Consider the following 57,671-nt stretch of genomic DNA (forward strand, 5'->3'; position numbering starts at 1 on the left):
CAAGTTTTTGGCAACAAGGTTGCAGTCGTACATTCTCCAAAGCTTCTCTTCGTACCACGGTGGATTGAGAGTTTCTCCCTGAAAGAACTTCAGGAACTCTGGAGTTTCTGAGAAGCCGGCTCCCGGATTAGCTGCAAACCATTGGTCAGCGTAGTGGACTGCAAACTGCCAGCAGGCGGCTCCTCCCATTGAAAAACCCCGAACGGAGATCCTGTTGGGATCGATCGAATACTCTTGCTGAACATGTTCGAGTGCCTCAAGCACATCGACCTCACCAGCGAACTTGAAGGCATTCGAGTAGCGACCGAATGGGTGGAGAACGATTCCGGTTTCCGGAGGATATTGTCCGGGTTGTCGAAGTCGTTGCGAAATGAACTGCAATTCGAGTGAGCGTTCGCCGCGTCCATGAAACCAGATGTCACAACGTGTCGGGACAGAGTGTTGCGTGTCGTAGTTCTCAGCAATTTCGAGCCCATACGGCTGAACAGTTCCATCAAGACCGGAGCGAAAACCTCGAACGACCAGTCCTCGTGTCGTGGTCCAACTTGCCGTTCCGTTTTCAAGTTCTGCGATTCGCTCGGAAGCAAGATCGAGGAGTCGGTGGGCATCCTTGATGTCTCGTTCCTGATAAAACGAGTTGAGCGACACAGCTTCATGAACTGCACGGATGAAGACTTCGACGTCGGGAAGAAGTCGCTGCGTCTGCGAGTCTTTCGAGTTCTGCAATTGTTTGAACGCTGCTTCGACTGCCGAAAACTGTTTGAGCAGCGACTCACGTTGTTCGCTCGAAAGCTCGATCCCTGCGGGAGGAACCGGACGGACGGCTTCAACCGAGTTGTCTTCCGGGCCATCTGCGAAAGCCTCGGGCACAGCCGGAGTCAAAAGGAACTGGATGGCGAGAACGGCAAGGAGGCCAACAAAAAATGAATATCCGGTGGAGAGATTGCGATTCATGAAGTTGTTCATCTTTTCAGGAGCGGGAATGTCTCTCATGCGATCACTGAGAAGTCGACCGAGAATGATTGGTCAAGAGGAGCGGGTCAAGAGTGTTGATCAACAATCGTCCTTGTGAGTGACGAGTTGGACTTCTATCCTGTAGGAATTGTGTTGCGAATTTTGTTGGCATCCCATTGATTCCGGAATCGAAGGATTCCATTCCCCGATGACGGATGCGTTCCGGCTGACCGTCAAGGAACGTGTGGTGAACGCGTCGTTCGTCCGAGAGTTTCGTCGCGGCGAAATCGGTTGGCTGCAGGCAATTTCTCAACAATCCCTCGTGCTCCGGTATTGGATTGGATCAATTGATTCGATCTGACGTGAGGACCCAGCATGGGTTTCTCAACAAGTGGACCGGAAGTGCCTCAATCAACTGGCGACCCCCAGTAATTTTCCCTGCGCCGCAACAGCGGCAACAAACTTGAGAGTGTAGACATGTCAAACCCTTCTGATTCTGATAAGCCTCAATCCGACAAGCCGCAGATCGAAGTGGTTTCTGACGAGGATTGGAAAGATCAAGTGAAGGCCGAGGACGCCAAACTCGACGCCGCTCAAGATGAGCGTCAGCAACCTGAAGAGAGCGCGGCCGCTGCCGCCGGAGACGAGATCGACGAAGCAGACTTTCCACCGGCGACGTTCACAACACTCGTTCAGATGTTCGCAACGCAAGCGTTTGCAGCGATGGGGATGTTGCCCGGACCGGACGGGAAGCCGAGCAAAGACCTTCGTATTGCGAAACACTTGATTGACCTTCTCGGAGTTCTTGAAAAGAAGACGGAAGGGCAACTGACAGAAGAGGAAGGACAACTTCTGGAACAGGCACTCCATGAGTTGCGAATGATTTACGTCAGTGCATCGTCATCGGGACAGCAACCGTCCTCTTGAGTCGGCAAGCACTGCCTTGAACGGGGCAGTCAGACAGGTTCGCCTGACGGTTTCATCAGATACATCAGACGACGAAATCTGCCTGGCCCGAAAGTTTCTTTGATGACAATTTGAAGATTTCTCGCCAACTACGGGAATCATCTGTTTTGAGTAATCCCCCTCAACACTGGTCGACGCTGTTAGGTCCTGCGAACTGGTTCCGGATGCATTACCCACCGCAGTGGGAAGTTGATGAAACTGACGGAGTCTTCGCATTGCGTCCGCCGGACAGCGATGCTTTTCTCGCAATCAATTCCATCTGGATTAAAGAAGAAGCATCGCGACAGTTTCCCGCACTCGGAGACATCGTCGATCAGTTTCCCAAAGTTCGCGGAGTGAGGGCAGGGGCCGATTTTGAGTTTGAGGCTGACGAGTCACTTTCAGGCGATGCATCGCTGGAGGCTCCGTCTGGTTGGAAGCAAGGTCTGTTTGCATCGAGAAATTGGCGGAGCTGGTCGATGTGGTCGATCCGTCGGCCGAGTCTCATGCTTGTGATCACTCTGCTTCACGAAGGGCAACGCGATCCTGAGCTTGAGAATCTCGTCCGCATGATTCTGAACTCGCTGGAAGTCTGCGATGAACCTTCCGATCCGCCTGATGTCTTCGCCAGACGCGCGCTGAAATTGGCACAGTCCAAGTTTCCGCTTCTCGACATCGATCTCAGCGAGGACTTTCAACTTCGAATTGGATCGTCAATCTTAAGCCTCGCAAACTTCTATCGCGCTTACTTGAGCCACCCGGATGACTTTCAAAAGATTTTGTTGCCGGCGTTGACCACTGCGGTTCAAGTTCAGGGGTGGGGCGACAACGAATCCTCTCCGCCACTGGAGGTCGTGCGTGACCGAATTATGCCGATCCTCTATTCAGAATCGTCGTGGAGGAAAAACCTTCCTGGAATTGTCGGAAATCCTTGGATCGCAGGGCTGGCTGTCTTGTATGTCATTGATGAAGCCAATGCATATTGGTATGTACGCACTGAGTTGAGAAAGCAGTGGAATCTGACCGTCGATGAGTTGCATTCGATGGCGATTGAAAACCTCGATGACTATTTCGAAGAATCCCCGATGAAAATGGCCGTTGCGGAATCCGGTGAAGGGGATGCAACGATGATGATTCCTGATAAGCCAGATACCTATAATACAGTTCGTCTGTTGAGCGACCGATTTTTGACGCGGCTGAGAGATGTCGCGCAAAGTGACCTCGCTGTGGGTGTTCCTGGCCGGGATCTGTTCATCGCTGTGTCGATGAAAAGTCCGGAGATCGTCAGCAAGATTCGTCATCAGGTTGAACTCGATTTTCAGAGAACCGATCATCCGTTGACAGATAAAATGTTGCTTGTGACAGCGGATGGTGTTTCAGAGTTGATTGGCGAAGTTGAGAATGATGACTGACGCATCAAGGTCATGGATGACGCTTCTGGGAACCGGCACGAGCATGGGAGTCCCGATGATCGGGTGTGATTGTGCGGTCTGCACATCGACCGATCCGCGGAACACTCGGACCCGTACTGGTGTCTTGGTTGAAACAGTCAATGGAGCGTTCCTGATCGACACTCCTCCCGAACTTCGCGAGCAACTGGTTCAAGCTCGGATCAAAATGATCGAAGCTGTTCTGTTCACTCACGCTCACGCAGATCACATCATGGGGCTCGACGATTTGCGGATCTTCGGCTTCAAGAGCAAGGAAGCTGTTCCGCTGCACTGTGAAGAGATTGTCGAGAAGACGCTGAGGCGGTCGTTTTCGTATGCCTTCGATGAGGAACTCGCGAAAACGTGGCACTCAAAACCGAAGCTCAGATTCGATCGAATCGGCCTCGAGCCTTTTGACCTTTGTGGTTTGAAGGTGCAACCTCTCCGGTTGATTCATGGGCGGCTTCCGGTTCTCGGATTTCGCATCAACGACGTTGCCTTCTGTACCGACGTGAGTGAAATTCCTCCGGAAACCTGGCCGCTGCTTAACGGGCTCAAATATCTCGTGATCGACGCGATTCGTCACGAGTCTCATCCGACGCATTTTAACGTCGAGCAGGCCCTTGAGGTGATCGAGAAAGTCCGACCGGAATTTGCCTACTTGACTCATATTTCGCATTCTCTGGACCACGAAACGACGAATTCTCAGCTTCCGGAGAACGTTGAACTCGCATATGATGGGCTGCGGATTCCGCTTTCTTGACGATCATCGATCCGCCTGACCGCAAATTCATCGACCGATCCTTCATTCAACGTCTTCGGAAGTCCGACGATACGTTTTGGGCCCACCCCTTGTGATTCCGGATTCGGCCGGTCTGTCATCGAATTCACCGAACCAGATCGGAACTTTTGGCATCATCCGGTGTTGAAAGAGATGTCCATGCTTCCTACCCCCCAACTTGGAGTTTGATGTGCCCTCCTCATTGAATCGACGTTTCTTTCTCCGAACTGCGTCCGTATCACTCGGCGGGCTCTGGCTCCCAAGTCTCTGGCAATCCGGTGCTTTCGCCGAAGAACTGATCCGGACTCCCGCGATGACGGAAGGTCCTTTCTATCCGGACAAACTCCCGCTCGACACAGATAATGACCTGCTTGTTCTCAATGATTCACTGACGCCCGCCGTTGGCGAAGTCGTTCATCTGACCGGAAAAGTCATGACTTCTTCCGGATCGCCGATTCGCAATGCATTTGTCGAAATCTGGCAGGTCGACAACAACGGAGTGTATCTGCACTCCGGAAGTGACAATGGCACAAATCGGGACGCCAACTTTCAGGGATATGGGCGATTTCTCACCGATTCCACGGGGCGTTACTACTTCCGAACAGTTAAGCCGGTTCCTTATCCCGGAAGAACACCACACATTCATGTTGCTGTGAGTCGAAACGGAAAACGGGAACTGACGACACAGATGTTGATCAATGGTCATCCGCAGAATTCAAAAGATGGTCTCTTTCGTGCGATTCGAGATCCATTCCAACGAGAGTCGATTCTCGTTGATTTTGAGCCGATCGCCGATTCTCGAATTGGCGAACTGAGCGCGAACTTCGATCTCGTCCTCGGGGTCACTCCAGATGAGTCGATCGAACAGATCAAAGGCGGCATTGCTCCGCGACAACAACGTTAGCTCCGCGAGGTCGAATTCTTTCGATAGAGACGCTCTCACTTTCCGAATCGTCCTTCGCGAGATCATACGAGAAACGCCGCATTCAGCGCGAGGAATGCGTTCGCCGAGTTCAGAGGAACCATGAAAATGGTCGAGTGAAGGACCGGTACGCGCTCACCTCCGTCGATACGTTTCCTGTCAGTCGAAAAGCAACGTGTGGAGCTATGTTGATTCGTTCATGTTCGAATGTTCAGACTTAAGAATTTCCGTTCTCTTGTGAGAAAGTGCAGGAATAGATTGGGATAAAACGGAGCGAAATACGTATATCAACATAGAGCATTTAATAAACAGGTTCAGTGACTTCTCGCAGAGAAATGTCGATCTGTTCGCCGGATGTTGCTGATGAGCAATCCCTGCTCGATTGAATTCCCTCCTTTTTTTCTCTTTTTTCACTGCTTTGACGAGGTGTTATGATGACTTCCCATGTGTTTGCAGCCGTTGCCGGTTTTGTGGTTGCATTGTCAACCATGGACTGGATTGCCGAGTTTCGGACCGTTCTGATGTCAGGCGGCATTGGTTTGCTGGTCGTTGGAATCGTTGCTTGGGGACTGACAGTCCGTAAACAGCGACGACGTCAGTTCTTGCAGCTGATGTCCGAATACGCGGACCGCCACGCCGCTGCCTGATCACGCAGCGGGGCCGGGAAACGTCCACTTGACCGATGTTTCAATCGTCGAGCCCGTTTGCCGAGCACGCTTGATGTTCCGGCATCAATACAAACGCAAGAAGCCGGAGGAAATCCTCCGGCTTCTTGCGTTTGGAAACAAGTTACTCAATATGACTGACGAGGGTGCTTGCTTGGCCAGTCAGCTTGCTCGCAAATTACTCAGCTCCATTAGGTTGAATAATCACTTTCATCGCTCCGGGTTCTCCCTGATAGAGCCGGTCGAAATATCCAGGGCCTTCTTCAAGCGAAGCTTTCGCTGTAATGAGTGGTTCGACTTTGATGTCTCCACGCTCGAGAAGATCGATACAGGCCGGGTATTCGCCATTTGAGGCACAGCTTCCATAGATGGAAAGCTCTCGAGTCACAATGGCTTGCAGCGGCACTTCGACTTTGGGGGCGAGGTTGCCGACGAGAGTGATTGAGCCGCCCTTGCGGGTCGCTTGGATGGCTGTATCGATCGTCGGAGCTGCGCCGACAACTTCAATCGCCACGTCAGCACCTTTGCCGTGAGTGAGGTTCTGAACCTGTTCGATCACGTTGCCGTCTTTGGCGTTGATGGTGACGTCGGCTCCGAGTTCTTTCGCGAGTTTCAGTCGATTGTCATCGAGGTCAACAGCCACAATTTTGGCGCAGCCCTTCAGTCGAATCGCCTGAATGACCAGCAGCCCAATCATTCCACTTCCGACGACCAGGGCTGTATCGCCGAGAGTGATGGGCGTTCGATTCGCAGCATGGACAGCGATGGAAACTGCCTCGATCATTGCAGCGTGTTCGAACGGTAAATTCTCGGGAATCTTGTAGAGGATGTTCTGCGGAACAGCGACGTATTGAGCGAACGCTCCGTGTCGGCGGTACTCTCCGCAGGAAACGCCCAACACTGTCCGGTTGTCGCAGAGATTGATGGAACCCGCACGACAAAACTGGCACTGGCCGCACGAAACGGTTGAGTCGAAGGTGACCCGATCGCCGACTTTGAATCCTTCGACTTCCGGTCCAAGTCTTGTGATGACTCCGGCTGCTTCGTGTCCCATGATGAGGGGCGGGATACGCCGACCGCTGCTGCCATCGTACCCATGAATGTCACTTCCGCAGATCCCACAAGCCCGAACTTCAACCAGAACGTCACGATCCCCGATTTCTGGTTCAGGCATCTCGGTGACTTCAAGGTGTTTGTATTCAGTGAGCAGCATTGCCTTCACGGCGTTCTCCTTGGTTGAAATCGTCGATCCACTGGATCGTTGTATGAGTGATGATCGCGTGAGCTTTGGGGAATCGCTTTTGCGAATCGGCGCTCGTCAACTTTGTGCAGTGCCGAATCAAACCGTACAGAATGCGGTCCCAAAACAAAAGAATCGAATGGTTTCCGTCACGATCCGTCAACTCAAAGTGAGTTGCGGGAATCACTTCGGAACGCTCGGCTTCTACCCGTTGAAGTGTTGATCGTATCGAAGCGGTTTGACGACAGGGCCATCAAAGATTCGGAGATTGCTCCGAAATCAATAAATTGACAACCAAGAATATCCCATTCGCAATTTGTTTTCAGCCGTTCAATCACCTGGCTGAGATTGGAAGACCTCAGTCGTCGCTGTGCTGACCGTTTGTGGTGCAGCCAGAAAGACGGCTTTCGCTGCAGATCGGATCGTCAACGGACTCAAGCTGAAGTGTGATGTGATGAATCGGGTATCGAGATTTGAGTTGCTCGGTGATCTCACGGAGCATCTCTGGTTGCGAACATTGCGAATCGAGAACAACGTGTGCTGACAGTGCAGTTAGGCCGCTTGAGATTGTCCAAACGTGCAGGCAGTGGACACCCTGAATATTCGCGAGTGACTGCAAGTGAGTTTCGATGTCGTTCACGTCGATATCATTGGGGGCGTATTCCATCAGCACGCGAATCGCTTCGCGAACGAGATTCCATGACGAGACAAGAATCAACAGGCACACAATGACCGAGATGAGCGGGTCGACCCAGTTCCATTGAAAGAAGTAGATCAGGACAGCTGCCAGGATGACCGCGACACTGCCGAGAGTGTCACCCATGACATGCAGCCATGCACCTCTCATGTTGAGATCGTGTGTGTGCCCGCCGTGAAGAACTTTGAGTGAAATGAGATTCACGACGAGTCCACCCACAGCGATCCACAGCATCGGCCCTCCGAGGATCGGTTGCGGGTCCGAAAATCGTTCCCAGGCTTCGTGCATAATGCCGCCCGCCACGAGAAACAGCAGCGATCCATTAAATGCCGCCGCCAGAATCTCTGCTCTCAGATGACCAAATGTCTGCTGAGCGGTTGGGGTCCGACTCGTCATCCACGCCGCGAACAGACTGATTGCCAGAGCAGTCATGTCCGAGAACATGTGTCCGGCATCAGCCAGCAGCGCAAGCGAACCCGTCCACAGGCCTCCAAACAGCTCTGCAAGAAAGTAGATGAAAACGAGAGACATCGTCACCGACAGTCGACGCGATTGATCGCCTGCAGAGTGAGAATGATGGTCGCACTCGGTTTTTGTGTCGAGTCCCACGGAACAGTCAGTCATAAGAAGCCGAATCAGGGAGATGATGCAGACGAGCCGCTTTCGACGAGCCGTTATTGTGAATCACGCGACCTGATTGCATAGAGGGCATCGTACGTCCGCAAATAGAGAGTTCCATTCGCGACGACTGGGGACGCCGTGATCGGTTCGTTCATTTCGATTTCGGAAACGATTTCGAATTCCGGACCAGCTTTGAGGACGGTGCAGTGTCCATCTTTGGCGCACCAGATCAGATGACCATCAACGAAGATGGGGCTTGAGCGGTGCTGGGCTGTGTGTGTCCGTTCGTAATAATGTTCTTCTCCGGTTTCCAGATCGCAGCAGAACACTCGTCCGTCTTTACGGAAGCAATAGACGAGTCCGTCGTGAATCAGAGGAATCGAGACATCCGGGGTCTTGTCGAGGAACCATCGCAAGGCAGCGGGTTCTTCGGTGACATTTCCCTGAAGTGCATCAGAGACTTTCAAGGCAATCGTCGGCCCGGCTTTCGCTGTCGGAATGATGATCGAGCCGTCACTGACTCCGGGAGAGGAAACGAATCGGAAAGTGGGATCGAATTTTCTTGTGTTATACGAGGACGGACCGTTCAGGCCCTCAAATCGCCACAGTTCTTTTCCGTCGTCGATGCTGTGACCTGCTGTGTAATCGGCTCCGTGAGTGACCAGAAACTGTGTCTCTCCGTCGTCGTACAGAAACGGTGATGCATAGGAATGCTTGCATTCGAACTTCGCATCGCTGGGGCGGTCGACAGCCCAGATTTCCTCTCCGTTTCGCTTGTCGAGCTTGATGATTTTGCCCACGGTGTAGTCACCGCGCATTGTTCCATGAATCAGTTGCAGAAAGAGTGCGTCATCATGGAGAACAGGAGTTGATGTCATTCCGAACTGGATATCAAATTCACCATATCGGTCCTGAACATTGAAGTCCCAGACCGGTTCTCCATCGACGGTGAAGCAGGCCAGGTCTCCGGTCCCGTAGAAGATCCAGACAAGCTCGCCGTCCGTGCAGGGGGAGGGCGATGCCGAATTTCCTTCTCCGCCGCGGGCATCCTTGTTTCCGGTTCCGACTGTTCGCTTCCAGAGGATTTCTCCGTCGGTCGAAATTCCGAGCAGGACGAGATCGTCGCCTTCAATCGAACTGACAAAGATCTTGTCATCCCAAACGACAGGAGTTGCCCCTGCGGGTCCCGGAAGTGGAACACGCCAGACGACGTTTTCCGTCTGCGACCAGTTCGTAGGAACATCAGTCGCTGTTGAGATTCCATCGTTCTGAGGTCCGCGCCATTGCGGCCAGTTTTCACCCAAAGCAACCGAACAAACAAGAACAAGGAGATAGGGGCAAATTTTCGCCATTGCTTCAGTCCAGTCTAGTTGAGATACGGGCTCGGATTGACATTCGAAACACTCAGAGACCGAAGTCAGTTGATCGTGCCAATGATCAACAGTGCCGCTGTGTCAGGAAGGATGGCAAGCCGAATTCGGTTGAGTTGAGGGAATATCCGTTGAGGGAATATCCATTTGTCAGATCGCGTCGGTCGATTGACTATAGTCGGAACCCTGACACCATTGTGTTTTGGGGATTTGATCGACGACAATACTTGCCTTCAAGGAGTCTGGCACCTTGCGAGAATGTCGTCAATGGACCATGCTCTACGGAACGAGAATTCACACAGCCTGATCGTGATTCGACCGTCAACTCTCCCGGCTGAAAGCTTCACTTCCGGGAAGATGACGTTGATCAACGTGAGTGGTTTTCTCCGATCAGAATTTCACAGGATGTTTTCGAATTCAATTCGATTCACCGGTTTTGGGATGACTTCTCGCAGACGTCGAGTTGTCCCAATTCATCGATGTTGGATTTCCAATGCCTTCAGAGCAGCCCGATTCAGCGACACTTGATTCACTGATCTTGCTTCGCAAGTCGATGAGTGAACTTCGGGAAGAACTTCGCCAAGTTGTCGTCGGACAAAGTGAGGTGATTGATCAGATCCTGCTTTCGATTTTATGTGGAGGACATTCCCTTCTTGTCGGCGTTCCCGGACTTGCTAAAACTCTGGTTGTCAAAGCGTTAGCCGAAACACTCGGACTGACATTCAATCGAGTCCAGTTTACCCCCGACTTAATGCCAGCGGATATCACGGGAACGGAGGTTCTGCAGGAGGATAAGAAAACTGGACACCGCGAATTTCGATTCATCGAGGGACCGATCTTCGCTCAGGTCGTCCTCGCCGACGAGATCAATCGAACTCCTCCCAAAACACAAGCTGCGCTTCTCGAAGCGATGCAGGAGCGTCAGGTCACAGCTGGGGGCCACAAGCACATTCTTCCCTCTCCGTTCTTTGTGCTGGCAACACAGAATCCCATTGAACAGGAGGGGACCTATCCACTTCCTGAGGCTCAACTCGATCGTTTTATGATGGAGATTCGAGTCGACTATCCCAGCGAGAACGAGGAGCTGGAAATTGTTCGTCAGCAGTCGCGACGAAAGTCGGTCCAACTCAAGCAGGTGCTCTCGACGGAATCACTTCTGAAGTTCGCCGAAACGGTCGATGCGATGCCGATCGCTGATCATGACGTGCGCTATGCGATCGCTCTCGTCCGTGCTTCAAGACCATCAAATGCGGAAGCTGTCTCCGCAACGAAAAACTACATTCAGTGGGGAGCGGGGCCTCGGGGATCGGAATGTCTTGTCTCAGCAGCTAAAGGGCACGCCGCGATCCATGGTCAGAATTTCGCCTCGTATGAGAATATTCAGGCGGTCTTTGAACCGGTCATGCGACACAGGATCGTCTTAAGTTACAACGCCGAGGCAGATGGAGTCAGCATCGACGACGTACTCGCTCAACTGCTCGAACAGGTTCCGCCTCCGACTCAGGGGCCGGTGCAAAAGGTCTTTCAAAAGTTTCTCACCAAAGCAGAGCATTGAGAACTGGATCGCTTTTCCTGCGAATGACATCTTTCCTCTTAATACTTCATGTGACTCGTCAACTGGCTGAAAACTTCCGATTCACGAAGCTTAGAGTCGCTTCAAAAGTAGACTGAAATGGAACAGCGACGAATCACTCCGGAAACGCTCACTGGAATTGAGTCGCTGAAGCTGCGGACGAAAATCATCGTCGAAGGACTTCTCAGCGGGAGTCATCGCGGGCAGGATCGCGGCTTCTCTGTGGACTTCGCCGAGCATCGAGACTATTCCCCCGGAGATGATGTCCGTTTTCTGGATTGGAAACTCTCCGGGCGTCGCGATCGATTTTACATCCGGCAGTTTGAAGATGAAAATCAGCTCACTGTGACACTCCTCATCGACAACAGTGGCTCGATGACATATTGCTCGCAGAACTCACAGATGTCGAAGCTTGAATATGCAACCACGCTGGCTGCTTCACTCATGTGGGTCACTTGCGAGCAGCGAGACTTGTCTCGACTGATGACATTCGACGGGGAACAGCATCTCGGCTCGATCTTTGGTCGTGCTGGCTTGCAGCGAGGATTTGACGAACTCGAGAACATCCTCGAATCAGCAACACAAAACAGCGATCAGAAATCTGAGGATGACGAACACTGGGGCGGGCTGGGGAAAGCTGTCGAAAGGATTCCCAGAAAGTCCATTGTGGTCTTATTGACCGATGCTTTCGGAGATCTGGATTCACTGAATCGAATTCTCGCAAGGCTGCGACAAATGCGGTGTGACGTGCGGCTCGTGCAGATTATCGATCCCGCAGAAGCAACGTTTCCGTTCGAAGGGAGTGTTCTGTTTCGCGATCTCGAAGGTCAAGGCGAGCAGGTCGCTATTGTCGATGCGATTCGGTCCGGGTATCTCGCAGAGTTTGAACAATTCCAACATCAGTTGGGGAGGATCGTCGGATCGATGGGCGGAACACGGGTTGTTGTCGAAACTGATTCGGCTTTCAATCATTGCTTGCGCCGCATACTTGAAAGAGGAAACTCAAGTGGTCGATGATCGGAGCGAAAGGCCGTTTCGAATGCGTTTCGGTCAGTCCAACTGGTTGTTCGGGGGCGCGTTCTTTGTGCTGATGTGGGCGACGCTAATCGCCTACTACCAATACAAATTCGATCTGAATATTCCTCCTTCAACGTCCGGTGACGAAGTTGATTACGATTCGCTGGGGTGGGAACTTGCTCATGGACGCGGGTTTCGTGTCGATCTGAATGATCCGGAATTTCGGGCTCCCTATGATCTCGCGGCTCAGGCCAGCGAGCGATTTCGTTTACCTCAACGCGAAAGCGAGATCAGTACAACGCGTCCTCCGTTTTATCCGTGGGCCATCAGCTACATCAATCGGTTGATCGGTCGGCAGTTCTCGGGGACGCGCATCATGGATGCCGCATTCGTCGCAGCGACGGGTGCATTATTGGCGGTCTGTGTGCGTCAGGATTTTGGAATGACTGCTGCGTGGCTCTCAGTCATCCTGTTTCTGGGAGTCGATGTTCGAACGCGTCTCTACGGACGAGCCATTTTGACAGAAGCCATGGCGATGTTTTTCGTCTCGCTGATTTGTGTCGCGATCCTGAAACTACGCTTCCATAGGTTTCGTTCCCGCTTTGATGACATCCTCTTCTCCGTCGCACTCGGTTTGCTCATTGGATTCGCCGTGCTGGTCAGAACCCTGATGATTCTCTGGCTTCCGGGAATCTGTCTGCTGCTGTTTCTGACCTGGAAGCGACTGGGGTTTTCAGTGAAGCGGTCCGCCCTTTTGGTCGTCGGCACAATGTCTGGGATTCTTCTCGCCATCCTTCCGTGGAGCGTGCGGAATATTGCGGTCACTGGTGAGTGGATGCCTATGGGAACTCAGGGGCTGGTCCAGCTTTCCGCTTCGTTTGGTGACGAAGTTTGGGAGTCCGGCGGAGTCTGGCGAAATCTCGAGCACTCCGGGTTCTTCGACGATGTCGTTCACGACGATCAGACGCCAGTCGAAAGAGAAGTCGCCAAAGCCAAGTGGAGTCGAACACACGCAAAAGAATGGATCTTCCGTCATCCGGGGCGAGCGATTACTCTCGTTCCGATGAAGATTTACGAAGAGTTTCGGCCGAGAAACCGGACAGAAGGAATCATCCTGTGCCTGTTTCTCATCGGAATCTGGCCGGCACTCTGGTCTCCGAGCGGAAGAGTTTGTCTCGCGTTGATCGCCATCAACGCATTTGCCATTGGCGTCACATGGTCCGTCGAAGGCCGGTTCCTCGTGCCGGTTCTGTTGCCGATGCACTATGTCGCTATGATGGGAGTTGTCTGGATCGCGTTAATGCTTCCATTCTCTGCAGTGCAGAAGGTTTTCGCTCAGAATCAAATCCGTGGAGTCTGACTGTTTTCTGCAGTTATAGAGCACTCTCAGTGTTGGTATACACTCACTCGCACGAGCAAACTCAGCCTTTTTCATGATGAAAAAAGCTCAAGCGAGTGCACAGAAGCAAGCAAATTGCCTAGCGACACAGGATCCATCCGGAGAGCTTCGAGCAACATTGAAGCGTGCACAACTTCATGTCGACCCACATTCGCTCGCAGAATCCATCCGGTTCAGGAATCGGCTGAATCTCGGCGGGAACTTCGTAGACAGGGCCGACAAGATAGATGGAGTTGTGTTCAATTCCTTCAGCGAGGCTTGCTGGAGAAACTCTCGGAGGGTTGCTCACCTTCAACCAGTCAATCGAGACGAGAGCGTCGGTGACATACTCCGAACAGTGAAGCCCGGCGTTTCGCTTTCCGGTGATATGATGCTTCACCGAATACGGGCGACCAAGTTGTGATTCAAGATGCTCCCGCAACTCTGAAACTTCCGAACGATTCAGTTTGCGAATTGGATGAAAGGCATGAACAGTGTCCGGAGCCTGCGTAGTCAGATAGTCTTCGAGACTCATCTTCCGGACCCCGACCCCATTCATGCTGTCGTAGGCGATCTTCTGATCACCTTCTTCAATCACGATCCCGACATGTGTGTACGGGCTGTTGGTGTAGCAGCGAACGGCCAGGCAATCGCCCTGACTGAATAGCAACGAGCCATTTTCGCATGAGTCGATGATGTCGGCGATCACTTTGGCGTCAGCGATCACACCCGGCGTTGCTCTTTCATCTGCGAAAGAAGTCTTCGCGGCGTTCAATGACGCAGTGGCGAACACAAACGCAGCGATCAGAATTTTCATAAAGGCGGAATTCATTCGAGAATCTCCTTAATCGAAATGAGAACCTTGCGTTGAATCAAAAATGGTCTCAACTCCTCCGTAGAGCGTTTCATGAATGAAGATGGAGAAGCCATTCCGACGCCGGAATGTCAGCTTCGCCAACGGGAGTCGAAGTGCTTCGGACTCATCGAATTCGGCGATTCGACCGGAAATGGCAAACCTCGAAGTCATCGAATCACATGCTGCCAGTTTGACAGCACCGGCTGTGATGACAAGTCTTTCCCCGCCAAAATCGCGCGATCGAAAAAAGCGTGGATTCCGTATCTCTTGAATTTGTAAGGTGATATGTCGAACTGTGAGTCTTGGCACGCCATTTGTAGCAAAGAGGGAAAATAAGGAACAGTGTGCGTTGAGATTGCACATCAAATCGTGATGACTCATCGTGCAAGCAATTAGACATCCATCATGGGAGTGGTCATTCATGGCGAAGAAGGCCAAATCGACAGGCGGAACCAAAATTGTCCCGCTGGGCGACAAAGTTGTGTTGAAGAGACAGGTTGCTGAGGACACAACCGCAGGTGGAATCGTTCTTCCTGATTCCGCAAAGGACAAGCCACAACGTGGCGAAGTGGTCGCAATCGGCGATGGGCATACCCGTGACGATGGCGAGAAGGTTGCGTTGACTGTGAAAGAAGGGGATCGAGTGATCTTCAGCTCTTACGCTGGCGACGAAATCAAAGTCGGCGATGAAGAGTACCTCTTGCTGCGAGAGAGCGATATTCTCGCGACCTACTAGCAGTCGTTGGAAGGAGTTTTGGCGGGTCGGAGCTTTGGTGATCTGAAAATCATCACCAAACCAAACAGCCCGACAGTTCAACGTCAGAACTTCGTCAGGAATTCAATTTCAACTTTTTGAATAATATCTCTCAAACTCTGTGAGGAGAACAACATGGCCAAGATGATTGCTTTCGATCAGGAAGCACAGGAAGCCATGCGACGCGGAGTCAGCAAGCTGGCAAAAGCTGTTCGCGTGACGCTGGGACCAAAAGGGCGAAACGTCATTTTGGAAAAAAGCTTCGGTTCGCCGACTGTCACCAAAGATGGTGTGACCGTCGCCCGGGAAATTGAACTTGCTGACAAGTTCGAAGACATGGGTGCTCGAATGGTTCGTGAAGTCGCCAGCAAGACGTCCGACGTCGCCGGTGACGGAACAACGACCGCGACCATTATGGCCGAAGCGATTTACAACGAAGGTCTCAAAGCCGTCGTCGCTGGTGTCAGCCCGCTCGAAATGAAGCGAGGTATGGAAAAAGCGGTCGAGCAGATCACCGAAAAACTTCGCGAAATGGCAATCCCTTGCCGCGACAAAAAAGCCATCGCTCAGGTGGGAACCGTCGCTGCCAATGGTGACGACACCATCGGCAAGATTCTGGCCGACGCGATGGAAGCTGTTGGAAAAGACGGCGTGATCACCGTCGAAGAAGGCAAAAGCCTCAACACAGATTTCGAAGTTGTTGAGGGAATGCAGTTTGATCGCGGCTACCTCTCTCCGTACTTCGTGACCGACTCACAGAGCATGGAATGCGTTCTCGAAGACGCTTACGTGCTCGTTCACGAAAAGAAAATCAGCAACATTAAAGACCTCGTTCCAATCCTGGAAAAGGTCGTCAACTCCGGCAAGCCGCTGTTGATCATTGCTGAAGACGTTGAAGGTGAAGCACTCGCGACACTCGTCATCAACAAGCTCCGCGGAACCTTCAAAATCGCAGCTGTCAAAGCTCCTGGCTACGGCGATCGTCGTAAGGCCATGTTGCAGGACATCGCCATCATGTGTGGCGGACAGGCGATCTTCGAAGATCTCGGAATTAAGCTCGACAACCTCCAGTTGTCCGATCTCGGTCGTGTCAAGAAAGTCGTCATCGACAAAGACAACACGACACTGATCGAAGGAGCCGGAAAGACCGCGGACATCAAAGCCCGTATCGATCAGATCCGAGCAGAACTCGCAAACTCCACAAGCGATTACGACAGCGAAAAACTGGAAGAGCGAATCGCAAAGCTCTCCGGTGGTGTTGCTCAAGTGAACGTCGGAGCAGCGACCGAATCGGAAATGAAAGAAAAGAAAGCCCGCGTCGAAGATGCTCTGCATGCGACCCGGGCTGCCGTCGAAGAAGGAATTCTTCCTGGCGGTGGAGTCGCTTTGCTGCGTGCGTCCACAAGCGTGGATCCTGGCAAACTCTCACATGGCGAAGAAGTTGGTTACAACATCATCCGCCGTGCATGCCGCGCTCCGCTGACACAGATCTCCAACAACGCCGGCATGGACGGCAGCGTGATCTGTGAGAAGGTTTCTAACCTGAGCGGAAACGAAGGTTACAACGCAGCGACCGACACCTACGAAGACCTCGTCAAAGCAGGTGTCATCGATCCCGTCAAAGTGACCCGCACCGCCCTGCAGAACTCCTCCAGTGTTTCAACACTGTTGCTGACAAGCGATGCCCTCATCGCTGACAAGCCAAAGGACGACAAAAAAGGCGGCGGACACGACAGCGACCTCTACTAAGTCGCCCGTGAACCAACGAAGCTGAGTCAGTTCAAAAGTTCGCCCCGGGTGACTCACTCGGGGCAAACTCGCCAGACTCAAAAAACAAAACCCTGAGCGTGATCCACGCTCAGGGTTTTTTCGTTACACAGTTGTGACAATTCAAGGTTTGGATGGTCCAACCGACTTGCTCGGTCGGGGCGCAAAGCGACAAGAAGGATTCGCCACGGACAGTCAATGGAGGAATCGCGTTGATTCTTGATTCAATCGCGAACGGTGAAGTATTCTATACTGACAGCACCCGGACGGGCTCTCTCTGCGTAAAGGATATACGACATCCTCAACATTGTGCTGAATTAGTTAAATTATGAACGAGAAACAAAACAAAAGCATCGAACGGGCACCACTCACTGAAGAAGTCATCATCGCAATTTCGCGTTTGGTGGATGATGCTCAATCAAACCGTCGTGATCCGAGCCACTCAGAGGCTATCCGGAAACTGAGGTTTTGTGAAAGTCTGGTTTTGTTCACACTTTGCGGTTCATCAACGCAAAGGAGTGCACGGTGTCCGAGGCGATTCGAAAAGCGTACCCAAGTGACCTGACTGACCTTCAGTGGGAGATGATCGAAATGATTCACGGTAAGCTGAATGGCGAGTACCGCTCACAGATGACCAGGACAGAACTCGAAACAAAAGGATACGGCAGACGCTGGCTTGTGGAATCATTCATGAGCGGATTGAAGCGAACCACAGGTGCCGCACTAGAAAGCCCTGTTCGTCGAAGCCGCCCTCAAAGTCCTCGCCTACGCCCTGAGGCGTTAGCCCACGATCAAAACCTGTGATTTGTTTTCAACACAGCAATACAACACTAAAAGGTTAACGGCGTTGGGTGGCACGTGGGGAGTTCTTTTAAGACGATCAGTTATCAGTATGATGAAAATCATAATCGCATCTTGAGGATCGACCCGTCAGGAGGTCGCACTACCTATAGCTACGATGCCCTCAATCGTGTGCAGTCGGAGATTAACCCGCAAGGTGAGCGAACGACTTTCGTTTACGATTCTACCGGTCGGCGAATCGCGAAAAAATTTGATAACGGAACTCGGACATCATTCATCTACGATGCTGCGAATCGAGTCACAAAAGTTACGAATCTGGAAAGCAATCATACGGTCATTGAAGAGTTCCAGTACAAATACGACAACGTTGGAAATCGAACCGAAGTGGACGATTCCTCGGGAAACCGAACGACCTATTTGTACGACGCAACGTACCAGTTGATTGGAGAGCACCGCACTGGAACGAATGCTTACCGTCACACGTTCACGTATGACTCGCGTGGCAATCGTACGTTGAAAAATGAAGACGGGGCGAGAACAACGTCCGTCTATGATGCTGCAAACCAACTCGTCTCTGGGGGAGATGCTTCTGGTCGAACGACGTACACCTACGATCTCAATGGCAATCAAGCGGTTGTGTTGACGCCGGATGGTCAGCGAACCACCACCGTCTGGGATTATGAAAACAAGCCGATTCAAACGATCAACCCGGATACCTCTCGTGTAACAAAGACTTTTGACCCCGATGGGTTGCAGATCAAGCAGGAGGGCTAATCATGACGACTCAGTATTTTCTGTGGGATGAGGTCGATAGCAACATCATTGAAGAGTATGACGACAGCTTCGACAGGACCGTTGAATACACACAAGAGCCGGGAATGTACGGCGGGATTCTCAGTCAGCACCGAAACGGAGCAACTTCCTTTTACCACACCGATGCACTTGGAAGCACAGTTGCGTTGACAGACGAGAGTGAGAACGTCACCGATACTTACGAGTCCGATGCCTGGGGCAACGAAATCAGCCACTCCGGCACTTCGGAAAACCCATTCCGTTGGAACGGTCAGGCTGGGTACTACTACGATGAACAGTCGGGGGATTACTACGTCCGCCAGCGAGTTTATCAGCCCACTGTTGCACGGTGGAAATCTGCGGACCCATTGCAGATTTCGAGTTTGGCAGTCAATGTCTACATCTACGTAGAAAATCGGCCACCAATTTGGATAGACCCTTCTGGTCTGCAAGCCCAAGATAAGCCGTTTAGTGTGGACATTCGGGCTACTTTTGAGGACCTAGATAATAAGAAGTGCGGTGACTTCGCTCAAATTGGGTGGATATTCAGGATCAAGGGCGGGGCCAAATTTGAAGGCTACTTCATACAGAAAGTAGACATTTCGTGTGCGATAAATGATTGCAACGACTGCAACAAAGCACCTCAAAAGTACTCTTTTTACGAGGTGTTTCGAGTTGGCGAAAATGGCAAGATGACAGATATCGACGAAGTCACTGTGATTGCTGGAAAGAATTTCGTAATTACAGATCAAGCCAGAGGGGCAGCAATCAACAACAAATGTGGTGAATATGTTGCCAAAGGTGAAGTCAGGTTCTTCCTGCGAACCGAACAGACAGCCATTGTCGACAACTGGGCCAAAAGGGGAAAATACGGAAAAGGTATGTGTCAAACCAGTGTTGGAGATTTGCCGTCAAATGCCAACCCGCCAGCATGGTGGAACAATGATCAGTCTGTCAATCTTTTTGCAAGTGCGAGCCGTTCGTTTTCGATCAAATGGAATTGCTGTCCATGCGTGTCTGAAAAACCCGATATTGACGCTTCACCACGTCAACAAACCGGAACAAATCAAGATTAGTTCTCGAACCGACTTCGTAAAATCGTTTTCTCTGTTCGCTTTGTCGATGCAATTAATCACATGAATTTCGAAACATTTTGTCGAGCTTCTGTATTTTTATTGGTCCTGGTTCTTAACCGCAGAATCATCGCCGAAGACCCTGAACTTATTTGGGGAAAAGTCGAAAATATTCTTGATTCAAGTTCATGGGACACAAAAGGCGAATTTCTAGTAAGAATGGCTTTCCGGCATACCAGCAAGGAAGATTTGACTCGGTTGAGTTCTTCAACAAGCACTAGTATTGCAATTCGAGCGTACTTCGAACAATCAATCAGACTTGGAACTCCGGAATCTGCCATAGCCTTTGTCGAGAATTGCGAGAGCCATCTTCTGGTCAAGTTTCCACCGTGGGTGAAAATGGCAATTGCAAATGGACGATTCCACGAGTCAGAGTTCATTCCAGATTTGGACGGAATTTCGCCGTATCGACCATACCCAACTCGCGAAATTGATCACAATTGGTATGCCGTACATACAGAAGAAACGAACACATTGAAGCTGAATTCAACTGACGAGCGCCAAGTGTTGCTTCGCAATGTCAACTTCCCCAAAGCTGACGGCCACCTAACGGGTGGGGTTTCGAATAATCACATGGTTGTTGCAATTCATGGGAATTACCCCGACCAATTTTGCATCCTTTGTGTTGACACCAAAGAGCAACGTGAAATTTGGCGAGCATCATGCCGAGACGGTGACAATATACACTTTTATTCTGGACCTTCTTCAATGTTTGTCAGTGTATTGATGAATAACACGCATGTCGTAATAGTGGCGGTGAGCAGTAGCGGAATGTTTTTGGACGTCAGGGGGATTAAAGATGGAAAGCTGATTGGTCAGTTTTCTTCACTGCTCTAGCGAAGTAGGCTCTGCCGCGACTCAGTTTTGCTCGGTTTGATCTATCGCAGTTAGGCATTGTTTTAAGCGGTCCATTCAATAGATACGCCGACAGGCTTCCCAATCTCATACCATCATGCCGTCTGGTAGTCCCCCACTATGTACGGGCGGGGTGGCACTGGGGGGGGCCGGCGAAATAGTGAGTGAGTTTAGGGTGCCGCTGGTTGTGCTAGTGCTTTTGTGAGACGATTGCCTAATGGAAATCTCGCTTCATTCCTCGGGAACCACGATCGTTTCTGAGATGCGGACGTTGCCAGTTTGAGACGTTTCTACGATAGCCCGAGCCCGTTTGCGTCCAATGGCAAGAAGCCATTGTTGAACCGACGAGAACCCTTCGAGAAACGCAGTTCGTTCGAACAACGCTGAATCGTCATCCGTACATCGAATTCCGTAGTAAACCCCAGATTGTTTCGTTGAGGTTTTTGTTTTTGCCTTTTTTGCCATTTGCTGATTCAAAGGTTTGGAGCAATCAAATTCAACCTAAAGGGCTGTCGACCGAGAAAGAATTGAACTTTAGGTTTCTATAGACAACTATTGACATCTTGAGTGGCGTCCCCTACAACTCCTGTCATCAGCATTCAATGAAAGCCGAGAGCCCTGAAACGACAAGAGACCCCGAGAGATGTTCTCCCGAGGCCTCTTGTTTTCTAGTCCCACTGCCTGCAATCTGGTGCAAAAAGGATTTGCAGGCCAAGAGAGAGCATTGTGACATGGACACGCTACTTGAAGCAACTCAGACTGTGAACATTGAATCTAATAAACCTGAACAAGGAACCACAATTCCCTCAGGTTCGTCCGTGGATGAGATTCTACAAAGGCATTTCGAGGACGGGGTCATTGACCACGACTTTTTCGGGGTGGCCTTTGGAGTTGGTATCGAATGGTCAAGGAGGGAAATCGGCGAAACTCTTCGCATCCTTGCCGGAAGGTTTTTCTCAGCAGCCAAGGAGATCGACGGGGGAAGTTCTGAGTTGTGCGAAATCAACCGGAATGAGCATCTTTTTGGCGTAGAGGGAACTGACCCCGATGTCTGCATCTTGGTCTACAACGCCGACGATTCGGCAAAAGCCCGGTTACAGGCCCAGGCGGCAATTGAGGTCCTGAGAGCTTCTTGAGGCGGTGCTCACAGTTGACAGCAGGTTCATCGCCACTCGTTCCCCTTCAAGGTTTCACCCCCAATGAGACCTCGGAGGGGATTTTGTTTTTAGCCAACAAGGCCTGCTCAATGAGTCCAGAATCTCAGAGCGAACTCAGCAAGATTAGTGAAAACCTCTCTCGGCTCACGTCGGCGGTTGAACTCTTGGTTGAGTCCCATTTGCCGAAACCTAGGCCAATCGATCTCCTCGGAGACATGAGCAAGGAGGAAATCGCCATTATTTTGGTCGCTCGGGGATGGAGCGGCACAAAGAAAGAATTGGCAGAAAATCTTGGTGTCGGCTATTCCACTCTAAGGAGCTGGCCCTCCTTCTCTAGGGTTTGGAATACGATCAAGTCTGGGGAGAGGCTTGGAGAGATTGTTAGAAAGCAAAACGGAAAAGGGCAAAAGATTCATGATCTTTGAGAACAATGCAGCCGGTTCAAAATTTCCAAAGTGGGTTTGGTGGCTCGGATTAGGAGTTGCCGTTTCCTGGCTTCTGGTCTCACCAGTTATTCGATGGTTGTCGTGTGATTGGTCAGAAGCCGGCACGATTGGTGATTCTTTTGGGGCAGTGAATGCTCTGTTCTCCGGTCTGGCTTTCGTTGGCCTGATATACACGATTCTTCTTCAGTCGAAACAACTTGCTCAGAACAGTGAAGTTCTGGAGATGCAGCGAGAAGAATTAGGTCTGCAAAGAGAGGAATTGAAACTTACTCGGGAGGAGCTCGCGAAGAGTGCAGTAGCGCAAGTTAAGTCGTCGGAGATCACTCGAACAATTGCAATTCTCAACGCGAATTCAATCCTTCTCGAATTTCACAAATTGGCAGCAGATAGAATGGTGGGAGGACATGGTTCAACCTGGAAAACTCGAATGCAATACAGGGGAGATGAGGAGGGGCGATTACAAGCCAAGTATCACTTAGAAAAGTCGATCGAAATTTCTGACGAAATTTCTACGCTCCTCGAGGATTTGAATTCCAAATCGACTGAGAATCCCAGTACGTGAAATTGAATAGCTGAACACCGATTCATACGGAGCAAAAAAGACTGAATGGCAACTTTAGACAGGTACAAAGCCGGTTGGCGGATTCGATTTGTTGACGGTTCCGGGAAGCGAAAATCCGTTTATCCGGGAGTCATGCCAAAGAAGAACGCCGAGGAGATCAAGCGACACATTGAAACGCTGGTCGCGGCTCGCCACTCCGGAACCTCAATGCCGTTGCATACGGCATTATGGCTCAGCACTTGTGCCGACTCACTCAAAGAGAAACTGCACAAGCTGGACCTGATCGAAGCTCCTCGCGAGGAGGCCGCTACACTCTCATTGCAGGATCTTTGCCGGCAATTTATCGATTCCCGATCGGACGTCAAAAGATCGTCGAAGCTTGTCTGGGGCCGATGTCTCAAACTGTTGATGAAATGCTTCGATGGCTCCCGATTGATCGATTCGTTTACGATCGGCGATGCCAAAGACTTTCGGAACTTTCTCTTGGCGGACGGAAAAAGCGAGAACACGGCTCGCAAGATGTGTTCTGTCGCCTCCCAGTTCTTTGCAGACGCCGTTGACAGGGAACTCATCGCCAAGAATCCGTTCCGAGTGAAATCCATACCGAGAACCGTTCTCGCGAATCGGAAAAGAGATCACTTCATCACGCGAAAGGTGTCCGAGAAGATCCTGGAAGCTTGTCCCGATGAGGATTGGAGGCTCATCTTCTCGTTGGCTCGGTTCGGCGGGCTCCGGTGTCCCTCGGAAATCGAGGCCCTTAAATGGGAGCATGTTCTCTGGGATCAGGATAAGCTGGTCGTTCCGAGCCCGAAGACTGAGCATCATGAGGGGAAGGAAGAACGGATCATTCCTCTATTCCCAGAGCTCCGGGAAGCCTTGGAACGGGCGTCCAAATGGTCCGGAGCCGATTCCGTTTGGGTTCTGCCGATTCGCTCCAGGCACTCCAACTACGGAGTGAAGATGAAGCGAATTCTCATGGAGGCCGGCATCCAGTCCTGGCCCAAGATCTTCCATAACCTCCGAGCCACTCGGGAAACGGAGCTCCTGGAGGAATTCCCGATTCACGTTGTCTGCCAATGGATCGGCAATTCAGCCCTCATTGCAGCCAGACACTATCTTCAAGTGACAGATGATCACTACGAGAAGGCCTCCACGGCAGACCACAAAGCAGACCAGAACACGACGGAACAGGAAGGAATTGAGCGGAACTCAGAGGAGAGCAAGATTGAAAGAGACGGCAATAATCTTGCGAAACCGCTTAGAAATCGCGAGAAGCGAGAAAAGAGAAATGGACGTTACAGGACTCGAACCTGTGACCTCTTCCGTGTGAAGGAAGCGCGCTAGCCAGCTGCGCCAAACGTCCGGGGCGGGTATTTTGATGATGACAAGTGAGTTCTGCAAGCGAGTTGTGCCTTCTGGGGCCGCTTCTTCTTGGGTTTGCAGTGATTCGTTGGAGTTAACGGGTTGGAGCCGATGTAGAACGGTCCACTCAGGTGCTCAGGTCGGGGCTGTGTGGCTGGATCAAGAGCGTGCTCAGATTGTTGGGCGTGTTAGCGGTCTGTGTTTTCTTCGGGTGGCAGCAGGCCGCGCCAGTCTGCGATGTAAAGTTGGCTTGATCCGTCCTCGGTTCGAGATGATGTCCACATCAGCTTCTTTCCGTCCGGGCTGAAAACGGGCAAGACGTCTGCTTTCTCGTGGGTGGTAATTCGTGTGACTTCTCCAGCTGTCACTGATTCTTCGTTGTATTGAAGGTTCCGCCTACGGCTCCACCTTCTCCTCCACTCCAGCACACTGACTTACTTACCTAACCCCAACTCTCATAAGCCTGGTTCAAACTTCGGGGGCATTTCACACTGTCTGGAGGTCATCGGTCAACTGAATCTCGGTCTTCCCGTCGACGGAAACGAGATAAAGCTGCAGCATGTGTTCTTCTTCGCGATCGCTTCGAAAGAGGACCCAATTGTCGTCAGGAGAGAAGAACGGTCCGCCATCGTAGCCGTCCTGGTTGACGATCTGGCGGACATTCGTGCCATCCGAATTCATGATATAGAGGTCGGGGTCACCGTCTCGCGTTGATGTGAATACGATCTGTTTTCCGTCGTGTGAGTAACTCGCTTCTGCGTCGTATCCGCCGGCAGCAGCGAGATCGCGGGCTTCTTTTTCGATTGCAGCGATATCTGGATTCGTGTGAGCGGAGGAGAACAGAAGGGATTCCCCATCCGGAGAAAAGTAGGCACACGTCGTTCGTCCGAGTCCGGGGCTGACGCGCACAGGCGTCTTTTCATCAAGTGCCTGGACATAGATTTGATAGAAGGGATAACCGACGGAAAACGCTTGAAACGCAATCGTCTGGCCGTCCGGAGAAAAATATCCCTCCCCTGCACGTGGGAGCCCAAATGTGACCCGCTGAATGTTGTCGAGGTATTTCGTCTCTTCAGGAGTTGCGGATTCCTGCCCAAAGCAAATTGCAGAACATGTGCAAAGTGTTGTCAGAAGCATGAGAGATCGACGGATCATGAGCATCTCTTTCAGCAGCTTGAATCGTGGAATCGTTTCTCTCGAACAGGGCGAGTGCTTGGGAAGTTTTCGGTTCCTCGCTCAACGCTCGCCCGAGAGTGTTGGAATCGGTTCAATTATAGGTGCGGACGAATTTCTGAGGTAGTTGCCATGGGCTGTCTTTAGTTCAGCGCATGAAAAAACTCCGACTGCTGAGTGGTCAGCAGACGGAGTTATGAAATCAGATTTCCTGCGACTGTTGTCTCGCGAATGACTGAGGCGCGATGACGGAGTCTTCGTCGCAAAAAATGGAACTCAATCTAGTTGGACTCTGCAACAGCTTCTTCTGTAACTGCAACGTTCATGCGACGACCGTTGCGATCGAAGAATACAGTCCCGTCAACGAGTGCGAACAGGGTGTAATCGCGGCCCATTCCGACGTTTTTGCCGGGGTGCCATTTTGTTCCGCACTGTCGAGCAAGGATGTTTCCAGCAATGACAGATTGTCCGCCAAACTTCTTGATTCCACGTCGCTTGGCGTTTGAATCGCGACCGTTGCGAGTAGAACCCTGTCCCTTTTTATGTGCCATGCCACTACCTCAATGAAATCTTTGTCCGCAATGGACAATCCGTTGTAACGTTGTGAGTCTGAACCGCAAGCAAGGTGGTTGTGAACGATTAACGCTTTGAGAACTGGAAGCTTCGACGAGCTTTCTTGAAGCCGTATTTCTTCCGTTCCACCATTCGTCCATCACGAGTCAGGAAGCCACCTTCGCTGAGTGTTTGGTGAAGTTCAGGATGCTTGGCCTGAATGGCTCGAGCGATTCCAAGAACCACTGCTCCGGTCTGTCCGGTTGGTCCACCGCCATTGACATTCACGATGATGTCAACTTTGCCTTCCAGAGAGGTGGCAGCCAGCGGTCCCACGACCAGTTTCTGATCGCGAAGGATTGGGAAGTACTGTTCGAACTCACGACCGTTGATCGTGATAGTTCCGCTTCCTTCTTTGAGTCGAACACGGGCAACAGCAGTCTTACGACGGCCAGTTCCCCAAGCCACTCCGTAGCGATCCACTTTTCCGCGAATCACTGGATCAGGGCGGGCGATCACTTCCTCACCAGAATCCTCGACGACTGCAGTTCCGCCGATTTCCAGACCAGAAGCGAGAGACGTTTCATCAGATGAAACGCTCGTTGGTGCGGACGGAATGCTTGGAACTTCCGGTTCAGTCACCTCAGGTTGAGAGACTGCCTCGACCGGGGTTCCTTCCGCTGGTGTGTCATTTTCTGCAGGGTCGTTGTTCGGTGAATCTGTCGACATCCGGTGTGTTCCAAAAACAAAAAACTAAGTCAATCGATTCGAGCGAGGAATGTCTTTCCTCGCCAATTGTCGGTGAATGTATTCTCTTGCAAGAGCTTGTGGCTCTTACGAATGCAAACTCTCGTCTGCTATTTCAGAAAATGGTGCAAAGCTGCTTGAAGCTGCCGACTCACAGTAAGGAGTCAGGCGGCCTTGCAAACTATACCCATTCTGGCAAGTTTTGTGGCTGCTGCGCCTGATGTGGATGGCTTGTCCCGGCGTACAGCTTGAGTTTTCGCAGCATCTTACGACCCAGTTTATTCTTGGGCAGCATGCGGCGAACAGCTTCGTGAAGAATCTTGGTTGGATTCGATTCAATCAACTCAGCACCGGTTTCAACACGACGACCACCGGGATACCCTGTGTATCGATCGTATTCTTTCCGAGCCATTTTCTTCGTGAAGTTTGGATTCTCGGCGTGAGCCAGTTTCTTTCCAGAGAACCGAATCTTGTCGCAGTTCAAAACGACCACGAAGTCGCCACAGTCGACGTGTGCCGTATAAATGGGCTTGTGCTTGCCCATCAGGACGGTGGCGATTCGACTTGCCAGACGGCCGACGATTTCGCTATCGGCATCGACAACGTACCAGTTCTGTGTGATGTCTTGTTCGCGAGCGAGTGTTGTTTTCTGAACCGTTTGCACGGCAATACCTCGAATTCTGACTTCGTTCCTTCGAAACCGGGAACGAATTCGCTACTTCATTAAGAGCATAACTACTGCAATTACCGATACTTCCGACACGTAAGATGGAACCAGTCCGTGACCCATGAGAAGAATCGAAACGGGAAGGATAGCGTCCCCCGAGTGTTGAATCAACTCCTCGCGATCGACGAAACCTGTGAAAATGTCAATCTTTATGGTCAATATCGTGGATCGATGCCGTTGCTCTGCCGCGGTCTTTAGTCAGAATGGCTCTGCGCGAGAACTCTTGGCGTTTTCGCCGATGCGGCTGGGAACAGGGAATTGAGAATTTTACTGAGGTTGGGATCTCCGCATTTGTTTTGGCGGAGAGAGTCGTTTTCGTTCAAGAAAATCGCGAGATGATGTCCTTTGGCTTTCTGAACATTCTGATGCTCACGGGTTTGGCTGCTGTCGCTTTGCCGGTGTTGGCGCATCTCATCAGCAGGCGTCGTTTTGAGGTCGTTGAATGGGGAGCGATGCAATTTCTGAAGCTGGGGCAGCGGACTCGGAGAAAGATACGGCTTCAGGATTTTCTTTTACTTCTGATTCGGATGTTGATTCTCGGGCTGCTGGCTCTTGCTCTCTCTCGTCCCTGGGGACGTGGGGCGATTTTTGGAAGTTTTGCCCCGGCGGTCTCGCGTGATGTGGTGTTTGTAATCGACGGATCTGGAAGCATGGGATGGGAGTCGGATGATGGAATTCCTCATCAGCGTGCGATTCAGTGGGTTTTTGATGCACTGGAAGAACTGAATCCTGGCGATACGGTTTCGCTGATCGATGCACGGACACAAACGCGGCGGTTAATTCACCCGCCCTCCACAGATTTGAAACACGTTCGAGATTCGCTTCAGACAATCGCTGCTCCGGATGGGACCTCCAAACTTTCGCAAGCGGTGATAGAAGCTGTCCAAATCTTGCTCACGACATCGAACGTCTCTCGGGAAGTCATTGTCCTGACCGATTTGCAGAAGTATCCGTGGACTCTGGACGATCAGCTCTCACGGCAACGTCTCGATGATTTGCTATCGCAACCCGCTGTGCCGCCCACGATTTCTGTCGTCGATTTGTCAGAAGTGCAAGGAACTCCGAACAACTTCTCCGTCGGAGAAATCGGCTTGTCTCGTTCACTGACTGTTCCCGGGTTTCCGATTCAAATTCGGGCAGTCGTGAGTCAGTCCGGAGGAGCGAGTACGACGAAGACTGTACGGCTGAATGTGAATGATCAGCCTGTTGCAGGGGCGGAACGGGAAGTGACGCTGGCTGGCGATGGTCAATCGACGGTCGACTTCTCACACGTCTTTTCAGAGCCGGGAGTCTATCGGATTGGGATTGCTCTCGAGCACGATCAGCTTCCTGTCGATGATCTTGCAGAGGTCTTGATCGAAGTTGCGGATGGGGTTCCGGTCTTGATTGTGGACGGGGCTCGTCACCGCGACGAAACACGATCGGAGTCGTTTTTCGTATCAGCTGCGTTTCGTTCCTCCGGTGAGAATGAACGGTGGGTGCGATCGACTGTTATTCATCCCACGGAGTTGAATGAACAAGCACTCAAAGACAAACAAGTCGTTCTCCTCTGCAACGTGCCAACTCTTGATGAATCTCAGCAGCGCAGCTTGACCAAATTTGTGGAAAGCGGAGGCGGACTCCTGATTGCTCCGGGAGATCGAATTGAAACGGAATCGTGGAACACCTGGCTTGTCGAAACCGGGGAAGAGATGCCGCAGAAACATTTTCTGCCTGCAGAGTTTCTTTCGATTGAATCCCAAACGTTCGATGCCATTGGTGACGATGGTGCATCGACTGAAGTTGTGATTGACACAGACACCTTGACTGACTCCTGGATGGAACGATTTCAGAAAGGCAATGATGTCGATTTCTCAGCCACTCGGTTTTCGAAATGGTGGAAGCTGGGGACTCAGCGCAGCATGAAGGATTCGGACGAGAAGACTGATTCTGACGAACCGGAACCGATTCAAGATCCTGCGGGTGAGGCAGTCGGTTCGCGATCGGGAGAGTCGGTCGTCGGGCGTTTCACGAATCGAGATCCTTTCCTGGTGATCGAACAGGCAGGTCAAGGAAAAGTGGCACTGCTTGCTGTTCCGCTCGATGCGGACTGGAGCACTCTCCCCGCTCGATCCGACTTTGTTCCCTTTTTGCACGAGATCGTCTTTCAACTCTCCGGTCAGGGATTCAAGAGAAATGTTTCTGCAGGAGCTGTCCTCAAACTTCCCCTGGAAGACGGAGAGCGACCGCGAGATTTTGCCGTTCTCGGACCGAACGAAGTCAGCAGTGAGCCAAAATTGCTTCGCGAAGGTGACGCACTTTTTGCGACCTTTTCTGAGACATCGCTTCCCGGCTTGTATGAGTTCGTCTCGAAGGACGCTGTAAAACCGGAAGCGACTTCGTTCCTTGTTTTACGCGATCCGTCAGAGTCGGATTTGTCTCGGATCGATGAAGTCGAATGGGAGATTCTGTCCGGAGAGGATCGCATGAAGATGATCGACACGATGAGTGATTTAACCGCTGCCAATCAAGCTGAGCTGACACGATCGGAATTGTGGTGGATTCTCTTGCTTGGGATCTTGGCCCTGCTCGTCGCCGAAGTTTTTCTGACACGGCGAATGGTTCAAGGAGGGCATACTCAGTTGACGACTGAAATGGAGTGATTATTTCGGGCGACCGTGGTCGTCATTCGAACGTTCGGTGATGATCTTTTTTTCGACATTGCGATGAGTTCGAGCCGCCGCAATAATTGGCCCGTCGCGCTCGACTCACTCCTTCCCTGAAAACTGAATTCTGTCTTGATGAACGAGCCCGAATCGTCCCCCTATCTTCATCGTCTCCGAAATCATTGCGACCTTCTCTACCCGAATATCCCTCCTGAGGATGTGTCAAAGCGTATTGAGGAAGTACTGGAAGGTGTCAAGAAGCCACGCAGTAGCGGGAATGGATTGTGGTCCTCTCAAGATGCCATTCTGATCACCTACGGAGATTCGATTCAGAGGTCAGAAGAATCTCCGCTTGAGACGTTGCACCAGTTTCTCAGGCAGACGGTCAAGAGTGACATCAACTCCGTCCACATTCTTCCATTCTGTCCATACAGTTCGGACGATGGTTTTGCGGTCATCGACTATCGAGAGATCAATCCCGAGTTGGGTGACTGGGACGATGTCGACCGTGTTTCCAGCGACTATCGATTAATGGCCGATCTGGTCATCAATCATGTTTCCTCGGAGAGCGAGTGGTTCAAGAATTATCAGGCGGGGAAATCGCCCGGTGCGGGGTTCTTCGTCGAAGTCGATCCCAACGCAGACCTGACGAGCGTCGTTCGTCCACGTGCGTCGAGTTTGTTGAGAGAAGTTCAGACCGCTGACGGAAGCCGGTACGTCTGGTGCACATTCAGTCACGATCAGGTCGACTTGAACTTTCGAAATTTTGACGTCTTTATTGAGTTCTTGAAGATCATCCGGATCTATCTGGATCACGGCGTCGAGATTCTGAGGCTTGATGCAATTGGTTACCTGTGGAAGAAAATCGGAACCACGTGTATTCATCTTCCCGAGACGCACGAAATGGTCCGATTCCTTCGGACGGTTCTCGACGAATATGCGCCGGGGACGGTTTTGATCACAGAGACCAACGTTCCTAATCAGGAAAACCTGACGTACTTCGGAAACGGGAACGAAGCTCACATCATCTACAATTTTAGTCTCGCTCCTCTGCTGCTCCATGCTCTGCTGGCCGGAACGTCCAAGTATCTGAAGGCCTGGATGATGAGCATGCCCCCTGCCCCGATGGGATGCACCTATCTCAACTTCACTGCCTCACATGACGGAATCGGAATGCGTCCGGCCGAAGGTCTGCTTTCCGATGATGAGCAGTCAGAAATGGTGAGTACCATCGAGAAATTCGGAGGACAACTTTCCACACGCAAGCTTGGCGACGGAACGGAAAAAGTCTACGAATTAAACGTCTCGCTGTTCGATGCACTTCAGGGAACTCTTGAAGGCCTCGACCGCTTTCAGATTGATCGCTTCATCTGCTCGCAAACGATCATGATGGCGCTCGAAGGAATTCCCGCGTTCTACATTCACAGTCTGGTCGCGACGCCGAACGATACTGAACTCGTCGAGAAGACCGGACGCGCTCGCTCAATTAATCGACATCAATGGGACGCAGATGCACTCGAGAAACTTCTAAGTGATCCACAGTCTCCGCAGTCGAGAGTTTCGAATGAGATTCTCCGCCGAATGCGAATTCGCTCCCGACAGCCCGCTTTCGATCCCAGTGCCGTGCAGTTTACGCTCCATCTCAAGACGCACTTCTTCGGATTCTGGAGACAAAGTCGGGATCGAAGACAAAGTATCTTCGCGGTCAACAATGTGACATCGCGACGCAGAAGCCTGAATCTTTCGGACCTGAACCTCATCGTGACCGACGACTGGTTCGATCTTCTCAGCGGAGAACACTTCGACGACCGCACACAAAAAATCGCCCTCGCCCCCTATCAGACGCTTTGGATTACCAATTGGAGCGGCGACTGAAAGTGCATTGGTGAGAGCACGCTGGGCTTTCAGAATCGGTTCGGTCTATGACTTTTTGACTTCATCGGGTTCCCGCGTCAGAGCAAAGTAGATGACGTAGAACCACGAGAAAAAAGCAGCAATGATCGCATAGAGGATCGACCGGTTTCTCTCCCAGGAACAGACAATCGCGAGCACGGAACCGAGGCCGATTCCAGTCTGGGCAACATTCGCGCTGATCGTATCTGCGAGTAAAAGTGGTAAAGGCATAAGACTCTTTCTAGAGCAGGTTGCTCTTTTCCGATGCACTCGCTTGCTCTGTTTCCTCAGACAAAAGGCTGAGTTAGCTCGTGCGAGTGAGTGAAAACTAAATCAAAAGATGCTCGAAGGAGTGAGGGACAAATGGCTTGCCATCATTGCCAGCTTGGGGACGAACTTGTCAATGAAGCCCAGGCAGCAAGATGTTCACAGAGTAAATGGTAAATGTGTTCAGGGTGCATTCGCTCTTCGAGGAACTTTCTTAAATCATTTTCACGCTTTCTCAGCACTCACTTGAATGCTCGACGTTCCCAAAACGTTGCGTTGACTCGTGTGAATCGCTGAAAACAGGGATGAAGATGCCCTGTCGGCCGGAAGGGGAAACGATCCTCTTTCGTGGAAATCGATGCCATCCATTCTTACCCCGGAATTATTCTTCGGAAAGTAAGCGGTGCATCTTAAAGTTGTCGAAGACGACTCCATCTTTGACGACCTGTTGCGGCGTAACAACTTGGAAACCGTATCGTTCAAAGAACGGACGCGCCGTGATGCTGACATCGGACGTCAGTTCGTTCAGGTCGAGATTGGTCGCCTCATCGAGAATGGCGTGCATCAATTCCCGTCCCACTCCCCTGCTCTGCCACAAATGGTGAACGTAAAAATGATCGACGTAGCCACTTTCGAGGAGCGCCGCATATCCGACGATTTGTTCATCGGTGACGCACACAAACGGGTTCATCGTCTTGATCCGTGAGTTCCACTGTTCAGGATCAATCGAGTCGGGAGCCCATGTCTGGACCTGCTCAAGTGTGTAGTCACGCCGATTGACGTTCCGGATGGTATTGTAGAAAAGTTGTCGAAGCAACTCTTCTTCACCCGGAACGTATCGTCTCGTTTGAAATGACAAAACGTTCTGCCTCTGTGGGTGTTCGTGGTCTGGAGGCGTGGCCGATGTTGTGATCAGCACGCGCCTCCGACGACGATTCGGGTATGCCAGTCGCGACGGCGGAAGACCGTGACTCGCAGAGTCTGGCAACACGAATTCAATTCCTCTTACTTCTGCTTTTGAAAGTAACGCTTGTACTCCGGACGATTCTTCCATTCGTCGATGTACGGTTGATACTCGTCGCTTTCGGTCCAACTCTTTGGTCCGGGGTCAGCAGGAATCACTTCTTTCTCGGGATAGTCGAGACCGGCAATGCTTTGATCGACGGATTCGTGAAACTGCTGCAGTTCCTGAATCAGGCGGGAAGCAACTTCCGGAGATTCCTCGATCAGGTTTTGGGTTTCCTTCGGATCGCTTTGAATGTTGTACAACTCGTAGACGTTCGAGTTTTTCTTGGGAGCCACGATTTTCCAGTCATTGTCGATCAATGCAGATCGACCGGTATGTCGAAAACCCATCGGTTTTTCACGTCGATCGATTTCTTTTTCGATCAATGGCTTCAGACTGACACCGTCTTGTGGGGTGATGCGTGACGATTCCGGAAGTCCGACGATGTCGGAAATGGTCGGGAAGATATCCATCGTACATGCTGGGTATTCAGTGATTCGGGAACTCGAAATTTCGCTGGGCCACTCAATGATCGCAGGAACTCGCAATCCCCCTTCGTAGACGGTTCCTTTGAAGCCGCGGAGGCCACCCACTGTGCCCGGTTTGATTCCGGGAAGCCCGCCGTTGTCGCTGCAAAACCAGAAGAGAGTATTGTCGGCAACTCCAAGTTCTCGAAGTTGTTTCCGAAGCGTTCCGATGCTCCGATCCATCGCCACAAGCTCTCCATAGTGATTTGAGGATGCTTCATTCAGATATCGAAACGCAGATCGATCGTCTTCACTTGCCACGAACGGGCTGTGCGGAGTTCCGTACCAGATCACCGTGAAGAATGGGCGTGACTCGTCAACTTGCTGGCCGATGAATTTCACTGCTTCATCAACAATGATTTCTGACGAGTCGCCTTCGAATTCTTCGAACTCTCCCATGCGGCTCATGATTGGATCACGGTCAAAGAAGTTGGTGACAGACAGCCAGTGGTCAAAACCAAACCGTCCCGGGCTGCGAATATCGTCGCCGAGGATGGGGGCACCGGCGCCGCGATAACCGTTCAAGTGCCACTTGCCAAAATGGCCAGTTGCATATCCGGCTGATTGCAGTGCTTGGGCGATCGTCTTCTCTTGCGGCCTCAGCGGCACTCCATGATTTAGAACTCCGGTCCGGTCGTTCGTTCGACCCGTCATGACAGTGGCGCGAGTCGGTGAGCAATTCGGCGCTCCTGCATAAAATCGATCAAACCGGAGACCGTTGGATGCCATGGCATCGAGGTTGGGAGTTTTCAGCACCGGGTGGTTGTAGTAGCCAGTTTGTCCCCAACCCATGTCGTCAGCCATGACAAGGACGATGTTCGGCCTCTCAGCAAGACATTTCGTCTCATTAGAACCAATGATCACGAGTCCAGCTAAGAAGAAGCTTAAAGCAAGACGTAGTTGTGGAGTCGGCAGGAGTGAGACTGGAGTCATGTCTCTCTTTCTTTACTGAGGGAGTTGGGCAGGATGTTGGTGGAGTGCCGGCATGTCGGCAACTCGGATGGTGAGGGTTTATTCAGTAAGTTGAAACTGGACTTCGTCAATTGTTCCAGTGAACTCGAATTTTCCGCGATCGGCATATGCCGGGTCGACGGGAGTGATGGAGTCTCGTCCAACTTCGAAAGGCTCCAGGCCATGGCGAAAGAGAGAACGCGGCAGTTCCCCTTTGCCAACCGGTTTTCCGTTGACGAATAGCTCGAGTGTTCCCCCGCCCTCTTTCGAGCCGTTGGGAGTGAATTCCGTTGCGACGGTCACTTCTCCAGTTCCGACCGGAATGGTTCCAGGAATGTTGACGTTCGCAATGTCAAAACACGAGTACCGAAAATTGGGCTTGGAGTCTTGAATGTACAACGCCCATCCGGCTGAAAATCCCCCGGCGCACGTGATCACACCTTCAGCACCATTCTCAGGAACCTGAATTCTCGCGGTGATTTTATGTCCGCGCGGAAAAATCTGCGGGCCGATCGGATCAGGCATCGCAACATCATTTCCGTAGTACTTCCAACTCGTAGGAGGCGTTCCCCCAACGCGCAGCTTCGGATCGAATCGTTCAGCGAATCGAGGATCGAGCGGAAAGACCTGATACTTGAGTGCTTCCTCTGTGAACAGATCCTGAAGTTCTTTCAGTTTTTGTGGATGTTCTTCAACGAGATTGACCGCTTGTGAGAAGTCGTCTTCGATGTTGTACAGTTCCCATTTGGCGTTTAGAAAGTCGCCGGTTCGGCTGTTTGTGTCCCACGGAACTCCGAAGTGAGAACAGGCAATCCATCCGTCGTGATAGATGGCCCGGTTGCAGAACATTTCGAAATACTGAGTTTGTCTCGTCCCTTCACTTGCCTGATCATCGAACGAATAAAGCATGCTGACGCCTTCGATCGGTTGTTGATCGATGCCATTCACAGTTTTGGGTTCAGGGATTTTGCAGGCTTCAAGAATCGTCGGAACAACGTCAATCACGTGATGAAATTGAGTGCGTTGCTCCCCTTTGCTTTGAATCCCTTTCGGCCAGTGTACGACCATTGGATTTCGCGTTCCCCCAAAGTGAGAAGCGACTTGCTTTGTCCACTGAAACGGGCTGTCCATGGCCCATGCCCAGCCGACAGGCACATGCGGTTCACTTGTTGGACCACCGATTTCGTCGAGCCGGTTGACGGTGCTTTCCAGGCCAAGCTGAATTCCAAGCAGACTTGCCAGTTCGCTGAACGTTCCTTCGAGACCTCCTTCGGCACTGGCGCCGTTGTCGCCCACGATGTAAAGCACGAGTGTGTTTTCAAGTTCACCGGACTTTTCCAGACTGTCGATCAAACGCCCGACATGAAAGTCAGTATGCGCCATGAAGTCTGCGTAGTTCTCCATCAGTCGCAGGTAGACAGTTCGTTGCTGGTCCGTTTGACTGTCCCAAGATGGGATCTCTGTCGGTCGTGGCGTCAGCTTGGTGCCGGGAGGAATGACTCCCATGTCGAGTTGCCGTTGATGAACAATCTCTCGTTCGCGATCCCATCCGTGGTCGAACTTGCCTTTGTGGCGCCCTTGCCAATCTTTCGGAACATGATGCGGAGCATGGACTGCACCGGTGCTGAAGTAGGTAAACCACGGTTTGTCAGGATTGGCAGCTCGGACATTGTTGATCCACTTGATCGCCTCGTCCGTGAGGTCTTCAGTGAGATGGTAACCCTCTTCCGGAGTTTTCGGCGGGGAAACCCAGGTCGTGTTTCGGTAAAGAGTCGGGTAGAACTGGTGGGCTTCTCCCTGATTGAATCCGTAGAAATACTCAAAGCCTAAACCAGTCGGCCAGCGGTCAAAGGGGCCAGCTGGGCTGATGTCTGGTTCAGGAGTGTTGTGCCACTTTCCGAACATCGAGGTTGCGTATCCATTCCCGCGAAGGAGTTCAGGAATCAAGGCCGTGCTTTCGGGAATGATTCCGGTGTACCCGGGAAAACCGGTCCCCATCTCGATAATCACACCTGTTCCGACGGAGTGATGGTTTCGCCCAGCGAGAAGTGCTGCTCGTGTCGGGCTGCAAAGAGCCGTTGTATGAAATCGAGTATAGGTCAATCCGTTATCGGCCAGTTGCTGAAGATTTGGGGTCTGCACGGAACCACCAAACGGAGAACACATTCCGAAACCGACATCGTCGAGAAGGATGATGAGCACGTTCGGTGAACCTTCCCGTGCGCGTAACGGCTGCGGATAAGATGCCGTCGAATCACTCAGCGTTTCTCCAACCTCTCCCTTAAAGGGAGGATCAGGTTGAGGAATTTGCGTTTGCCCGGAAGACTCCTGCCCAGTCGTAGCGACGACGAAGAAGAGTGCAGCGAGACAGCATCGAAATTGCACCATCGACATAATGTCTTCCTCGGAATTTCATTGGAAATGATTTGTATTGGTAACCAGAATTGGTCGTAAGTGAACCGAGATGTGATCATCAAACTTCGAATGCCTTCAACAACCGAGGCTTGCCGGGTCAACTCACACACCTCGTTTTAACATCGCTTCGAATGAGAATCTACCGGGCAGGCGACGAAGGTCTGAGATTGTCGCTTCACTCCTTGAACCGGAGTGGTTGTCAAAGGCTCAAAATATCATCAGGATACCCTCCAAGGTGGGGCGGTCCTGGTTCTTTCGACGACTTTCTTCACTTTCCAGATGTAGTCAAGCATGCTTTCGCGACGACGCTCAAGACTCTGTAGCGTCGGCGAATAAAACTTCGAATATCAAAGGCGAAAGAATCGATGAATCAAATTCAGGTGACCGGTGTCGATGTTGTCATCGTCGCGATTGCTGTGCTGTGGGTGGGTAACCGCATCACACAGGCAGTCTCGATGTTGAAGAAGTACAGCATCCCCATTGCTGTGACTGGTGGGTTGCTTTGCAGCTTGGCGGTCGCGGCTGTCAGAGCGATCGGCGGACCTGAAATCGTCTTCGAAATGGCAACTCGTGACACCCTGCTGATGGTGTTCTTCACGACGATTGGAATTTCTGCGAAGTTCGGACGGCTCGCGGCCGGAGGAAAGTCTCTCGGAGTGATGGTTCTGTGTGCGGGAGTCTTTCTGGTGATTCAGGATTTCATCGGAGTTATGGTCGCATCTGCAATGGGATCACATCCGGCATACGGTCTTTTCGCGGGAAGTGTGTCACTCGCCGGGGGACATGGAACAGCGATCGCCTGGGGCAAGGAGGCGGAAGCTGCGGGCCTGCCGAATGCCGATTTGATTGGGATTGCGTTTGCGACGTTCGGTCTCGTTGCGGGAGGAGTGATTGGGGGACCGGTGGCCGAATGGTTGATTAAGCGAAATCACCTTGAACCAAAAAATACGACCGAAGAGGCATCCATCGCGGAAGAGTCTGAGTCTTCGGAACCTTACTCGCTCAATCTCGCATTGCGGGTCATGCTGATCCTCGCCTTATGTCTTTCATTCGGCGAAGTCGTGAACGCCTGGCTCTTCTCGAATGACATCAAGCTGCCTGGCTTCCTCACAGCGATGATGGTCGGGATCGTCATTACCAACCTGTCCGATCGTTTCGGAAAACCGTTGCCGCTCACGTATTTCGACTACGTCGGAGAAGTGGCACTCCAGCTGTTTCTGGCGATGAGTTTAATGAGTATGGATCTCTCGTCGCTTGCGAGTTCCTTCGGGACGATCATCTTTGTTTTAGTAATTCAAGTTCTTGTGATCGCGTTGTTTGGCATCCTCGTAATCTTTCGAGCGATGGGCAAAGACTACGACGCAGCTGTCATCGTCGGCGGGTTCTGCGGTCTCGGAATGGGGGCCACACCGGTGGCGATCGCCAACATGAGCGCGGTCACTCGCAAGTACGGACCGTCATTCAAGGCGTTCCTCGTCGTCCCGCTCGTCGGTGCTTTCTTTATCGACGTGCTCAACGCAATGGTGATTAAGTTCTTCGTCGGACTGCCAATCATGCAGCAGACCCTGTGACCTCTCGTCACTTCGCTTCTTGATCACGCTCGATTCATAAACCATGAACTCGCACTTTGAACGAGTTGCGCATCCGTTGTGAATTCAGGCTGAAAGTGGTTCTTCGAATAGACTGAAACAGACCGCGAGTTAGAGCGGGAAATCGATTCACTGAATCTAATACGTGCGCTGGATTCGTGAACTCAAGAATACCCTCGTTCAATGAAAAACACCGCTGCAAGAACTGATCTTGCAGCGGTGTTTTGTTCTATTGAACTGTACTCGAACTTGTGTCTTCCAGTCATTCAAGACTGAAGGAACATGTCTGGGATACTTCTAAAACGATCCAACGACCTGACCATCGTTTCGGGCGCAGAGACGTTGGAATGTTCCAACTTCCGACCATGGAACGACGTTGTTGTTCACGTTCGCCCAACTCGTTTGAGTGTGGTCGATGCTTGTGCTGAGGAATCGGACTGATCCGTCTGCGAGGAGGAACTGAGCTCCTCCAATGTGCAAGCTTCCGTATGAGTTGCGTTTCGTATTATTGTTGGCCACTGATGGAGGATTGATTCGGAACTCTCCCGCTCGCATGGTGGATTCAGGAGCATCCGCACGCCCGTTGTTGTTGCGTTGGAAGTGTCCATACCAGGTTGCGTCCCATAAGAAAGCTCCGCCGCCAGTGTCTGCTCCGACTCCCCAGTATTTGACCTCACCGGCCAGGATTGTATTGGAAGAACCGTCCGTGATGTCTCGGAATCCGAAGTTCTGATCTTCGATCATAATTCCATTCTTCCGGCCAGCAGGTTGCGTGTAGTAAGCCGACTGGACGAAGGAGCCCGGGCAGGCGACATAACTTGTCGACGCGATTCCCGGATTGTTGAACTGAACACTTCCGTTGGCTGCTCCGATCTTAAAGTGAGACGGCTGAGTGGATGAAGGGCAGGTCATCATGGTGAATGTCGAAGTGATCACTTCGTCGTTCGGCGGTTCCCACATCCCGCGCCCATCGAACTGGATCATGTTGAACAGGTTGGCCTGATCGATCATCGGGAGAATCGACATGCTCCAACCCCAGCCCGGTGCACGATTCGGGCGGTCACCGCGATTCCGTACGCCGTTTCCGTTCACTGACATTGCTTCGCTCTGGAACATCCAGCCGGGAGGAAATTTTCCGTAAACGTCATGGTAGTTGTGCATCGCCAACCCGACTTGTTTGAGGTTGTTTTTGCATTGAGTTCTCCGAGCAGCTTCCCGTGCTTGTTGCACCGCTGGAAGCAGAAGCGCGATGAGAATCGCAATGATCGCGATGACGACGAGCAGTTCGATCAGCGTAAATGCGTGTCGACGTCTTGGTTGTGAAGGAGACATTTTCAGCACCTCATAAATAGAAAGAAGAGATGGATTACAAACAGATTTGGACGAAAATAAGTGTCCACTGAACGAGTCGAATAACGCCGTCCTGAATGTAGGGCGGAAACGAATTCGCAATTCGCATCAGCGCTCTTCAGGGACTTTCGTCCCCATCTCGGGCAAGATCGGATTCGACGATTCTGCCTGCATCGGACTTGAGATCAAAGTCGAACTCGTTTGTTCCTGTTGCAGCGACGTCTGCAGTCAGGGTTGAACTGACGTTGTAAACTGCCGGGACTTTCTCTTTTGCGCCGGCTGAGCTGCCCATCGACACATCCCCTGTGCTGATTCTGACAACATTCTCCCCGACCCAGGCTCCTTTTTCGTCATCACTGAACATCATCTCGTAAACACCTTCGGCGTCGGTTCGACCGTATGATGTTGTTCCACTCTCTTTCGGGGCGAAAACCACAAAAGCGTCTGGAAGAGGTTGGCCGTCCAAAGTGATTTTTCCGGTGACTCGTTGGAGGTCGTTGTCACTTCCTCCGCAACCAGCAAGTGGCGCAATTAGCATTAAGCAAAGCAAAATTCGCATCGGCATCAACTTGGTCCTTCATAGTGTCTGGTGGAACTTCTGTATGTTCCAAACGATTTTGAATAAACGAATTGAATCTGCGTGCAATTAAGTCTTCACCTCCGAGATCCGAATAGACTTACGACCCGGGAGGTATTCGCATTTGGTTTGTTTACCCTTGGGAGAAAAACTCCAGGAAAACCGGAAAACAGCAAATTGAGCAACAACCCCAATTCTGACGTCACTGTGTGGAGGATTTCTCACACTATTTCCGGAAGAGATGTGATTTCCGGGAGAGACGCTTTGCAACTTGGAGAGTCTCGCAAGACTTGCCCTGATCAATTCGCTGATTGGAATGTTTGAGCTCAGCTCAGCGAGGTTGTGTGCCTGGCGAAAGAATCGATTTGGTTGCTGATGGACACGCACTGGCCAGCTGTTGTCAGATGGACGACTGCGTTCGTCAACCGTGACCAATCGTGATCCGTTCCAGATCAGAAGGTGAAAAAATGCACCTAAGTGGTGGGAGGTTGTTGTCATGAAGCCTCCATCAAATGGAGGATGTGGGGGGCGAACAAGTGTTCACCGTTGTATGTTACAGAACGTATCAGAGCATTCCTATCCAATTTGTGCCATCTTTTTTCAAGAAAACTTAACGAGCCGTCCAGACAGTTGGCTCGTTCAACAATGATGGCGTGACACTGGACGAGACTGGAAGGCGCTGTCGATCCAATTGAAGGCACTCCGTGTGAGCGTTTGAGCAGACCCGGAGGCGACCCAGAAACAGACGTTTCGATTTCGATTGACGTAAGTTTCCGGTGACCGAAGAGTGGAGCGGAATTGTTATTGCAGGCAGAACTCGGCAGAATCGGGACGTCGGTCATCCACAATCTTTCTTGAAAAATTAGTCACATGATGTCACTTCTTGTTTTCTACGCGTTGATTGCGATTGGTTTCTCGTTCTTTTGTTCCGTCGCGGAGGCGGTTCTTCTCAGCGTGACTCCCAGCTATATCGCCACTCTTAAGGAACAGGGGAAAAGCTCTGCCCTGCTTCTGGAAAAACTGAAGGCCAACGTCGATCGTCCCCTCGCGGCGATTCTGTCTTTGAATACGGTCGCGCATACCGTGGGGGCTGCGGGAGTTGGAGCACAGGCTGCAGAAATCTGGGGAGTGGAATCCGGCGGAGGCCATGCTGTGGGATGGGCCTCGGCGGTGATGACGCTAGCGATTCTGATTCTGTCCGAGATCATTCCGAAGACCCTCGGGGCTGTCTACTGGAGAACATTGGCTGCACCGATTGCAATGATGACCAACTGGCTGATCTGGATTCTCTATCCATTGGTTCTTCTTTCGGAAGTCTTGACCCGTTTGATTGCTGGCTCCGACCGTCAGGAAATTGTGACGCGAGCCGAAGTGGCTGCGATGGCAGCGATTAGTGCGCAGGGAGGTCACATTGATCCGAGCGAATCACGAATTCTGGCCAATCTCTTTAAGCTTCAAAAGTTGACGGCGGAAGATGTGATGACACCCCGCACGGTGATCCGGGCCTTTCCGGAATCGATGAGTGTTTCGCAAGTGCTGGCAAAACATTCCAATCTTTCCGTGTCTAGAATTCCCATCTTCGAAGGTTCAATTGATGGAATCACCGGATTTGTATTGAAGTCCGATATCTTGCTCGCTCAGGCCAATGATCAACCGGACACGCCTCTCACCAAGCTGAAACGGCCCTTGCGGTCAGTGAGTGCGACGACTCAACTTTCCGAGTTGTTCGACCTGTTGCTCAATGAGCGATCTCATATTGCGATCGTTGTCGATCAGTTCGGAGGAACCGACGGACTTGTCACGATGGAAGATGTGATCGAAACGCTACTTGGAATGGAAATTGTCGACGAAATGGATCGGACCGACGACATGCAGCGGTTAGCACGAAAGCAGTGGTTAGCACGAAAGCAGTGGGAGAAGCGTGCCAAAGAAATGGGGCTCGACTCCGAACCAATCAGCGCGAAGCCCGCTCCCGACACCGAAGAGCACTCGAACTAAGTCCCGTCAGACATCAGCTTTCTTGAGAATGAAGAGCTTCCCTCGAACTCGTTTCCTCTTGCCGAGTAAATTGGAATTGAAGGAATGGGACTGGAGGGAATTTTCGCGGCCACAAGTGCAATGACCCTTCTCCCGGGCAAGGAAAAGGGTCATAAGCACTGGCCAGCGCACCTTGTTGAAAGTGGTCTGTTTTCATCCAGACCGATCAGTTCACCAACAAAATTTGAGGTCCGGTGATAGGAGAAGCGCTTTTTCGGAACTCGGATTTCGCTGTTCGATGAACTTTCGTCAAGTTTTCACAGTCCGTTCATTTAGTTTGACAACGTGGTGAGTCCATTCTCAATAGGAAATGTATCGGATTTGCCGATTTTCGTTATTCTTCTTAAACGTCCCGGTTTCTAATCAGTGATCGAGTTGGCTCCACGAAACCTGATGTGCCGAAAATCGCCTCCGGAAGAGGTGATTCAATCACCGAAGAAATTGCAATCGATGGCCGATCAACGATCGAGTGCCAAATCGAGCGGTGGTCGTCAAAGATGCATTTTCGCAGACGCTGGATTACCATGTGGCGACATTGTCGATTTCACTTCACATGTCTCTCGTTGACGTCAGCCTCAAATCAACCGAATACTTTCCTGGCAGAATCTGTCGTCTGTGATTGCGGAATGATCAACGCGCTCAAGGGAGTGTTTTATGCGTGAGTTCAACAAGATCCATGTCATCGCACTTCCCCGCTGTGCGACCGTCTCAATGGCGGAAGGACTCGGCGCGTTGGGAGTTTCGGTCGCCCACCTCGGGAAAATCTTCGGGGAACAGTCTCCGCATCATCATGATGCGAAACGCCTCATCCGCATGCATGAGCAGATCGCCCGGAAGGACTACGATCTCGACATCCTGAGTGAATGCGATGGGCTCGCGGATTACCCTGTCTGTATTCCTGAAATTTTCGAAGCTCTCGATCAGCAGTTTCCGGAGAGTCTCTTCATCAACGTTCGGCGTGATGAAAATCTTCAGTCATGGATTCAGTCAGCAGAAAAGCAATTTATCGGGCTGCGATTGCTGAAGACCGGAGACGGAGCGACTGAGGAAGACCGCCAGTTTGCTGAAGCGATGGCGGATTTTCGACGAATGACGTTCGGTCAGAGTGAATTCGATCCCGATGTTTTCCTGAAGGCGTATCACCAACATCAGGATCGTGTCCGAAACTATTTCTCAGGCCGAGAAGACCAGCTGCTCGACATTCCCGACGTCAGCCTGTTGCGGGAGAACGGGTTCCAGCTGCTTTGTGGATTCCTGAAATGTGACACCAAGCAGATTCTCTTCCCTCAGAAGAACGATCACAGCGTTGCCCCTCAGCAGGCATTCTTTGATGCACTTAAGGAAGGCAAGATCGATTCCAAGACGGGGCTTCGACCGTCATAACGGAGGACACCTCCTCGGCGGCACTTGGAACACTCCTTGAAGTGGAAGAAAGTGCGACGTTGAGAAGCAGCAGCACCGCGATCAGAATCAGCACGAGATGAACGATTCGCGCAAAGTGCGAGGGGGAGATCAATCTGGCCAGCCGGTGTCCCGACCAAATCGCCAAAGCGACCATCGGGAGACTGGTCACAAAGTACTGAAGCACTGACGAAGTGACCGATCCCGAGAGAAAATGCATCGTCAGAACCCAGATACTTGTGACGGTGAAAAAGCTCTGAAGCATGGCCCGGAAGCGTTCCGGCGGCCATCGTCGCAGTGCTCCGTACATCACAATCGGCGGTCCGGAAGTGTTGTACGCTCCTCCCAGAAATCCGGCGACCAGTCCCACGAACGGACCCCAGCGATCATCTTTGAGTCGAAAGCCATCGGAGTGTTTGAGTGTCCAGATCGAAAAGACAAGGATCACGACCGCCAGTAGAGTTTTCGCGATTCGGTCATCCCCGCTATGCAGCAGCCAGACCCCGAGAGGAACGGTCAGAATCGCTGGCAGTGTGAACGAAAGAGCAGCGCGGAACCGAATGTGTTCCCATTCTCGAACCAGTATTCCGGTTCCGTTGAGGAAAGAGAGCATCGCGACGAGTGGAGCCGCTTCATGGAGAGGAAGCAGCGTTCCAAGCAACGGCATCGCGATGAGTGCCTCTCCGAATCCGATCGTTGATCGAACTGTTGCTGCGAGGAAAACGATTCCGCAAATGAGAACGGTGCTGAGACCGTCTGTCAGTGTGAAAGCAAGCAAGTAGGCGTCTCAAGGTCGGAGAAATGGGGCGGGAGTGTCGACCCGCACATGGTGACAGTTGAGAAACGCCCGTCAAGAGAATCGACTTGTGGGGAATCGAGTCGGCGAAGAATCGCTCTGACATTCACGAGAACTTCAAGAATGACAGCACTCTGACTCCGGGATTGCGGAGCAGAGTGCGTCAGTGGGAACTGGTCCAGAAAGACTGGAAACGTTCTTACCGTTCACAACAAAAAGTTGTTTCTGAAAATACTGTTACTCAGCGGCAGCCTTTTTCTTCTTCTTGGCTGGAGCCGGTGACTTGTATTCTTCCAGCGTCACCTTTTTGTCTTTGTCCTGATCCATCCGGGCGAAGAGTGCTTTGAACCGAGTTTCCTGCTTGTTGGTCTCTTCAGCAGTCTTTTCCTTCTTCGAAGGACGGGTCTTAAATTCTTCCCAGGTCAAATGCCCGTTGGAGTCTTTGTCGAGTCGTTTGAAGACTTTTTCGGGATCGGCTTTCTTGGCGTCGGCTTTCTTTTCTTCAGCAGCGTACAGCGAGCCAGCAATGCCAACGAAAACCAGGCTCAGCAGAGTCAGACGCAATCGATTCATCGGGACACCTTTCAAAACAAGTGGAGCGATAACTTGTAAGACGAAAGAGGCAACGTTTGCAGAACATCCCAAACGTTGAAGCAGCAGCGGACCGCTAAATTCAAGCGGTCACATGGACGAGCCAAAAAGAGAAATCACGCGCTGAGAGTTGGAGATTGCGGGCTGTCCAATGATCGATTGATGCTATCCACTTTCGTTGATATTGCAAGCGATCGGATTGCAACACTCAGAGCACGCGGGAACGTTTGCATGTCCCGGTCTGTTGTCCACTGCGTGTCGCTTTCGAAGAACCTGACTGATTACTTGTTGACGCTAGGTATTTGGCGTGATATTGTTCTTGTGTTGACTCGCCCATCGAACAACAGCTGTTCGGGCAGAGTTCCGTGACTCTTTCGAAAATCAGGAGGGACAAATGCCGACGCCGATTGAAGGAAATCAGGTCCGCGGACATTTGGAGACGATGATTCTTTCCGTCCTCGAATCCGAAGCAGCTCACGGGTTTGAAGTGGTGAAAAGACTCTGTGCTGCTGGAAATGGGGCTCTTGAACTGAAGGAAGGGACCGTTTACCCCGTTCTCTATCGGCTCGAAGATGCAGGGCTCGTACGTTCGAAGTGGGAGAAGGAGACCACCGGACGACGCGGTCCGCGCAGGAAGATCTATCAATTGACCAAACGCGGCGAGCGGCAATTGAACTCAGGACGCGAGCAGTGGAAGTCGTTTGTCAACACGATTGGACCGATCGTCGGAGGTGTCCTATGAATCCTTCCCTGATGACTCCAGTGGAGCGTGTCGTGCGTCCGGTTCACGCACCGATGAGCAGCAAAATGAGAATGCGAAACGAACTTTATTCGCATCTGGAACAGATCTACCAGGAGGAGTTTTCCGCGACTCACGACGAAACCTCAGCGCTTGAGCGTTCACTGGCTCGGTTCGGTGATCTCGATGAAATTCGCGAACAGCTGCAATTGGGGATTTCGAAACCACTCCAGTGGGTGGACCGACTCGACGAGTCGTTCTCGCGCCGAGCTGGGGAATCTCATCTTGCGTTTGCGGTCAGAAATTCCTTTCGGGTCGGGGCTGTGTTCTTCGTTCAGTTGATCGTCATCCTGCTTCTCGCTGCTTTGGGGCTCTCCACCGTTCGAGAGTCTGCGTGGCTGATCGCCCCCTATTTTCTCATTCTGTCGCTGACTGCCGCTTCGGTGACGTTTGTTGTCCTGCAAATTGCGCAACCCTTGGTCGATCGGCCAGTTGGGGCACTGTCGAAATGGGAACTCATTCGCGGAGCGACCCTGTTTGGAGTCGCTGCGGCGGTCGCTGAAGCGGTTTTGTTGTTTGGCGGACGAATTTTCAGCGAATGGGAACTGCCTTCACATCTGTTTCCACTAATGGGAATGGCATTTGTCGGAGCGGCGGTGATGTTCTCTGTCGTTATCTTCTTGTTTCGGAATGAGTTAAGTCAGATTTCCGAGTGGCGAGAGTTGGAAATTTGAGCCCGAACTCAGCAAATGATTCGCTCGACTGAGTGAACTTCCTGCATCGCGCAGCCCCTACAGTCCGATGATAAAGAGGGTCACCAGCGTTGTGTCTGGTGAATGAGCGGAATCTGCGGATTCTGCTTCGAACGCCTTTCGAAACGGATTTTGATGGCGTTGGGGGGGGATGAAGAGCAAGTCCACAAACGAGCCTGCGCGCTCAGTCTGTACTCAATCCGCGACCGATGTCTCAGATCATCGGCCTGCGCAGTGTTTTCGTGGTCATCGATGGACCGTGATGCTGCTGGTCGTCGGTTGGCTCGGGATTTCGTTGGTGCTGACCGGTGAGTCGATTGAAGATTCTGCAGAAGCGGCTCCTCCAGTCGTTCGCGAAAACACCCTGCCCTACAACAAGGACTGGTTGGAAGTTCACTGGGTCTTACGGACGAAATGCAGCGGGTGTCACCGACCCAATTCAGGACAGCACGACTTCTCCACGTACGAAGCAGTCATGGCCGACGGCGAGTTCACTGGGGAACCAATCGTCATCCCCGGACTTCCCGAAGAGTCTCTACTTTGGAAGTACGTAAACTGGAACCACGCTTTCGATCCTGATTCTAACGCTCCGGAACGTCCGGAAATGCCACCCGATGACAAGGGCGAATGGCTTTCCAAAGGACAGTTGGAAACGCTTCATCGATGGATTGAATCCGGCGCTCTCGAATACGTTCTTCCACAAACCTGCGATACAAGCCCGCTCCTGGAAACGGATTTCATCTCCGCGCGCGAGTGTGCCCAGTGTCATCCTCGCCAGTACGAAGAGTGGTCCCGTTCGATGCATGCCTATGCACAGCATAGCCCTGTGTTCGAAGCCTTTACGTTGACAATGGTCGAGCGGACCGGCGGGACGATTGGAACTTTTTGCACTCGCTGTCACACACCGATCGGTGTTTCGATCGGAGAGAACGCATCGATGAGAAATGTTCATCGTTCGCGGATTTCCATGGAAGGCGTGACGTGTGTCGTCTGCCATCGACTGGAAAAGCCATTTTACAAAGCGAGCGGTCGACTTCCGGTCACTCCCGGATTGTTGCGAGATGGTTGCATGTACGGGCCTTTCAAGGATTCCGTGGATCCGGATGGCTCTGGTCATCCCGCTGAAGAGTCAGCACATCTAACGAAATCTTCGTTCTGCGGCACATGTCATGATGTTACCAACCCCGTTGGTGTGCGGCTTGAAGAAGCTTTCAGTGAATGGCAAAACAGCCCGGCCGCGAAGCAGGGAATTTCGTGTCAGGATTGTCACATGGGCCCAATCCCCGGAGTTCCGGTGAAAGCCTGTGATCGTCCATTCGGAAAAGTGGCGGTCGTTCCGGGAATCGACCCCGATATGCTCCCTGATCGACCACTCTCCAATCATTCATTCGTCGGTCCGGACTATTCGATGCTTCCGGATACCGAGTTCCCGTACAAACTCGACTGGATGTACGAGACTGATTACCGGGACACAAAGAATCTTACTCCGCACCAGAAGGAAACTTTGACACATTTACGAGTGCGGAACCGTCAACAACTCGCCAAAGCCAGAGATCTGCGTTTTGAACTTCTCAAGAACGCGGCGGAAATACGTGTCGAGCATCCGCGAGAAGCGATTCGGAATCGACGGATGAAAGTTCACGTCGATGTCGTCAGCAAAACTGCCGGACACAACTTCCCGACGGGATTCACCGCCGAGCGTCAAGTTTGGGTCGAGGTTATTGTCGTCGACCCGTTAGGACGAACGGTCTTTTCGTCGGGGGATCTGGATTCCAACGGAGACCTTCGTGACGAACACAGCCACCAGGTTGAAGCAGGTCACCTGCAATGGGATCGTCACCTGTTGAATTTTCAGAGCAAGTTCACGCTTCTCACCGTTCAGGGGACCGAACGATCCGTCATTATCCCGGTCAATCGGGATTTGACTCCCATTAACGTTGTGCGTCCGAACCCCGCGCCAGCCCAGTCGTTTGGGCGCCCGGCCAATTTCCGAGTTGCGAAGGCGAGTCTGCCTCCGCTCGATACGATGGGAAATACCTATCCAGTTCGGTTGGGCGAATGTGCTGGGCCTCATCGTTTACGTGTGCGATTGAATTACCGGAACCTTCCCCCTGCCCTGTTCGACAAGATTGGGATTCCGCATCTGAAACACCTCATTGAGACCGTTGTGATCGATGAATATGAGAGTGTGATCGACGTTCGTTGAGTGATATCCATCCCTTGAATTGACAGCAGAATGTTTCATCGGAGTCGAATTCTCTGTGTTTCTTTCTTAGTCGTCATGTTCGGTATGACGAACGGTCACCCCTGCGCTGCTGAAGACAAAAAGACTGCTGGATTTCTGTATCTGGACGATGTTCCGCCTGAGCCGACCGAAGATTCCGATCTTCCGATCATGTACTACGAAGGGGGACAACTCGTCGAATTGCCCCCGCTGGAAGAAGAACTTCTCACCCATGGTGGGGCTCACATGTACTACACGAGCGACTATCTCAACGCCATCGCTCCGGTCTGTGAAGGAAGCCATCCCCAGAATTTGCGCTTAGACGAATGCTGGGACGAACCCCAACCATGGTGCGCGCGCCCGCATAAATATCTGGGGCCGGGGATAGTCAATTGGAGCCCCGACTGGAGTTGGTTCGGTTCGAATCCCAATATGTGGGAGCCGCAGTTCGTCGGTCATGGTGCTTACGAAGTGTTCGGAGCTGTCTTCGACCAGGGCGGGACCGAACAAAACGGAATCGGTCATCAACTCTACATTGATCTGGAATTAAGACTAACGGGCACTGAGCGGTTTCATGTTCAGTTCCGACCTCTTGGGAAAGAGAATACCGGCGGTTCGTTCTGGAGGTTGAATTCTCCGTCGGAGTACATCGACAACTCGACGGGAGTTCCGCAACGCTGGTGGTTCGAAGGAGAACTGCAAAGCCTGTTCGGGCCATGGCTCGGCGATGACCGTCATCAACTCGATATCAACTTCACGATCGGACGGTTTCCGTTTCGGCTTCAGAACGGGCTGTTGATGGATGATGAAATCACCGGTTTCGCGGTGGCGAAGAACAACATTCTCTCGCTCGGATTCAGCAACGTGAACGTCCAAGGATTCTATGCGATCGACGAAGTGGATTCGTATCCGGCGAGTAGTGATTTGGCAGGCGTCGCAGTGACGGCCGACTATCGCACCTCATTCTTTGAGGCGGAGTATGTTGCGCTGTTTCGTGATCGTGAAAAAGAATTTCGCGCCCACTATTTCGCGTTGAGCGGAACAAAATTCTTCGGCCCGGTCAGTGTCGCTGCGCGGACGATGTATCGAATTGGAGATCAAAATTCCAGGGGCGATGGCTATTTTCAGGTACTCGAATCGAACATGGCTCGTTCGACGAGCCATACCGTTGAACGCCTCACCGGGATCGATCTCGCAGTGAGTTACCTCAACCTGTTTTACGCCAGCGAAAACTGGGTGACCATTGCCGGAGGAAACCTCGATCGAATTCGCAACGCATTTGCGGTGAATCCATTGTTCAACATCGCGGCCGGAAGTCCTCCTGTGGAACGCTACGGAGTAGCTGCAGGAGTTGAATTTTTCCGAAACAATCAGGACGAAGCGATCATTCCAGAGTTCGCTTTCGAGTCTCAAGCTTCGGACCCGATCTACGGGGCGGGACTTCGATACCGGCGAAAAATGACGACGAGAATGTATTTCGAACTTCGCGGAATCAAAAACTGGTCAAGCAACCCGGCTCTCCGGCGCGAAGGACTGTTTGCTTCCACCACAGTCATTTTCTAGTCCCGGTTTCATCAAGACTCTTGACGTTTCGAGTGACTCATCGCTCGCTTGAACGTGTCTCTTCTTGTCGACGCAGCCTTCGCTCGCGCGAATTGGTGAAGGCTTTTTCGCCAACAGGACTCGCGCGTTTTCGTTTCGGTCACGCTCTTTGATACGTTGACGGAACTACATAGGTTGATTCGTGGAAGTGAACGTATTTTCGCCAGTTTCTACTTCCGACGACTGCAGAATTGCCAGCTGATGAAGTAGCTTGGTGCGATCGTGAATCCTGTGAATCGAGAGTTATGGATCTCTCTGAGAATTCCAAGGCGGGTTTCTCGGTGGTGTTCCAATTCAGCTGGTGGAGTGATTGAATGATGCGCGGACGACGTCTATGGGGACTGCTAGCCTTTCTGGTCGCGAATACGTTCGTGAATGTGGTCGTGGGAGAAGTCCGAACCTGGGATGGGCGTCATTCGATCGAGAAAATCGATGTCTTTGTTGTCTACTTCGTCCCCAATGACCGGCAACCGCTCACCGACTGGAAACGTCGCGTTGACTATTTCTGTCGGCGTATCGAGCAATTCCACGAACTTGAATACGACGGACAGTCGGTGCTGAAGACGACTGTCGAAGCGAAGCCATTCGTTTCGAGATTGTCGACTCGACAGCTTCGCGAAGGTGATGGGGATGCAATCTTTTTCCGCACGCTTCGGGAAGTCGACGCGCACTTTGATTGGAACGAGAGTGATTCAGAAGCCTTTCCAATCGTGCTCGTTCTGTCGGAGATCAACTGGCGACCGCTGGATGACTTTTACCGGCTCCGGCAAACGGAAAACGGGCTTGAGTTCGAAGGACAGTTCATCGAATCGCAACACTTTCCGGGAGCGACGTCCGGAGGTGCTCGAGCGACTTATCTCTCCCGTGAAGGGAAAGGTTGGGGACTGGTCAGCGCTGATGGCTGGCGCGTTCCCTATCGGGGAAGTGACTGTGTTGTTTATCACGAAGGAGTCGGACATACGATCGGACTTCCTCACCCTGAGCCCGGAAACGGGTCCGTTATGAGCTTCGGTCAGTACCGAGGATGGATCAGCGAGTCCTGGCTTGATAAAGACCAGAAAGTTCGGTTGGGGTGGGAGCCGCAGTCGGACACCGAAAAGAAGAACAACGACAATCTGTTCCGTCAGTTTCGAGCGATCCCGGATCCCCTCGAACCGAAACCCGGAGACGAAGTTTCTCTGAAGCTCGATCTTCCCTTTGATGCGATTGTGCAGTCTTGCATTGCAGAAGTTCAGACGGATGTCCACGGGCCGTGGTTGGAGTCGACATCGAGTTTTCGGAATGCGTCGCGTGCAGATTTGAGTTCGATATCGCTGGGGCGATTTGATCGGCATACTCCAGTCAGTTATCGCGTCAAAGTCACACTCGAGGATGGACGATTCGAAGAGTTGTGGGGGGATTTTCAGGTCGGAAAGCCTCATGAGATTGCTTCCGAGATGTCTCGTTCTGTTCTCTTGGATGAAGGCCCAAAATCTCCCGGCTAGAAAAGTTCATTCTCCGTGACAGCCGAGAGTGATCAGCTGGAAGATCTGAATGTTCTTGAAGCATGGAAGAATGGCGATTGGACGCGTGAAGACGGCAACCTAATTGTCTCGCCGAAAACGTACGGTGCGAAAATCGAACTTCCTGGCAAGGTGTCGGGGCCGTACCGTTTGATCGCGATTGTCGAACCGCTCGATCCTCCGAGTGGGCTGATTCTGGGAAGTCGGCTCGGTGAGTCACGGTTCGTGACGTTGCTCAACTACGCTCAAGGAGGTCAATTGCTTTCCGCTCTGGAAAATGTCGATGGAAAGAACGTCGGAAATTTCACCACTGTCGATCGCCCATTGTTCGAAATGGGACGGCTTTCACAGGTCGTGTTGACTGTGGAAGATGACTCCGTCTCCGTTGCTGTCGACGGTGCTCTCGTCGTCGAATGGAGCGGACAACCAACGGAACTCAGCCTCAGCGACTACTGGCGGACTCCCGATGAGAATGCCCTCTTTCTCGGGACTTATGATTGTCGATACCGTTTTCACCGATTGACTTTGCAGACGAGCAAATAAAAAACTCCCAGAAACATGATTGCTCACGCTTCTGGGAGTGATCAAAACTCGAGTTCGTTCAATCGACAATTGAATATGGCGAGCTTGTCGCTCAATTCGGTGCATCCGCCTGTACTTGCTTATTACGATGGCTGCTGCGTTTGCTGGTGCAAGCGGCTGCAATTCATCTCTTTGAGTGCTCAAGTCAGGCAGTCGTAAACCGGGATCTCTTGCCGTTTGAAGTCGAACGGTTACGAAGCTCCTTTTCCTGGGTTGTATTTCGCAGGGACATTGCCCTTTTTGTCGCCAGTCTTGGGATCGACAGTGATGTAGGTCCATTCGACTTCGGTGTAGCCGAGAGTGATTTCTTCGCTCGGAAGCGGATCCCCTGCCGAGTTTCCGTGGAAGCTGTAGCTGGTGACGATGACGTCTTTGAGTTTGTAAGTCAGGTAAGGTTCCTGCTTGTTCTTGACGGTCGTGCAGAAGTGAATTTCCACTTCATCGAAGAAGGTCCCGTTGGCACAAGCTTCCTGGAGCTTGGTTGACGATTTGTCGAGTTCGCGGACGACAACGACGTCTCCCAGACTGGTTTGCCCTTTTGTTCGCTGTGCGTCTTTGGCACCTTCCGCGATTGAGCGAAAGATCGGAGAGCTCATCGACTGAATGATGATCCAGTCTTTGTGTGCATCGTCTGTTGCTTCGCCCTTGATGTCGCCGAGTTTCATGAAAGCAGGCATGTGAACGTCTCCAGAGTGAAAGTGAAAAAGTGAGTGATTCCAGTTCAAAAGATTGCTTTAAGCGGCCAGTTTTTTGTTGCCCGCTTGATGCTGACACCCCTATTCTCGAAAATTCCTCGGAAGGGTTGCGTGATTTCCGAAAAAGAATTTCAGAAGCTTCCTGATTTCATCGCAACTCTTTTTATTGTGATGGTTTAGGCGTTTTCGGTGGTTGAAGTCGTCCTGCCAGAACGCAGTTTCATTCGAAGAAAACAGTTCTTCTTCGACCAGGTTCTAGCGATGGCAAGGATGAAGATGCCAGAGAATCAGAGGGAAGACGGCGGAGGAATCAACTCTCCAGCGAATCAGGAGTTTTCGCGGGGATTGATTTCGTCCTGAAAGCATGACCACTGTCCGACATCGACCGGTTTTCGGTAGTCAGAAAGGTGATCAACGGCCCGCCCGCGTGCGTCGACATCAAGAGACAACATCATTTTCAGGACCTTGCACAGGTCACTCGATTGAGAAGCAAGCGAATCCAGTAACTGGTCCGGTTTCCAGTCGAAATATTGACGGCTGAGCTGAAGCATATTCTTCGGGCGAAAAGCTTTCTTTCCGGTGGTGAGTTCGAATCCGACGAGTCCCAGCGAGAACCAGTCCGCAGCTGGACAATTCTGTCCCCGCATCTGCTCCGGAGAAATATATGCCGGCGTGCCGGCGGCGATGGGGCGGTCATCGTCACCACGAAAGATGGGAAGCGAAAGTCCGAAGTCCATCAATTTCACGCTTCCCGACGGAGCGAGCATGCAATTGGATGGTTTGATATCGCGATGGACAATCTGCTCTTGATGGGCATAGCTCAGCGCATCAGCGAGTTGTGCGAGGATGCGGAGGACACTTTCTTCGTCAAGCGGTCCTACAATCCGAGAAACGTCAGAAAGGGAGCATCCCTCGAGAAACTCCATCGCAATAAATGATGTCGCGAACGCATCAAAACGTTCGTACAAAATCGGAATTCCCGGATGGTGAAAATTCGCGATGATTTCTGCTTCGCGGGTAAACCAGTTCCGGGCATTGGAATCAATCGCCAGACGATGACTCATCATCTTGAGCGCGACACGACGATTCGTTTCCAGTTGAATGGCGTCGTATACAACGGCCATTCCCCCGCGGCCGAGACGACGATTGATTTTGTATCCTTCCAGCGTGACGGTCGAAAGTGCATCGTGGCTGCGTCTGCCCAGTCTGTCAGCGACGATCATCGTCATGACATTGGAGAACTCCGGATGCCGCTGACAAAGATCATGGAAGTCGGAACTGCTGAGACTTAAGACTGTCATGTCGCTGTCGGCGACAACCGACGCAGTTCGCAACGGTGTCCCCATGAGCGACATTTCTCCAAAGACATGGCCGGGAAAAATACTTCCCAGCTCAATCGGAGTCGTTTCATCCGATGAGATCGAGACGGTCGCTGCTCCCTCAACGCATACGAGCAGGCAGTCTCCGTGAGTTCCTTCCCGAATCACGAAATCCCCTGCCTTGAATTTGATGCGGTGCATTCTCTCGTAAAGAGCCGATTGCATCTGCGGGGGAAGATTTTCGAGCGGACCGCACGCAAACTCGGTGATGCCTTCTTCAGATCCCGAGAGCGGAACCGAAGCAGCTTCTGTTCGCTCCTTGTCCCATGACGATTCCATTGAGGACCCTGACAAGCCTGCCAGTTTGCCCGACCACGGGGCATGATCCGGAAAGAGGGAACCGTAGTCTTCGACTGAGAGATCGGGTTGCCGTTCCTTCAGCATCGAGTAGTGGTGTCGAACGAGATCCGTGAGCAATTCGCGCGGATTGCTCAATACAGTCCGCGATTCGACCATTTCCAGGATCGAAAAGTCTCTGCCAGATTCACAATAGTCCTGCAATTCCAGCAGGAGTTCTTGCATCATCGCCAGGGAAATCGTCTCGTCAGCCTCTTCAAACATCCGATTTCGCACCAGTCAGGTCACGAGAAGATCAGATCGTCTACTTCAACCATCAATTATTGCATGAAGTCGTTCGAGCGGAAACCTCGACTGGCCTCTGATTCACAAGCCAGTCCCGCATTGACACAAATCAACCGAACAGGGTTCGATTTCGTTTTGGTCCATTGAGATAATTGTATTGTTGTGAGTCAGATCATGGGAAAACGAGCGGAATCCGTGTACGATCAAAGTTGGTGGATGTGTCGGCGGGCGCCGATGGTCCAGCCCCTCAACCCCCGGGAGATGAGCATGGTTCATTTTCATTCACAGTCCGATCGACGACAGTTTCTGGTCAACTCTAGTGGCGCTGTACTCGGAGCGGCGGGGTTGTCATTCTTTGGAGTCTTGCCGCGGGTGTCTCATGCGGAAGCAAACATGGAGACAGGTCGCGTCGTCTACAAAGGTCAAATTGAACCTCTGGTCAAACTGATTGAGAACACAGAGCGCAGGCAACTTCTCGAGAAAGTTGCCGATCGAATTCGCTCGGGAACGTCGTATCAGGAAGTTTTGTCTGCGTTGCTGTTGGCCGGTGTGCGAAACGTTCAACCGCGTCCTTCGGTCGGGTTCAAATTTCACACCGTGCTCGTGGTTAATTCGTGTCATCTGGCCAGTCTTCACGGTCCCGATGAGGATCGATGGCTGCCGATTTTCTGGGCGCTGGACTATTTCAAATCGGCCCAGGCAGACGAAGCCCGCAAAAGTGGTTGGCAGATGCAAGCCGTCGACGAATCGCGCGTGCCAGCTCCTGAGAAGGCGCGGTCGTTGTTTGTCGACGCGATGGAAACTTGGGATGTTGAGCAAGCAGATGTGGCGACCGCCGCTCTTGTTCGTTCTTGCGGAAGCAACGAATTGTTTGACCTCTACGCAAATTATGCAGTGAGAGACTTCCGGTCCATCGGCCACAAAGCGATTTTTCTGGCGAACGCATGGCGAACCCTTCAAGTGATCGAATGGCAGAATGCGGAGCCGGTGCTTCGGTCGTTGACGTTTGCCATTCTCAACCACGAAGGAGATGGCAACCCCGCTGAGAGCGACTACGAAGTCGATCGACCGTGGCGCGCGAACGAACCACTCGCGAGTGAAATCCCGATCGATTGGCAATCCGGAGATCTGAGCGGAACAGTCACGCGTGAACTCATTGCTTCAATGCGACAAGATTCGCCAGTTGACGTTTCCAAGTCTGCTCAGCAGGCGATCATCGACGGAGTGAATCCCCAGTCGGTTTGGGATGCTGTATTCGTCTCGGCCGGAGAACTGTTGATGCGTCAGCCTGGAATTGTGGGGCTGCATGGGCTGACGACTGCGAATGCGGTGCATTATCTGTATCAACAGACACGCGACGCGAGTCTGCGAAAGCGATTGCTGCTTCAGGCGTGTGCGTTCAATCCCCTGTTTCGTGGGTCGGCGGAAGGTCGAGGAAATCTCAAGCAGCTTTCCTACTCCGAATGGAAGGAGCAGTCGGAGGATTCGACGAACGAGCTTTCGGAACTGAGTGAGAACATCTCCCGGGACAAAATGAAAGCATCGTTGCAGGTCAGAGAATATCTCAATCGCGGAAACAACCCGTACGAACTGATCGATGAAGCAAGGAGACAAGTCTTCTTGCGGGGACGAAATACTCACGACTATAAATACAGTTCGGCAGTCCTCGAAGATTTCAACTCGGTGAGCCCGGAATGGCGAAATGACTTCCTGGCTTTGAGTGTCTTCAACTTAAAAGGTTCTGGGGACTCCATGAGCAACCTCGTTGACCGAACCCGTGATGCCCTGCAAAGCTAAAAGCTTGTCCGGCGATCGAAGTTTAAGGCTTTGCGAGGGAGCATCTCGTGACCTGACGTTCTTGAGAAATGCGTGTTCGGAATCATTGGCAACAGAAATCCCCTCCAACGACCGCAAGAGTCATCTCGCGTGACGGGGGCGCGTCGACGTCTGCTTCAAGGGGCCGTCGCGGTTGTCGAATGGCTTGGCTGGAGCCTCCTGGCTGCGTTGGCTGTCTTGGGACACTGCCGGCAATACGGCGAGAAGATTCCGACCGGATGGGAACGCGATCCCACTGTTTCATTTTTCAACATGTGGACCGTGGGATGGAATGTTGAATCACTTCAAAGAGGATTCCGCGGATACTGGCATGCGCCGATTTTTCATCCTCTCAAGGGGACATTCACGTTTTCTGAGATGCAGCCGACAAGTCTCGTCGTCGCTCCATTCGTCTGGTTGTTTTCCCTTTGTCTGGCCTACAACATATTCATCTTGCTCACGCTGGGAGCGAACGCT

The 57,671-nt window shown here is 51.9% G+C and carries 52 protein-coding genes, 1 tRNA gene and 1 pseudogene (2 of these 54 running past the window's edge); 31 read left to right on the forward strand and 23 right to left on the reverse strand.

Features of this window, described 5'->3' with window-relative positions:
- On the reverse strand, window positions 1-954 hold the start of the coding sequence (locus KOR42_RS05340) for a prolyl oligopeptidase family serine peptidase (protein ID WP_146507676.1). 1,140 nt of this gene lie to the left of the window's left edge; 954 of the gene's 2,094 nt are visible here — the first part of the coding sequence; its start codon is at window positions 952-954; its stop codon lies beyond the left edge, outside the window.
- A 208-nt stretch (window positions 955-1,162) separates the two neighbouring features.
- Between KOR42_RS05340 and KOR42_RS26455 the strand changes: the two genes are divergently transcribed.
- From KOR42_RS26455 to KOR42_RS05365, 6 genes are all read left to right on the forward strand, one after another.
- Window positions 1,163-1,315 (forward strand): hypothetical protein, encoded by a 153-nt coding sequence (locus KOR42_RS26455; protein WP_197440880.1) that lies wholly within the window; start codon window positions 1,163-1,165, stop codon window positions 1,313-1,315.
- A gap of 116 nt (window positions 1,316-1,431) precedes the next feature.
- Window positions 1,432-1,881 (forward strand): DUF1844 domain-containing protein, encoded by a 450-nt coding sequence (locus KOR42_RS05345; protein ID WP_146507678.1) that lies wholly within the window; start codon window positions 1,432-1,434, stop codon window positions 1,879-1,881.
- 146 nt (window positions 1,882-2,027) lie between these two features.
- On the forward strand, window positions 2,028-3,311 hold the full coding sequence (locus KOR42_RS05350; RefSeq protein WP_146507680.1) for a DUF1444 family protein: 1,284 nt from the start codon (window positions 2,028-2,030) through the stop codon (window positions 3,309-3,311).
- Complete coding sequence (locus KOR42_RS05355) at window positions 3,301-4,092, forward strand: MBL fold metallo-hydrolase (RefSeq protein WP_231740665.1); 792 nt, start codon at window positions 3,301-3,303, stop codon at window positions 4,090-4,092. The genes KOR42_RS05350 and KOR42_RS05355 overlap by 11 nt, the downstream gene beginning before the upstream one ends.
- A gap of 208 nt (window positions 4,093-4,300) precedes the next feature.
- A complete protein-coding gene (locus KOR42_RS05360) occupies window positions 4,301-5,014 on the forward strand; it encodes a dioxygenase family protein (RefSeq protein ID WP_231740668.1) in 714 nt (237 codons plus the stop codon).
- A gap of 449 nt (window positions 5,015-5,463) precedes the next feature.
- The gene (locus KOR42_RS05365) at window positions 5,464-5,679 is read left to right on the forward strand and encodes a hypothetical protein (RefSeq protein ID WP_146507684.1); all 216 of its coding nucleotides are present in this window, start codon (window positions 5,464-5,466) and stop codon (window positions 5,677-5,679) included.
- A 196-nt stretch (window positions 5,680-5,875) separates the two neighbouring features.
- Here the strand turns inward: KOR42_RS05365 and KOR42_RS05370 are convergent, their stop codons facing one another.
- The 3 genes from KOR42_RS05370 to KOR42_RS05380 form a co-directional block, all read right to left on the reverse strand.
- Window positions 5,876-6,919, reverse strand: a complete 1,044-nt coding sequence (locus KOR42_RS05370; protein WP_146507686.1) for a galactitol-1-phosphate 5-dehydrogenase — start codon at window positions 6,917-6,919, stop codon at window positions 5,876-5,878.
- Window positions 6,920-7,295: 376 nt separating this feature from the next.
- A complete protein-coding gene (locus tag KOR42_RS05375; RefSeq protein WP_146507688.1) occupies window positions 7,296-8,258 on the reverse strand; it encodes a cation diffusion facilitator family transporter in 963 nt (320 codons plus the stop codon).
- Between the two features lie 50 nt (window positions 8,259-8,308).
- Entirely contained in the window at window positions 8,309-9,607 is a 1,299-nt protein-coding gene (locus tag KOR42_RS05380; RefSeq protein ID WP_146507690.1) for an outer membrane protein assembly factor BamB family protein, read from the reverse strand.
- 511 nt (window positions 9,608-10,118) lie between these two features.
- Between KOR42_RS05380 and KOR42_RS05385 the strand changes: the two genes are divergently transcribed.
- From KOR42_RS05385 to KOR42_RS05395, 3 genes are all read left to right on the forward strand, one after another.
- Window positions 10,119-11,180 (forward strand): AAA family ATPase, encoded by a 1,062-nt coding sequence (locus KOR42_RS05385; protein WP_146507692.1) that lies wholly within the window; start codon window positions 10,119-10,121, stop codon window positions 11,178-11,180.
- A 117-nt stretch (window positions 11,181-11,297) separates the two neighbouring features.
- Window positions 11,298-12,215: a DUF58 domain-containing protein gene (locus KOR42_RS05390; RefSeq protein WP_146507694.1), complete on the forward strand. Its 918-nt coding sequence runs from the start codon at window positions 11,298-11,300 to the stop codon at window positions 12,213-12,215.
- Entirely contained in the window at window positions 12,205-13,575 is a 1,371-nt protein-coding gene (locus KOR42_RS05395; protein WP_197440884.1) for an ArnT family glycosyltransferase, read from the forward strand. Before KOR42_RS05390 ends, KOR42_RS05395 begins: the two co-directional genes overlap by 11 nt.
- Window positions 13,576-13,693: 118 nt before the next feature.
- Here KOR42_RS05395 and KOR42_RS05400 read toward each other — a convergent pair whose 3' ends face one another.
- Together KOR42_RS05400 and KOR42_RS05405 are read right to left on the reverse strand one after the other, a co-directional pair.
- The gene (locus tag KOR42_RS05400; RefSeq protein WP_146507698.1) at window positions 13,694-14,425 is read right to left on the reverse strand and encodes a YiiX/YebB-like N1pC/P60 family cysteine hydrolase; all 732 of its coding nucleotides are present in this window, start codon (window positions 14,423-14,425) and stop codon (window positions 13,694-13,696) included.
- Between the two features lie 12 nt (window positions 14,426-14,437).
- Window positions 14,438-14,620 (reverse strand): hypothetical protein, encoded by a 183-nt coding sequence (locus KOR42_RS05405; RefSeq protein WP_146507699.1) that lies wholly within the window; start codon window positions 14,618-14,620, stop codon window positions 14,438-14,440.
- A gap of 250 nt (window positions 14,621-14,870) precedes the next feature.
- Here KOR42_RS05405 and groES point away from each other — a divergent pair, with 250 nt between their 5' ends.
- The 6 genes from groES (at window position 14,871) to KOR42_RS05435 (ending at window position 20,533) form a co-directional block, all read left to right on the forward strand.
- Window positions 14,871-15,185, forward strand: coding sequence for a co-chaperone GroES (groES, locus tag KOR42_RS05410; RefSeq protein ID WP_146507701.1), 315 nt, complete (start codon window positions 14,871-14,873; stop codon window positions 15,183-15,185).
- Window positions 15,186-15,338: 153 nt separating this feature from the next.
- Window positions 15,339-16,952, forward strand: coding sequence for a chaperonin GroEL (gene groL / locus KOR42_RS05415; RefSeq protein WP_146507703.1), 1,614 nt, complete (start codon window positions 15,339-15,341; stop codon window positions 16,950-16,952).
- Between the two features lie 543 nt (window positions 16,953-17,495).
- Window positions 17,496-17,774, forward strand: a complete 279-nt coding sequence (locus KOR42_RS05420) for a hypothetical protein (protein WP_146507705.1) — start codon at window positions 17,496-17,498, stop codon at window positions 17,772-17,774.
- A 54-nt stretch (window positions 17,775-17,828) separates the two neighbouring features.
- Window positions 17,829-18,545 carry an RHS repeat protein gene (locus tag KOR42_RS05425; RefSeq protein ID WP_146507707.1) on the forward strand — a complete coding sequence of 239 codons (717 nt, stop codon included), beginning with the start codon at window positions 17,829-17,831 and terminating at the stop codon, window positions 18,543-18,545.
- Window positions 18,546-18,649: 104 nt separating this feature from the next.
- Window positions 18,650-19,639, forward strand: coding sequence for an RHS repeat domain-containing protein (locus KOR42_RS05430; RefSeq protein WP_197440886.1), 990 nt, complete (start codon window positions 18,650-18,652; stop codon window positions 19,637-19,639).
- A 60-nt stretch (window positions 19,640-19,699) separates the two neighbouring features.
- Complete coding sequence (locus KOR42_RS05435) at window positions 19,700-20,533, forward strand: hypothetical protein (RefSeq protein ID WP_146507711.1); 834 nt, start codon at window positions 19,700-19,702, stop codon at window positions 20,531-20,533.
- Window positions 20,534-20,782: 249 nt separating this feature from the next.
- Here KOR42_RS05435 and KOR42_RS05440 read toward each other — a convergent pair whose 3' ends face one another.
- Window positions 20,783-21,016, reverse strand: coding sequence for a hypothetical protein (locus KOR42_RS05440; RefSeq protein ID WP_146507713.1), 234 nt, complete (start codon window positions 21,014-21,016; stop codon window positions 20,783-20,785).
- Between the two features lie 137 nt (window positions 21,017-21,153).
- On the opposite strand from KOR42_RS05440, the gene KOR42_RS05445 reads away from it, so the two are divergent.
- The 3 genes and pseudogenes from KOR42_RS05445 to KOR42_RS27790 form a co-directional block, all read left to right on the forward strand.
- A complete protein-coding gene (locus KOR42_RS05445; protein ID WP_146507715.1) occupies window positions 21,154-21,687 on the forward strand; it encodes a hypothetical protein in 534 nt (177 codons plus the stop codon).
- Window positions 21,688-21,701: 14 nt separating this feature from the next.
- On the forward strand, window positions 21,702-22,133 hold the full coding sequence (locus tag KOR42_RS05450; RefSeq protein WP_146507717.1) for a hypothetical protein: 432 nt from the start codon (window positions 21,702-21,704) through the stop codon (window positions 22,131-22,133).
- Window positions 22,134-22,923: 790 nt separating this feature from the next.
- Window positions 22,924-23,790 (forward strand): annotated as a pseudogene (locus tag KOR42_RS27790) (tyrosine-type recombinase/integrase); the annotation flags it as partial.
- 215 nt (window positions 23,791-24,005) lie between these two features.
- On the opposite strand, the gene KOR42_RS05465 reads toward KOR42_RS27790, so the two are convergent.
- The 6 genes from KOR42_RS05465 to rplM form a co-directional block, all read right to left on the reverse strand.
- Window positions 24,006-24,079 (reverse strand) — tRNA-Val (locus KOR42_RS05465).
- Window positions 24,080-24,266: 187 nt separating this feature from the next.
- Window positions 24,267-24,446 carry a TolB family protein gene (locus KOR42_RS27325; protein WP_231740671.1) on the reverse strand — a complete coding sequence of 60 codons (180 nt, stop codon included), beginning with the start codon at window positions 24,444-24,446 and terminating at the stop codon, window positions 24,267-24,269.
- A 118-nt stretch (window positions 24,447-24,564) separates the two neighbouring features.
- The gene (locus KOR42_RS05475) at window positions 24,565-25,233 is read right to left on the reverse strand and encodes a hypothetical protein (RefSeq protein ID WP_231740673.1); all 669 of its coding nucleotides are present in this window, start codon (window positions 25,231-25,233) and stop codon (window positions 24,565-24,567) included.
- Window positions 25,234-25,532: 299 nt separating this feature from the next.
- Complete coding sequence (rpmA, locus tag KOR42_RS05480) at window positions 25,533-25,802, reverse strand: 50S ribosomal protein L27 (RefSeq protein WP_146507727.1); 270 nt, start codon at window positions 25,800-25,802, stop codon at window positions 25,533-25,535.
- An 88-nt stretch (window positions 25,803-25,890) separates the two neighbouring features.
- Window positions 25,891-26,532 carry a 30S ribosomal protein S9 gene (gene rpsI, locus KOR42_RS27795; RefSeq protein ID WP_146507728.1) on the reverse strand — a complete coding sequence of 214 codons (642 nt, stop codon included), beginning with the start codon at window positions 26,530-26,532 and terminating at the stop codon, window positions 25,891-25,893.
- Between the two features lie 199 nt (window positions 26,533-26,731).
- Window positions 26,732-27,220 (reverse strand): 50S ribosomal protein L13, encoded by a 489-nt coding sequence (gene rplM / locus KOR42_RS05490; protein WP_146507730.1) that lies wholly within the window; start codon window positions 27,218-27,220, stop codon window positions 26,732-26,734.
- 392 nt (window positions 27,221-27,612) lie between these two features.
- Here rplM and KOR42_RS05495 point away from each other — a divergent pair, with 392 nt between their 5' ends.
- Together KOR42_RS05495 and KOR42_RS05500 are read left to right on the forward strand one after the other, a co-directional pair.
- Complete coding sequence (locus tag KOR42_RS05495; protein WP_197440887.1) at window positions 27,613-29,919, forward strand: BatA domain-containing protein; 2,307 nt, start codon at window positions 27,613-27,615, stop codon at window positions 29,917-29,919.
- Between the two features lie 138 nt (window positions 29,920-30,057).
- Window positions 30,058-31,797: a sugar phosphorylase gene (locus KOR42_RS05500; protein ID WP_146507733.1), complete on the forward strand. Its 1,740-nt coding sequence runs from the start codon at window positions 30,058-30,060 to the stop codon at window positions 31,795-31,797.
- A 45-nt stretch (window positions 31,798-31,842) separates the two neighbouring features.
- Here KOR42_RS05500 and KOR42_RS05505 read toward each other — a convergent pair whose 3' ends face one another.
- The 4 genes from KOR42_RS05505 to KOR42_RS05520 all read right to left on the reverse strand — a co-directional run bounded on the left by KOR42_RS05505 (window position 31,843) and on the right by KOR42_RS05520 (window position 36,960).
- Entirely contained in the window at window positions 31,843-32,046 is a 204-nt protein-coding gene (locus KOR42_RS05505) for a hypothetical protein (protein ID WP_146507735.1), read from the reverse strand.
- 418 nt (window positions 32,047-32,464) lie between these two features.
- Window positions 32,465-33,073 (reverse strand): GNAT family N-acetyltransferase, encoded by a 609-nt coding sequence (locus tag KOR42_RS05510; RefSeq protein ID WP_197440888.1) that lies wholly within the window; start codon window positions 33,071-33,073, stop codon window positions 32,465-32,467.
- Window positions 33,074-33,087: 14 nt separating this feature from the next.
- Window positions 33,088-34,548, reverse strand: coding sequence for a sulfatase family protein (locus tag KOR42_RS05515; RefSeq protein ID WP_146507739.1), 1,461 nt, complete (start codon window positions 34,546-34,548; stop codon window positions 33,088-33,090).
- A gap of 78 nt (window positions 34,549-34,626) precedes the next feature.
- Complete coding sequence (locus KOR42_RS05520; RefSeq protein WP_146507741.1) at window positions 34,627-36,960, reverse strand: arylsulfatase; 2,334 nt, start codon at window positions 36,958-36,960, stop codon at window positions 34,627-34,629.
- Window positions 36,961-37,346: 386 nt separating this feature from the next.
- Here KOR42_RS05520 and gltS point away from each other — a divergent pair, with 386 nt between their 5' ends.
- Entirely contained in the window at window positions 37,347-38,552 is a 1,206-nt protein-coding gene (gltS, locus tag KOR42_RS05525; RefSeq protein WP_146507743.1) for a sodium/glutamate symporter, read from the forward strand.
- Window positions 38,553-38,867: 315 nt separating this feature from the next.
- On the opposite strand, the gene KOR42_RS05530 is transcribed toward gltS, so the two are convergent.
- A complete protein-coding gene (locus tag KOR42_RS05530; protein ID WP_146507745.1) occupies window positions 38,868-39,902 on the reverse strand; it encodes a DUF1559 domain-containing protein in 1,035 nt (344 codons plus the stop codon).
- A 136-nt stretch (window positions 39,903-40,038) separates the two neighbouring features.
- A complete protein-coding gene (locus KOR42_RS05535) occupies window positions 40,039-40,485 on the reverse strand; it encodes a peptidase associated/transthyretin-like domain-containing protein (RefSeq protein ID WP_146507747.1) in 447 nt (148 codons plus the stop codon).
- 882 nt (window positions 40,486-41,367) lie between these two features.
- Here KOR42_RS05535 and KOR42_RS05540 point away from each other — a divergent pair.
- Window positions 41,368-42,495: a hemolysin family protein gene (locus KOR42_RS05540; RefSeq protein WP_197440889.1), complete on the forward strand. Its 1,128-nt coding sequence runs from the start codon at window positions 41,368-41,370 to the stop codon at window positions 42,493-42,495.
- A gap of 693 nt (window positions 42,496-43,188) precedes the next feature.
- Window positions 43,189-43,917, forward strand: coding sequence for a sulfotransferase (locus KOR42_RS05545; protein WP_146507749.1), 729 nt, complete (start codon window positions 43,189-43,191; stop codon window positions 43,915-43,917).
- Here KOR42_RS05545 and KOR42_RS05550 read toward each other — a convergent pair.
- Both KOR42_RS05550 and KOR42_RS05555 read right to left on the reverse strand, forming a co-directional pair.
- The gene (locus KOR42_RS05550; RefSeq protein WP_146507751.1) at window positions 43,871-44,713 is read right to left on the reverse strand and encodes a sulfite exporter TauE/SafE family protein; all 843 of its coding nucleotides are present in this window, start codon (window positions 44,711-44,713) and stop codon (window positions 43,871-43,873) included. The genes KOR42_RS05545 and KOR42_RS05550 overlap by 47 nt on opposite strands.
- 255 nt (window positions 44,714-44,968) lie before the next feature.
- Entirely contained in the window at window positions 44,969-45,304 is a 336-nt protein-coding gene (locus KOR42_RS05555) for an EF-hand domain-containing protein (RefSeq protein ID WP_146507753.1), read from the reverse strand.
- A gap of 412 nt (window positions 45,305-45,716) precedes the next feature.
- Here KOR42_RS05555 and KOR42_RS05560 point away from each other — a divergent pair, with 412 nt between their 5' ends.
- The 6 genes from KOR42_RS05560 (at window position 45,717) to KOR42_RS05585 (ending at window position 52,684) form a co-directional block, all read left to right on the forward strand.
- A complete protein-coding gene (locus KOR42_RS05560) occupies window positions 45,717-46,064 on the forward strand; it encodes a PadR family transcriptional regulator (protein ID WP_146507755.1) in 348 nt (115 codons plus the stop codon).
- Window positions 46,061-46,795, forward strand: a complete 735-nt coding sequence (locus KOR42_RS05565) for a hypothetical protein (RefSeq protein ID WP_146507757.1) — start codon at window positions 46,061-46,063, stop codon at window positions 46,793-46,795. The genes KOR42_RS05560 and KOR42_RS05565 overlap by 4 nt, the downstream gene beginning before the upstream one ends.
- Window positions 46,796-47,075: 280 nt before the next feature.
- Window positions 47,076-49,019, forward strand: a complete 1,944-nt coding sequence (locus KOR42_RS05570; RefSeq protein WP_197440890.1) for a multiheme c-type cytochrome — start codon at window positions 47,076-47,078, stop codon at window positions 49,017-49,019.
- Window positions 49,020-49,049: 30 nt separating this feature from the next.
- Window positions 49,050-50,600: a hypothetical protein gene (locus KOR42_RS05575; RefSeq protein ID WP_231740679.1), complete on the forward strand. Its 1,551-nt coding sequence runs from the start codon at window positions 49,050-49,052 to the stop codon at window positions 50,598-50,600.
- A gap of 353 nt (window positions 50,601-50,953) precedes the next feature.
- Window positions 50,954-52,123, forward strand: coding sequence for a hypothetical protein (locus KOR42_RS05580; protein ID WP_146507763.1), 1,170 nt, complete (start codon window positions 50,954-50,956; stop codon window positions 52,121-52,123).
- A gap of 15 nt (window positions 52,124-52,138) precedes the next feature.
- A complete protein-coding gene (locus KOR42_RS05585; protein ID WP_146507765.1) occupies window positions 52,139-52,684 on the forward strand; it encodes a hypothetical protein in 546 nt (181 codons plus the stop codon).
- A 230-nt stretch (window positions 52,685-52,914) separates the two neighbouring features.
- On the opposite strand, the gene KOR42_RS05590 is transcribed toward KOR42_RS05585, so the two are convergent.
- Window positions 52,915-53,400: an Hcp family type VI secretion system effector gene (locus KOR42_RS05590; RefSeq protein ID WP_146507766.1), complete on the reverse strand. Its 486-nt coding sequence runs from the start codon at window positions 53,398-53,400 to the stop codon at window positions 52,915-52,917.
- Window positions 53,401-53,744: 344 nt separating this feature from the next.
- Complete coding sequence (locus KOR42_RS05595) at window positions 53,745-55,358, reverse strand: protein kinase domain-containing protein (RefSeq protein WP_146507768.1); 1,614 nt, start codon at window positions 55,356-55,358, stop codon at window positions 53,745-53,747.
- Between the two features lie 414 nt (window positions 55,359-55,772).
- On the opposite strand from KOR42_RS05595, the gene KOR42_RS05600 reads away from it, so the two are divergent.
- Both KOR42_RS05600 and KOR42_RS05605 read left to right on the forward strand, forming a co-directional pair.
- Window positions 55,773-57,176, forward strand: coding sequence for a hypothetical protein (locus KOR42_RS05600; protein WP_231740682.1), 1,404 nt, complete (start codon window positions 55,773-55,775; stop codon window positions 57,174-57,176).
- A gap of 72 nt (window positions 57,177-57,248) precedes the next feature.
- Window positions 57,249-57,671, forward strand: partial view of a hypothetical protein gene (locus KOR42_RS05605; RefSeq protein WP_146507772.1) — the 5' portion only. 1,368 nt of this gene lie beyond the right edge of the window; only the first 423 of its 1,791 coding nucleotides appear in the window; the start codon lies at window positions 57,249-57,251; its stop codon lies beyond the right edge, outside the window.

It is taken from the genome of Thalassoglobus neptunius, from assembly GCF_007859735.1.
Classification (GTDB): Bacteria; Planctomycetota; Planctomycetia; order Planctomycetales; family Planctomycetaceae; genus Thalassoglobus; species Thalassoglobus neptunius.

Coding starts and splice junctions, on each gene's coding strand:
- KOR42_RS05440 (WP_146507713.1), bottom strand. CDS start 21,016: ATGGCAAAAAAGGCAAAAACAAAAACCTCAACGAAACAATCTGGGGTT.
- KOR42_RS05595 (WP_146507768.1), bottom strand. CDS start 55,358: ATGTTTGAAGAGGCTGACGAGACGATTTCCCTGGCGATGATGCAAGAA.
- KOR42_RS05535 (WP_146507747.1), bottom strand. CDS start 40,485: ATGCCGATGCGAATTTTGCTTTGCTTAATGCTAATTGCGCCACTTGCT.
- KOR42_RS05505 (WP_146507735.1), bottom strand. CDS start 32,046: ATGCCTTTACCACTTTTACTCGCAGATACGATCAGCGCGAATGTTGCC.
- KOR42_RS05520 (WP_146507741.1), bottom strand. CDS start 36,960: ATGTCGATGGTGCAATTTCGATGCTGTCTCGCTGCACTCTTCTTCGTC.
- KOR42_RS05560 (WP_146507755.1), top strand. CDS start 45,717: ATGCCGACGCCGATTGAAGGAAATCAGGTCCGCGGACATTTGGAGACG.
- KOR42_RS05445 (WP_146507715.1), top strand. CDS start 21,154: ATGAAAGCCGAGAGCCCTGAAACGACAAGAGACCCCGAGAGATGTTCT.
- KOR42_RS05515 (WP_146507739.1), bottom strand. CDS start 34,548: ATGACTCCAGTCTCACTCCTGCCGACTCCACAACTACGTCTTGCTTTA.
- KOR42_RS05495 (WP_197440887.1), top strand. CDS start 27,613: ATGATGTCCTTTGGCTTTCTGAACATTCTGATGCTCACGGGTTTGGCT.
- KOR42_RS05435 (WP_146507711.1), top strand. CDS start 19,700: ATGAATTTCGAAACATTTTGTCGAGCTTCTGTATTTTTATTGGTCCTG.
- KOR42_RS05355 (WP_231740665.1), top strand. CDS start 3,301: ATGATGACTGACGCATCAAGGTCATGGATGACGCTTCTGGGAACCGGC.
- KOR42_RS05365 (WP_146507684.1), top strand. CDS start 5,464: ATGATGACTTCCCATGTGTTTGCAGCCGTTGCCGGTTTTGTGGTTGCA.
- groES (WP_146507701.1), top strand. CDS start 14,871: ATGGCGAAGAAGGCCAAATCGACAGGCGGAACCAAAATTGTCCCGCTG.
- KOR42_RS05530 (WP_146507745.1), bottom strand. CDS start 39,902: ATGTCTCCTTCACAACCAAGACGTCGACACGCATTTACGCTGATCGAA.
- KOR42_RS05565 (WP_146507757.1), top strand. CDS start 46,061: ATGAATCCTTCCCTGATGACTCCAGTGGAGCGTGTCGTGCGTCCGGTT.
- rpsI (WP_146507728.1), bottom strand. CDS start 26,532: ATGTCGACAGATTCACCGAACAACGACCCTGCAGAAAATGACACACCA.
- KOR42_RS05385 (WP_146507692.1), top strand. CDS start 10,119: ATGCCTTCAGAGCAGCCCGATTCAGCGACACTTGATTCACTGATCTTG.
- KOR42_RS05575 (WP_231740679.1), top strand. CDS start 49,050: ATGTTTCATCGGAGTCGAATTCTCTGTGTTTCTTTCTTAGTCGTCATG.
- KOR42_RS05345 (WP_146507678.1), top strand. CDS start 1,432: ATGTCAAACCCTTCTGATTCTGATAAGCCTCAATCCGACAAGCCGCAG.
- gltS (WP_146507743.1), top strand. CDS start 37,347: ATGAATCAAATTCAGGTGACCGGTGTCGATGTTGTCATCGTCGCGATT.
- KOR42_RS05600 (WP_231740682.1), top strand. CDS start 55,773: ATGGAGACAGGTCGCGTCGTCTACAAAGGTCAAATTGAACCTCTGGTC.
- KOR42_RS05375 (WP_146507688.1), bottom strand. CDS start 8,258: ATGACTGACTGTTCCGTGGGACTCGACACAAAAACCGAGTGCGACCAT.
- KOR42_RS05405 (WP_146507699.1), bottom strand. CDS start 14,620: ATGACTTCGAGGTTTGCCATTTCCGGTCGAATCGCCGAATTCGATGAG.
- KOR42_RS05390 (WP_146507694.1), top strand. CDS start 11,298: ATGGAACAGCGACGAATCACTCCGGAAACGCTCACTGGAATTGAGTCG.
- groL (WP_146507703.1), top strand. CDS start 15,339: ATGGCCAAGATGATTGCTTTCGATCAGGAAGCACAGGAAGCCATGCGA.
- KOR42_RS05570 (WP_197440890.1), top strand. CDS start 47,076: ATGCTGCTGGTCGTCGGTTGGCTCGGGATTTCGTTGGTGCTGACCGGT.
- KOR42_RS26455 (WP_197440880.1), top strand. CDS start 1,163: ATGACGGATGCGTTCCGGCTGACCGTCAAGGAACGTGTGGTGAACGCG.
- KOR42_RS05580 (WP_146507763.1), top strand. CDS start 50,954: ATGATGCGCGGACGACGTCTATGGGGACTGCTAGCCTTTCTGGTCGCG.
- KOR42_RS05430 (WP_197440886.1), top strand. CDS start 18,650: ATGTACGGCGGGATTCTCAGTCAGCACCGAAACGGAGCAACTTCCTTT.
- rpmA (WP_146507727.1), bottom strand. CDS start 25,802: ATGGCACATAAAAAGGGACAGGGTTCTACTCGCAACGGTCGCGATTCA.
- KOR42_RS05400 (WP_146507698.1), bottom strand. CDS start 14,425: ATGAATTCCGCCTTTATGAAAATTCTGATCGCTGCGTTTGTGTTCGCC.
- KOR42_RS05545 (WP_146507749.1), top strand. CDS start 43,189: ATGCGTGAGTTCAACAAGATCCATGTCATCGCACTTCCCCGCTGTGCG.
- KOR42_RS05555 (WP_146507753.1), bottom strand. CDS start 45,304: ATGAATCGATTGCGTCTGACTCTGCTGAGCCTGGTTTTCGTTGGCATT.
- KOR42_RS05380 (WP_146507690.1), bottom strand. CDS start 9,607: ATGGCGAAAATTTGCCCCTATCTCCTTGTTCTTGTTTGTTCGGTTGCT.
- KOR42_RS05590 (WP_146507766.1), bottom strand. CDS start 53,400: ATGCCTGCTTTCATGAAACTCGGCGACATCAAGGGCGAAGCAACAGAC.
- KOR42_RS05475 (WP_231740673.1), bottom strand. CDS start 25,233: ATGATCCGTCGATCTCTCATGCTTCTGACAACACTTTGCACATGTTCT.
- KOR42_RS05540 (WP_197440889.1), top strand. CDS start 41,368: ATGATGTCACTTCTTGTTTTCTACGCGTTGATTGCGATTGGTTTCTCG.
- KOR42_RS05500 (WP_146507733.1), top strand. CDS start 30,058: ATGAACGAGCCCGAATCGTCCCCCTATCTTCATCGTCTCCGAAATCAT.